Source organism: Rhizobium sp. IY2, from assembly GCF_047532935.1.
Lineage (GTDB): Bacteria > Pseudomonadota > Alphaproteobacteria > Rhizobiales > Rhizobiaceae > Rhizobium > Rhizobium anhuiense.
The window spans coordinates 114,181-171,073 of sequence record NZ_JBLKNU010000004.1 but is presented as its reverse complement, the minus strand read 5'-3'; the positions used below and the strand labels follow the sequence as shown (position 1 = coordinate 171,073).

General features: G+C 61.3%; 50 protein-coding genes, 1 tRNA gene and 1 pseudogene (1 of these 52 cut by a window edge). 24 read left to right on the top strand and 28 right to left on the bottom strand.

Features of this window, described 5'->3' with window-relative positions; translation table 11 throughout:
• Positions 1–241 precede the first annotated feature (241 nt).
• Positions 242–595 carry a VOC family protein gene (locus ACMUVN_RS16590; protein ID WP_168333615.1) on the top strand — a complete coding sequence of 118 codons (354 nt, stop codon included), beginning with the start codon at positions 242–244 and terminating at the stop codon, positions 593–595.
• Positions 596–645: 50 nt separating this feature from the next.
• On the opposite strand, the gene ACMUVN_RS16585 is transcribed toward ACMUVN_RS16590, so the two are convergent.
• From ACMUVN_RS16585 to ACMUVN_RS16525, 13 genes are all read right to left on the bottom strand, one after another.
• The gene (locus tag ACMUVN_RS16585; protein WP_168333614.1) at positions 646–1,884 is read right to left on the bottom strand and encodes an OpgC family protein; all 1,239 of its coding nucleotides are present in this window, start codon (positions 1,882–1,884) and stop codon (positions 646–648) included.
• A 100-nt stretch (positions 1,885–1,984) separates the two neighbouring features.
• Positions 1,985–10,504, bottom strand: a complete 8,520-nt coding sequence (locus ACMUVN_RS16580) for a GH36-type glycosyl hydrolase domain-containing protein (RefSeq protein ID WP_414815300.1) — start codon at positions 10,502–10,504, stop codon at positions 1,985–1,987.
• Between the two features lie 605 nt (positions 10,505–11,109).
• Complete coding sequence (locus ACMUVN_RS16575; protein WP_164735954.1) at positions 11,110–11,274, bottom strand: hypothetical protein; 165 nt, start codon at positions 11,272–11,274, stop codon at positions 11,110–11,112.
• A gap of 127 nt (positions 11,275–11,401) precedes the next feature.
• Complete coding sequence (locus ACMUVN_RS16570) at positions 11,402–11,590, bottom strand: hypothetical protein (protein ID WP_063473847.1); 189 nt, start codon at positions 11,588–11,590, stop codon at positions 11,402–11,404.
• A gap of 162 nt (positions 11,591–11,752) precedes the next feature.
• On the bottom strand, positions 11,753–12,502 hold the full coding sequence (locus ACMUVN_RS16565) for an ABC transporter ATP-binding protein (protein WP_063473848.1): 750 nt from the start codon (positions 12,500–12,502) through the stop codon (positions 11,753–11,755).
• The gene (locus ACMUVN_RS16560; protein ID WP_028757716.1) at positions 12,499–13,332 is read right to left on the bottom strand and encodes an ABC transporter ATP-binding protein; all 834 of its coding nucleotides are present in this window, start codon (positions 13,330–13,332) and stop codon (positions 12,499–12,501) included. Before ACMUVN_RS16560 ends, ACMUVN_RS16565 begins: the two co-directional genes overlap by 4 nt.
• Entirely contained in the window at positions 13,329–14,264 is a 936-nt protein-coding gene (locus ACMUVN_RS16555; protein ID WP_028757715.1) for an ABC transporter permease, read from the bottom strand. The genes ACMUVN_RS16560 and ACMUVN_RS16555 overlap by 4 nt, the downstream gene beginning before the upstream one ends.
• Positions 14,261–15,328 (bottom strand): ABC transporter permease, encoded by a 1,068-nt coding sequence (locus ACMUVN_RS16550; RefSeq protein ID WP_028757418.1) that lies wholly within the window; start codon positions 15,326–15,328, stop codon positions 14,261–14,263. Before ACMUVN_RS16550 ends, ACMUVN_RS16555 begins: the two co-directional genes overlap by 4 nt.
• Positions 15,329–15,347: 19 nt before the next feature.
• On the bottom strand, positions 15,348–16,991 hold the full coding sequence (locus ACMUVN_RS16545) for an ABC transporter substrate-binding protein (protein WP_414815299.1): 1,644 nt from the start codon (positions 16,989–16,991) through the stop codon (positions 15,348–15,350).
• A gap of 38 nt (positions 16,992–17,029) precedes the next feature.
• Complete coding sequence (locus tag ACMUVN_RS16540; protein WP_028757416.1) at positions 17,030–18,088, bottom strand: dipeptidase; 1,059 nt, start codon at positions 18,086–18,088, stop codon at positions 17,030–17,032.
• 242 nt (positions 18,089–18,330) lie between these two features.
• Complete coding sequence (locus ACMUVN_RS16535; RefSeq protein ID WP_028757415.1) at positions 18,331–19,356, bottom strand: ABC transporter permease; 1,026 nt, start codon at positions 19,354–19,356, stop codon at positions 18,331–18,333.
• A 34-nt stretch (positions 19,357–19,390) separates the two neighbouring features.
• On the bottom strand, positions 19,391–20,932 hold the full coding sequence (locus ACMUVN_RS16530) for a sugar ABC transporter ATP-binding protein (protein ID WP_028757414.1): 1,542 nt from the start codon (positions 20,930–20,932) through the stop codon (positions 19,391–19,393).
• 69 nt (positions 20,933–21,001) lie between these two features.
• A complete protein-coding gene (locus ACMUVN_RS16525) occupies positions 21,002–21,931 on the bottom strand; it encodes a sugar ABC transporter substrate-binding protein (protein WP_127431130.1) in 930 nt (309 codons plus the stop codon).
• 372 nt (positions 21,932–22,303) lie between these two features.
• On the opposite strand from ACMUVN_RS16525, the gene ACMUVN_RS16520 reads away from it, so the two are divergent.
• On the top strand, positions 22,304–22,801 hold the full coding sequence (locus tag ACMUVN_RS16520; RefSeq protein ID WP_028757739.1) for a DUF1993 family protein: 498 nt from the start codon (positions 22,304–22,306) through the stop codon (positions 22,799–22,801).
• A 122-nt stretch (positions 22,802–22,923) separates the two neighbouring features.
• Here ACMUVN_RS16520 and ACMUVN_RS16515 read toward each other — a convergent pair whose 3' ends face one another.
• Both ACMUVN_RS16515 and galE read right to left on the bottom strand, forming a co-directional pair.
• On the bottom strand, positions 22,924–24,471 hold the full coding sequence (locus ACMUVN_RS16515) for an alkaline phosphatase family protein (RefSeq protein ID WP_414815298.1): 1,548 nt from the start codon (positions 24,469–24,471) through the stop codon (positions 22,924–22,926).
• A complete protein-coding gene (galE, locus tag ACMUVN_RS16510) occupies positions 24,449–25,432 on the bottom strand; it encodes a UDP-glucose 4-epimerase GalE (protein WP_028757679.1) in 984 nt (327 codons plus the stop codon). Before galE ends, ACMUVN_RS16515 begins: the two co-directional genes overlap by 23 nt.
• 320 nt (positions 25,433–25,752) lie before the next feature.
• On the opposite strand from galE, the gene ACMUVN_RS16505 reads away from it, so the two are divergent.
• On the top strand, positions 25,753–26,397 hold the full coding sequence (locus ACMUVN_RS16505) for a ThuA domain-containing protein (RefSeq protein ID WP_063473850.1): 645 nt from the start codon (positions 25,753–25,755) through the stop codon (positions 26,395–26,397).
• Between the two features lie 161 nt (positions 26,398–26,558).
• Positions 26,559–27,128: a GNAT family N-acetyltransferase gene (locus tag ACMUVN_RS16500; RefSeq protein WP_063473851.1), complete on the top strand. Its 570-nt coding sequence runs from the start codon at positions 26,559–26,561 to the stop codon at positions 27,126–27,128.
• A gap of 33 nt (positions 27,129–27,161) precedes the next feature.
• On the opposite strand, the gene ACMUVN_RS16495 is transcribed toward ACMUVN_RS16500, so the two are convergent.
• A complete protein-coding gene (locus tag ACMUVN_RS16495; protein ID WP_028757237.1) occupies positions 27,162–27,416 on the bottom strand; it encodes a DUF2934 domain-containing protein in 255 nt (84 codons plus the stop codon).
• 200 nt (positions 27,417–27,616) lie between these two features.
• On the opposite strand from ACMUVN_RS16495, the gene ACMUVN_RS16490 reads away from it, so the two are divergent.
• Entirely contained in the window at positions 27,617–29,053 is a 1,437-nt protein-coding gene (locus ACMUVN_RS16490) for a DUF6880 family protein (protein ID WP_414815297.1), read from the top strand.
• Between the two features lie 36 nt (positions 29,054–29,089).
• On the top strand, positions 29,090–29,644 hold the full coding sequence (locus tag ACMUVN_RS16485; RefSeq protein WP_414815296.1) for a DsbA family protein: 555 nt from the start codon (positions 29,090–29,092) through the stop codon (positions 29,642–29,644).
• A gap of 60 nt (positions 29,645–29,704) precedes the next feature.
• Here ACMUVN_RS16485 and ACMUVN_RS16480 read toward each other — a convergent pair whose 3' ends face one another.
• From ACMUVN_RS16480 to ACMUVN_RS16470, 3 genes and pseudogenes are all read right to left on the bottom strand, one after another.
• A complete protein-coding gene (locus ACMUVN_RS16480; RefSeq protein ID WP_414815345.1) occupies positions 29,705–31,336 on the bottom strand; it encodes an ArnT family glycosyltransferase in 1,632 nt (543 codons plus the stop codon).
• Positions 31,331–31,453: pseudogene (locus ACMUVN_RS16475) on the bottom strand (ATP-dependent DNA ligase); the annotation flags it as partial. The gene ACMUVN_RS16480 and the pseudogene ACMUVN_RS16475, both read right to left, overlap by 6 nt.
• 185 nt (positions 31,454–31,638) lie before the next feature.
• Positions 31,639–31,728: transfer RNA gene (locus tag ACMUVN_RS16470), tRNA-Ser, on the bottom strand.
• A gap of 305 nt (positions 31,729–32,033) precedes the next feature.
• On the opposite strand from ACMUVN_RS16470, the gene rplU reads away from it, so the two are divergent.
• The 4 genes from rplU (at position 32,034) to ACMUVN_RS16450 (ending at position 34,021) form a co-directional block, all read left to right on the top strand.
• The gene (gene rplU, locus ACMUVN_RS16465; RefSeq protein ID WP_003543907.1) at positions 32,034–32,351 is read left to right on the top strand and encodes a 50S ribosomal protein L21; all 318 of its coding nucleotides are present in this window, start codon (positions 32,034–32,036) and stop codon (positions 32,349–32,351) included.
• A gap of 33 nt (positions 32,352–32,384) precedes the next feature.
• Complete coding sequence (gene rpmA / locus ACMUVN_RS16460) at positions 32,385–32,654, top strand: 50S ribosomal protein L27 (protein ID WP_003567620.1); 270 nt, start codon at positions 32,385–32,387, stop codon at positions 32,652–32,654.
• 126 nt (positions 32,655–32,780) lie between these two features.
• Positions 32,781–33,437 (top strand): GNAT family N-acetyltransferase, encoded by a 657-nt coding sequence (locus ACMUVN_RS16455; RefSeq protein ID WP_047615800.1) that lies wholly within the window; start codon positions 32,781–32,783, stop codon positions 33,435–33,437.
• Positions 33,434–34,021, top strand: coding sequence for a GNAT family N-acetyltransferase (locus tag ACMUVN_RS16450; protein ID WP_414815295.1), 588 nt, complete (start codon positions 33,434–33,436; stop codon positions 34,019–34,021). The genes ACMUVN_RS16455 and ACMUVN_RS16450 overlap by 4 nt, the downstream gene beginning before the upstream one ends.
• A 95-nt stretch (positions 34,022–34,116) precedes the next feature.
• On the opposite strand, the gene ACMUVN_RS16445 is transcribed toward ACMUVN_RS16450, so the two are convergent.
• A complete protein-coding gene (locus ACMUVN_RS16445; protein ID WP_414815294.1) occupies positions 34,117–34,983 on the bottom strand; it encodes an endonuclease/exonuclease/phosphatase family protein in 867 nt (288 codons plus the stop codon).
• 83 nt (positions 34,984–35,066) lie between these two features.
• Between ACMUVN_RS16445 and obgE the strand changes: the two genes are divergently transcribed.
• From obgE to modC, 7 genes are all read left to right on the top strand, one after another.
• Positions 35,067–36,167 (top strand): GTPase ObgE, encoded by a 1,101-nt coding sequence (obgE, locus tag ACMUVN_RS16440; RefSeq protein WP_028757230.1) that lies wholly within the window; start codon positions 35,067–35,069, stop codon positions 36,165–36,167.
• Positions 36,154–37,323 (top strand): glutamate 5-kinase, encoded by a 1,170-nt coding sequence (proB, locus tag ACMUVN_RS16435; RefSeq protein WP_047615805.1) that lies wholly within the window; start codon positions 36,154–36,156, stop codon positions 37,321–37,323. The genes obgE and proB overlap by 14 nt, the downstream gene beginning before the upstream one ends.
• The gene (locus tag ACMUVN_RS16430) at positions 37,316–38,599 is read left to right on the top strand and encodes a glutamate-5-semialdehyde dehydrogenase (protein WP_414815293.1); all 1,284 of its coding nucleotides are present in this window, start codon (positions 37,316–37,318) and stop codon (positions 38,597–38,599) included. The genes proB and ACMUVN_RS16430 overlap by 8 nt, the downstream gene beginning before the upstream one ends.
• Positions 38,574–39,254, top strand: coding sequence for a nicotinate-nucleotide adenylyltransferase (locus ACMUVN_RS16425; RefSeq protein ID WP_028758416.1), 681 nt, complete (start codon positions 38,574–38,576; stop codon positions 39,252–39,254). The genes ACMUVN_RS16430 and ACMUVN_RS16425 overlap by 26 nt, the downstream gene beginning before the upstream one ends.
• A 497-nt stretch (positions 39,255–39,751) precedes the next feature.
• Positions 39,752–40,543, top strand: a complete 792-nt coding sequence (gene modA, locus ACMUVN_RS16420; protein WP_063473854.1) for a molybdate ABC transporter substrate-binding protein — start codon at positions 39,752–39,754, stop codon at positions 40,541–40,543.
• A gap of 353 nt (positions 40,544–40,896) precedes the next feature.
• Entirely contained in the window at positions 40,897–41,598 is a 702-nt protein-coding gene (gene modB, locus ACMUVN_RS16415) for a molybdate ABC transporter permease subunit (protein ID WP_127431135.1), read from the top strand.
• Positions 41,595–42,662, top strand: a complete 1,068-nt coding sequence (gene modC, locus ACMUVN_RS16410; RefSeq protein WP_168333461.1) for a molybdenum ABC transporter ATP-binding protein — start codon at positions 41,595–41,597, stop codon at positions 42,660–42,662. Before modB ends, modC begins: the two co-directional genes overlap by 4 nt.
• Here modC and ACMUVN_RS16405 read toward each other — a convergent pair whose 3' ends face one another.
• Complete coding sequence (locus tag ACMUVN_RS16405; protein WP_414815292.1) at positions 42,663–43,040, bottom strand: winged helix-turn-helix domain-containing protein; 378 nt, start codon at positions 43,038–43,040, stop codon at positions 42,663–42,665.
• 209 nt (positions 43,041–43,249) lie between these two features.
• On the opposite strand from ACMUVN_RS16405, the gene rsfS reads away from it, so the two are divergent.
• The 6 genes from rsfS (at position 43,250) to ACMUVN_RS16375 (ending at position 49,037) form a co-directional block, all read left to right on the top strand.
• A complete protein-coding gene (rsfS, locus tag ACMUVN_RS16400) occupies positions 43,250–43,693 on the top strand; it encodes a ribosome silencing factor (RefSeq protein ID WP_032984631.1) in 444 nt (147 codons plus the stop codon).
• Positions 43,694–43,811: 118 nt separating this feature from the next.
• Positions 43,812–44,294 carry a 23S rRNA (pseudouridine(1915)-N(3))-methyltransferase RlmH gene (rlmH, locus tag ACMUVN_RS16395; RefSeq protein WP_168333460.1) on the top strand — a complete coding sequence of 161 codons (483 nt, stop codon included), beginning with the start codon at positions 43,812–43,814 and terminating at the stop codon, positions 44,292–44,294.
• 176 nt (positions 44,295–44,470) lie between these two features.
• Positions 44,471–45,871 carry a murein hydrolase activator EnvC family protein gene (locus tag ACMUVN_RS16390; protein ID WP_168333459.1) on the top strand — a complete coding sequence of 467 codons (1,401 nt, stop codon included), beginning with the start codon at positions 44,471–44,473 and terminating at the stop codon, positions 45,869–45,871.
• Positions 45,861–47,183, top strand: coding sequence for a S41 family peptidase (locus ACMUVN_RS16385; protein ID WP_028759099.1), 1,323 nt, complete (start codon positions 45,861–45,863; stop codon positions 47,181–47,183). The genes ACMUVN_RS16390 and ACMUVN_RS16385 overlap by 11 nt, the downstream gene beginning before the upstream one ends.
• Positions 47,184–47,258: 75 nt before the next feature.
• Complete coding sequence (locus ACMUVN_RS16380) at positions 47,259–48,452, top strand: divergent polysaccharide deacetylase family protein (protein WP_063473858.1); 1,194 nt, start codon at positions 47,259–47,261, stop codon at positions 48,450–48,452.
• A 51-nt stretch (positions 48,453–48,503) separates the two neighbouring features.
• Complete coding sequence (locus ACMUVN_RS16375) at positions 48,504–49,037, top strand: RNA pyrophosphohydrolase (protein ID WP_047615822.1); 534 nt, start codon at positions 48,504–48,506, stop codon at positions 49,035–49,037.
• A 130-nt stretch (positions 49,038–49,167) separates the two neighbouring features.
• Here ACMUVN_RS16375 and bfr read toward each other — a convergent pair whose 3' ends face one another.
• The 5 genes from bfr to ACMUVN_RS16350 form a co-directional block, all read right to left on the bottom strand.
• On the bottom strand, positions 49,168–49,653 hold the full coding sequence (gene bfr, locus ACMUVN_RS16370) for a bacterioferritin (RefSeq protein ID WP_047615824.1): 486 nt from the start codon (positions 49,651–49,653) through the stop codon (positions 49,168–49,170).
• Positions 49,619–50,017, bottom strand: a complete 399-nt coding sequence (locus ACMUVN_RS16365; protein WP_080759938.1) for a (2Fe-2S)-binding protein — start codon at positions 50,015–50,017, stop codon at positions 49,619–49,621. The genes bfr and ACMUVN_RS16365 overlap by 35 nt, the downstream gene beginning before the upstream one ends.
• A gap of 121 nt (positions 50,018–50,138) precedes the next feature.
• A complete protein-coding gene (locus ACMUVN_RS16360; RefSeq protein ID WP_414815291.1) occupies positions 50,139–53,603 on the bottom strand; it encodes an error-prone DNA polymerase in 3,465 nt (1,154 codons plus the stop codon).
• Positions 53,600–55,045: a Y-family DNA polymerase gene (locus tag ACMUVN_RS16355; protein WP_414815344.1), complete on the bottom strand. Its 1,446-nt coding sequence runs from the start codon at positions 55,043–55,045 to the stop codon at positions 53,600–53,602. The genes ACMUVN_RS16360 and ACMUVN_RS16355 overlap by 4 nt, the downstream gene beginning before the upstream one ends.
• A gap of 10 nt (positions 55,046–55,055) precedes the next feature.
• A complete protein-coding gene (locus ACMUVN_RS16350; RefSeq protein WP_183904646.1) occupies positions 55,056–56,000 on the bottom strand; it encodes an ImuA family protein in 945 nt (314 codons plus the stop codon).
• 161 nt (positions 56,001–56,161) lie between these two features.
• On the opposite strand from ACMUVN_RS16350, the gene ACMUVN_RS16345 reads away from it, so the two are divergent.
• Positions 56,162–56,599: a metallopeptidase family protein gene (locus ACMUVN_RS16345; protein ID WP_028759144.1), complete on the top strand. Its 438-nt coding sequence runs from the start codon at positions 56,162–56,164 to the stop codon at positions 56,597–56,599.
• Positions 56,600–56,621: 22 nt separating this feature from the next.
• Here the strand turns inward: ACMUVN_RS16345 and ACMUVN_RS16340 are convergent, their stop codons facing one another.
• Both ACMUVN_RS16340 and ACMUVN_RS16335 read right to left on the bottom strand, forming a co-directional pair.
• Positions 56,622–56,828 (bottom strand): DUF1737 domain-containing protein, encoded by a 207-nt coding sequence (locus tag ACMUVN_RS16340; RefSeq protein ID WP_017962591.1) that lies wholly within the window; start codon positions 56,826–56,828, stop codon positions 56,622–56,624.
• Positions 56,828–56,893, bottom strand: partial view of an HpcH/HpaI aldolase/citrate lyase family protein gene (locus tag ACMUVN_RS16335; protein WP_063473863.1) — the final stretch only. It continues 849 nt past the right edge of the window; 66 of the gene's 915 nt are visible here — the last part of the coding sequence; the start codon falls outside the window, past its right edge; it ends in the stop codon at positions 56,828–56,830. Before ACMUVN_RS16335 ends, ACMUVN_RS16340 begins: the two co-directional genes overlap by 1 nt.

Here is a 56,893-nt window from a genome sequence, read left to right as displayed (position 1 = left end):
AGCTTGCTCCCGTAAAGCATCAACCACTCCGGTTGCCGTGCCATATCGCCTTCAGTTTAGAGTCATGCGACGGCCAGTTGTTCGGGAAGCCCTCGCGCCATCCAATCTCCCCGTGCGGGGAGATGCCCGGCAGGGCAGAGGGGTACCGCACGGCACAACATCTCCGCTCTGACCCACACGATTGATCACCCCGCCGATCTTCCCTAACCTTCGGCAGTCAACGAGCATAGGGAGAAAGCCCATGAAGGTCCTGCGCATCGTCGCCAATATCCAGGCAGCGGATATCACCCTGGCCCGGCGTTTCTATCAGGATATCCTCGGTCTCGACGTCATCATGGATCACGGCTGGGTCACGACGTTCGGCGCATCGCGTTCGATGAATGTTCAGCTCAGCATCGCCAGTGAAGGTGGTTCCGGAACGGAGGTGCCGGACCTTTCGATCGAGGTTGACGATCTGGATGCCGCTTTCGAGGCGATGTCGGCCTCAGGCTTTCCGATCGAGTATGGCCCAGCCGATGAGCCCTGGGGCGTCAGGCGTTTTTATGTGCGCGATCCGCTGGGAAAGTTGGTGAACATCCTCGTTCATAAAAAATGAGCCGGCGGCCTTTCGGCTACCGGCTCCTACATCTGACATAAATCCGAACCCTATTTCCGATCGCTCCGGCGATAGGCATTGGCCGTTCCGCCGATGCGGACGGGAACGGGGATGCTGGCGGTATCGGCGACGAGTTTTCCCTTGAGCTTGCCCTGTTGGCGCTTGCGCTCGAGATAATAGGCATAGGCGAATTGTATCGCGACCCCTGATATCACGAAGATCGGGCCGACCAGCGGGTCCTTGTTGGTGAGGTAGAGCACCACCTGGCCGATCATGGCGAGGATCGTGCCGGCGACGAAGATGTTCAGCGAATGGCGCCCGAGGATCGTCAGCGGATGATCCGCAGAACAGCGCAGGATCCGCGAGAGCGCCGGGATGCTGATGACGAGATAGGTCAGCGCCAGCACATGCAGCAGCCGCGGCAGCGACAGGAAGGTCTTGTCGAAACCGGTGATAACGGTCGGCAGGCCAAGTGCGGCCAGCGAGTTGCCGAAAATCCAGAGATGGCCCGTCACCCAGACGAAGGACAGTAAGACGTAAGCGGCAGCGGCCGCCAGCAACAGCGGATGCCGCGGGATCGTGCCGCCGCGCTTGATATGCAGCATCGAGACGATGCCGATCGAAAACAGGAACTGCCAGGAGAGCGGATTGAGGAACCAGTAGCCCTCGATCAGCATGTTGTGCGGCGCCACCTCGTAGATCCCTGCAAGCAGCCAGACGGTGCCCGAGACACCGAGCGCCAGCAACGGGCTCCGCGCATTCAAGAAGAGGATAATCGGCACCATCAGCATCAGCGCGCCGTACATCGGCAGGATATTGTTGTAACCGATCTGATGGCCGAGCAGGAGCAGAGCCGGAATGCCTTCCTTCAGGTTCATCAGAACCGCCAGGATATTGATTTCGACCAGCAATCCCGGCCGGTGGAACAGCCAGGCACCACAGATGAACAGCGCCAGCGTCATGAAGGTGGTGATCATATGGGCGAGATAGAGCGTGAAGGCGCGCTTCGCTGCCTTGATCGCCACCTTGAGCCGGTTCCCCGGCTGAAAGCGAGCCCCATAGGCAAGACCGACGGCGATGCCCGAGATCAGCACAAAGGCCTCGGCGGCATCGGAGAAGCCGAAATTCTTCGTCGTCACATATTCGAAAATCTGTCCGGGAACATGATTGATGAAGATCATGATCAGGGCCACACCGCGCAGGACGTCGAGCCTTGTGTCGCGCGCTGGCGCAGCTGCGGATAGAGTACTGCGCCCAGGGACGATGGCTTCGGACGGCGTGCTTGCCATGGGTCTCTCCTTATTATCCGATTTGCAAACGCGACGACGGCCAAAAGGGTTCCCTTTTGGCCGTCGCGAATCGCCGTGTTTTTCAGCGTGGAGAACGCTGTTATCCGAGCGGATATCCCTCTTCGGGATCGGTGACTTCGCAGCCGTTGATCGACAGAGTGTAGCCGCGATCATTGGACGCTTTTGAGACCGAAATGCGGTATTTGCCGCCGCCTTGCTCCACCTCTGCCGCAAAACCGTCCCATTCGGACGGGAGCGACGGACGCACGTAGAGCCGGCCGTCCTTGAGCCGGATGCCGAGGATGCCCTCGACGGCGGCGCGGTAGAGCCAGCCGGCCGACCCGGTATACCAGGTCCAGCCGCCGCGTGACGTATAGGGCTCATGGCCATAGACGTCGGCGGCCACGACATAGGGCTCGACGCGGTATTGCTCCGCTGAAGCCTTGTCGAGCGCATGGGTGATCGGGTTGAGGATCTGGAAGCAGCGGAAGGCATCGTCACCCCGCTTCAGCTGCGCCAGCGCCATCACCACCCAGGTCGAGGCATGGGTATATTGCCCGCCATTTTCGCGCACACCCGGCGGATAGGCCTTGATATAGCCGGGATCCCTGGCGGAATTGACGAAAGGCGGCGTGAACAGCCGGATGATCCGGGCGTCCTCGTCGACCAGTTGGTCGAGCACGGCCTCCATCGCCGTGACGGCGCGGACCGGATCGCCCTCGCCCGAGAGTACGCTCCAGGACTGCGCGATCGAATCGATCCGGCATTCGGGGCTTTCCTTGGAGCCGAGCAGCGCACCGTCGTCGAAGGTGCCGCGGCGATAGTAGCCGCCATCCCAGGCCGCAGTTTCGAGCGCCTTCTTCAGTTCGATGAGATGCGCCGACCAGCGCTCCATGCGAGCGCTGTCGCCGCGCTCTTCGGCATAGGGAATGAAGGAGCGCAATGCACCCGCCAGGAACCAGCCGAGCCAGACGCTGGTGCCGCGCCCGCCAATGCCGACGCGGTTCATGCCGTCGTTCCAGTCGCCGCCGAGGAACAGCGGCAGGCCGTTGGTCCCCTTGCGGGTGATGGCGAGATCAAGAGCCAGCGCCGCATGTTCGTAGACGCTCGCCTTGTCCTCGGAAATCTCCGGCTTGTAGAAGGAGTCGTGCTGGCCTTCGAGCAGTGCCGGCCCTTCCAGGAAGGCGATCTCCTCGTCGAGCACGTTCTTGTCGCCGGTGACGCTGCAATAGTGATGGATCGCATAACTCAGCCAGACGACGTCGTCCGAGATCAGCGTGCGCACGCCCGCACCCGTTCCCGGCAGCCACCAATGCTGCACGTCGCCTTCGCGGAACTGGCGCGAAGCGGCATTCAGGATCTGCCGGCGGGCAAGCGAGGGTTCGTGCAGCACGAAGGCGAGCGTATCCTGCAACTGGTCGCGGAAGCCGAAGGCGCCGCTTGCTTGGTAGAAGGCGGTGCGGGCCATGATGCGGCAGCCGAGGCTCTGATAAGGCAGCCAGGTGTTGACCAGATTGTTCATCCCGCGATCCGGCGTCGATATCTGCAGTCTGCCGGTGAAGTCCCGCCAGAAGGCGCGGTTAGCCTCGACGGCGTCGTCGAACGAAACCTTGCGGATATCGGCAATGACAGTGCGCGCCTCTTCTTCCGTCGGCGTGTCGCCGAGGAAGAAGGTGAAATCACGCTCCTCGCCGGCGCCAAGTTCGATGTCGATCGCAAGAGCCGCGGCCGGATCGCCATCGAGTTCGGTGCCGCCGGAAAGGGCGGCGGCCGAGATGACGGCCTGCGGCGCCTGGATCGTCCCCGCCTTGCCGATGAATTCGCGCCGGCTTGCCGAGAAACTAGAAACCGTCTCACTCGCCGCGAAGAAGGCGGTTCGGTTGGAAAAATCGATGCTGTAGGGATTGGTGGCAAACAGCGCCCCCGTCTCCTCGTCATGGCGCGACAGGATGAAAGGCACCGTGCGTGCCGGATTGCTGCCGAGGATCCATTCGACATAACCGTAGAGGCGCAGCTTGCGGCTGGCCGAACCGGTGTTGCGCAGGCGCAGGCGCTGCAGTTTCACCGGCCTTTCGCGGTCGACCGTCTGCGTCAGTTCGAGCGCGATATCGTGCTGGACACTGGAGAAGACGGAATAGCCGAGCCCGTGGCGGGCTTCGAAACGAATGTCCGGCCGGCGGGAAAGCGCAGCGAACGGCGTCATGACGGCACCGCTGTGGAGATCGGTGAGATAGAAGGCCTCACCCGAACGGTTGACCACGGCATCGTTCGACCAGGAGGTCAGCTGGTAGTCGCGCGAATTGGCGCTCCAGGTAAAGCCGGAGCCCTCCGCCGACACGTGGAAGCCGAACCTGTCATTGGAGATGACGTTGATCCAGGGCTGCGGCGTTGCATGACCGCCAGGCAGCCGAACGACATATTCGCGTCCGTCGCGGGCAAAGCCGCCGATGCCGTTCCAGAAGTCGAGATCGCCTTCCTCCTCGATGACGACGGCGGGCACGACGGGCGGCGGTACCGGCACGACACGCTTGACGGGGGCCTTGTTGCGCTCGGCTCGTTCCATCTCCTGCAGCTCCTCCTTGGAGGGTGCAAACAGCGCCACGGCGCGGTTGATCTGGTCGACCACCTTGCCGTTCTTGGTATGCAGCGTGACGCGGGAGGCCGCGATCAACGCATGATAGGTGCTCTCCTCCATCAGGTCCTTGCGCACCGCAAAGATATGCTGGCGCAAGCCGTCGGCCTGGCCCATGCGACGGACGTTCTCGCACATGGCGTCGAGCGCATGTTGCATGTCCTGCGCATAGGAAGAGGCGCGTTCGTTCATGATGACGAGATCGGCGGTGACGCCGCGCGAGCGTAGATATTCCTGCGCCAGCAGCGCCTCGCGGGCGATATCGAGATCCATGTCGTCGTTGATGCGCAGCGTGAAAATCGGGAAGTCGCCGGAGATCGCCAGCGGCCAGAGCGCCGATTGCGACTGCAGGCCGGCCTCGACGGTCGCCTCGTCCTTGCGCAACTGCATGTCGGGATAGACAAGGTAGCGTCCGAGATGCTGGAAGGCCGCCGCCTGCTGCGAGGTGACGCCGACATGGCGCATCTGCACCTGCGTGCGCGTCCAGGCCTGGACGAGCTCGTGGTTGAAGGCGTCGGGATGGCGATAGCGATTGACCGCCTTGTCGACTTCGTCGCGGCCGGGCGCCGCGATCGTCCAGAAGATCACGCTGACTTTCTTGCCGGCCGGCACGCGGACGGTGCGACGCAGCGACATGACGGGATCCAGCATGAAGCCGTCGCTGCCCGAAAGTGTCGCGCCCGGATCGAAGGCCGCCGCATCGGCAAGACTGCGGCCACGGCCGATGAACTTGCGGCGGTCGGTCTCGAATTCGGTATGGCGGGTGTCGCCGGCATTGTCGACGATCAGATGGGCGATGCTGATGTTCGGCTCGTTCGGGTCGCGCTTGTTGCGTTCGGCACGGATGACGTCGCCGCGCTTGCCGATCTCGGTCTTGACGAACATGCGGGCGAATGCCGGATGCGCATTGTCGGTATCATCGGAGGTGATCACCGGTTCGAGATAGGAGGTGACTTCGATGAAGCGGTCTTCCGTGCCCATGTTGAGCAAGGTGACGCGGCGAGCCTCGGCATCATGCTCGGTCGCAATGATGCACTCCACTTCGCTGGTGAGGTCACCGACCGTCTTGGTGAACTGTGCCTTCTCGTCGGCGAATTCGACCTTGATCTTCTCGCCTTCGACACCCTTCGGCTCAGCCGTCGCCGACCACCATTCGCTGGTGGCGGTATCGCGCAGGAAGATGAAGCTGCCCCAGCGGTCTTCGGTCGGATCGGCTTTCCAGCGGGATACGGAAAGGCCGTTCCAGCGTGAATAACCAGCACCCGTCGCCGTCAGCATCAGCGAATAATGACCGTTCGACAGGAATACGAGTTCGCGGTCGCGCGAAGCCGGATCGTTGATCTTCCGGAGCTCCGGTCGCAGGAGATCGTCCTGGATGCTGGCCGGCGTGTCGGATTCGTGTTTGCCGCTCATGACCGGGATGTCGCGCGGCGCCTTTTCCTGCAGCAGCAGCTCGGCCGCCTCGATGACCGGATCGGAGTGGAAGAGCTCGCGCAGATGACCGTTGAAGGCGACGTTGGCGACGGCCGCGATCGACATGCCGTGATGGTGGGCATAATAATTGTAGACCACCGCGCATTTCTTGCCTTCCGGCACACGCGTCGGCGTGAAGTCGACGGCGTCGTGAAAGCCGAACTTGCCGAGCGCGCCGACCTTGCGCAGCCTCTGCAGGTTTTCGAGCGCGCCCGGCGGGTCGTACTGGCTGGCGAGCAGCGATGCGTAAGGCGCGATGACGGCATTGTGGCCAAGGCCGCGCTTCAGGCCGAGCGTCGGTACGCCGAAATTCGTGTACTGATAATTGAGGTTATGGTCGCGGGCATTGAAGGCCGCCTCCGAAATGCCCCACGGAATGCCGAGCTTGCGGGCGTAATTCATCTGCTCGACGACGACCAGATTGTTGGTCTGGTTGAGAATGCCTCCGCCACGCTCCTGCATGACGAGCGGCGGCATCAGATATTCGAACATCGAGCCGGACCAGGAGACCAGCGCGCCGCGTGACCCCACAGGCACGACCTGGCGGCCGAGGCGATACCAGTGTTCGGTCGGCAGGTCGCCCTTGGCGATGCCGAAGAGGCTGGTCAGGCGGCATTCCGAGGCAAGAAGGTCGTAACACGCCTGGTCGAGCTCGCCGCTTTCGACGCGGTAGCCGATCGACAGCAGGCGCCGTTCCGGCCGGAACAGGAAGCCGAAATCCATCGAGAAAGCCAGATCGCGGGCCTTGTCGCGCAGCGCCACCAGGCGCGGCCGCAGCGCATCGACCTTGGAAAGGTCGAAGGTGCTGTCGGAAATATGCGCCTCGCAGACCTTTACCAGCGATGCCGCCCATTGGGTGACTTCTTCGCTCTGCTTCGACTTGACCTCATGGTCGAGATTAGCGGCAAGCTTCTCAATGTCGCGCGCGAGAACGGCGAGGTTGATGATGCGGATCGAGGCGAATTCATGCTCGCGTTTGACCGCGGCAAGCGCGTTCTGGAAGCCGACGATGCGCTCCTCCAGGCGCCGGCGCAGCGGGCGCACGGTCTTGCGGTCATCGGGCAGGTCCGCCAGCACTTCGCCGAGAATGCCGGCGGTGTCGCCGACGCCGTCGAGATTGCCCTGCATATGCGCCGACGGCGCCTCGGCCCAGTTGCGGCAGGCCGATGAAATGGCGATCAGATGGCCGGCGAGATTGCCGCTGTCGACGGCCGAGACGTAACGAGGCCCAAGCGTCTGCAGCGTATCGGTGTGATACCAGTTGAACAGATGGCCGCGGAATTTCTCCATCCTGTCGATCGTCGCGATCGTCTGCTCCAGCCGCTCGAGCGTCTCCTCGAAGGAGAACCAGCCGAAATGCCGGCCGGAAACGACGGAGAGCAGATAGACGCCGATATTGGTCGGCGAGGTGCGCGCCGCGACGATCACATGCGGCGTTTCCTGGATATTATCAGGCGGCAGATAGTTCTGCTCGGCCGTCGTGAAGGTCTCGAAATACCGCCAGGTGCGCCGGGCGATCTTGCGCAGTTCGCTCGACACGGAATCGGCGACTTCGAGCCGGTCTTCGGTCTCCGCCGACTGGCTGACATACCAGGCAACAACAGGCGACAGGACCCACAGCAGGGCGAAGGGAATGCCGACGAGGAAGGCGTTATCGCCGGGAAGGGCTGCGAAACCGAGCGCCAGCAGCGCCAGCACCGGCGCATGCCACATCGCCTTGTAATAGGAGATCAGCGTCCCCTGGCCGCCGGCCTGGACGCTGGCGGCGGTGCGCCACTGCAGCATCAGCTTGCGGCTGACGAACAGGCGGTAGAGCGAACGGCCGATCGCATCCGCCATCATGCAGGCCGAGTCGGCGATGAAGACGATGCGCAGCGCAACTTGTGCATTGGCCGCCGTGATATCGGACCAGACCGTATAGAGATGGGCGCGGGCGATGATATCGCTGGTGCGCGGGATGATGCCGTTGATGAGCGACAGCGTCGGTGCGACGAAAAGGCAGAAGATCAGCAGAATCTGCCAGATGAGTGCGCCGAGCGGGCCCATGAAATACCAGCCGAGCACGGAGGCGAAGAACCAGGCGATCGGCGTCAGCGAGCGGCGCAGATTGTCGAACATCTTCCAGCGGCCGAGAGCCGTGACGCCGTATTTCGGATTGAACATGTAGGGCAGAAGCTGCCAGTCGCCGCGCGCCCAGCGATGCTGGCGCGAGGTTTCCACTTCGTAGCGGATCGGGAAATCCTCAACCAGTTCGAGATCGGTGACGAGCGCGCAGCGCGCCATCGAGCCTTCGAGGAGGTCGTGGCTGAGCACGGAATTCTCGTCGATCCGGCCCTTCAGAGAGGCTTCGAAAGCGTCGACATGATAAAGCCCCTTGCCGGTGAAAGTGCCTTCGCCGGCGAGATCCTGATAGACGTCGGAAACGGTGAAGACATAAGGATCGAGGCCGCGATTGATCGAAAAGACGCGCTGGAAGACCGAGGCGTCCTTGCCCGTCGTCAGCGACGGGGTGACACGCGGCTGCAAGACGCCGTAGCCGCTTTCGACACGGCCGGTTTTCGGATTGATGACCGGGCGGTTGATCGGGTGATAGAGCTTGCCGACGAGCTTGGTGACGGCATCGCGCATCAGGCGCGTATCGGCATCGAGCGTCATGACATACTGCACGTTGGCCGGCACCGCATTGGCGCCCGGCAGATAGGTCGTGTCGCGGTCGCCGCGCAGCAACATGTTCAGTTCGTGCAGCTTGCCGCGCTTGCGCTCCCAGCCCATCCACACGCCTTCCGAAGGATTGTAGAGGCGGCGGCGATGCAGCAGATAGAAGCGCGTCTTGCCGTCATAGGCATAGCGGGCGGAAAGATTGGCGATCTCACGCCGCGCATAATCGAGAACCTCGAGATCGGCAGCCGTTTCCTCGACCTCGCTGTCCGGCCAGTCGCTGAGCAGTGCGAAATAGATCTCGCCGCGCGGGTTGGCGAGATAATGAACCTCGAGATTGCGCACGTGGTCGTCGACGCTGTCGCGGTTCGAGATCAGGCAGGGCACGACGAGCAGCGTGCGCGCGTCCTCCGGAATGCCTTCCTTGAACTCGTAACCGACAAGGCGCGCCGGCGTCACGAAGAAAGAAAGCAGAGTGTTGAAGAGACCCGTCGCCCCTTCTGACGCCGGTACCGAGAACATGATCAGCAGCACGGCGATTTCGATCGCCCCCATGCCGGCATTGGCCATGAACCTGCCGACGATCGCCATGGCGATGATCGTCAGCAGCATGACCGGCAAGGCAATCGCCAGCCAGTTGAACTGGCGCACGGCGCGCACGAAATGCTGGATCATCGTCGGGCGATAGTTCGCCCGCGCCTCGAGCTTCGGCCGCTGCGCGCCCGACAGGAAACCACCGACATTCGGTTCATGCGGCTGCGGCTCGTCCGAAGCTTTGGCGGCATCGGTCATGTCGAGCGCCAGCTGGGCGATTTCCATTTCCGTCAGCGGCGAGCGCTTCGCCAGCTTCTCGATCTGTTTTCGATATTTGTTGCGCGAGCCGGAATCGAGGATGCCGTAATCCGAATGCTCCCAGAGCAGCTTGTCGACATGGCTGACCTGCTCGACCCAGACCGACCATTCGGCATCATCGATCTCGCGAAGGCTGCGGATGATGTTGCCCATCGTCACGTTGCCGGAAGACAGGCGGCTATGTTCGGCCGTCGTCGCCTCTTCGGTGTTGCGGCCGAGTTCTTCCAGCCGCTCGTCGAGCCAGGTGATCGCCAGGCTCGACGTCTGTGAGCCGTCGCGCAGGCGATAGAGGAACTGCGTCGAGAATGTATTGTCCTCGGCAAGCGGTTCCAGCGTCTTCAGATAGGCGGCCGCTCCGGCCGGATCGGTCAGGCGCACCAATTCGTCGGCCGCCTCATTGGCGCGGCGGCGCATGCGGCGGCTGGCTTCGACACGGCTGGAAATGCGGCGAAGGTTTTCGACGAGCACGTAACGCACCAGCGAAGGCAACGCCCAGAGTTCGCCGATCTTCAGCGTCTCGCTGGCCTGGAAGCCATCGACCAGCGCCGTCAGGCTTTCCTGCGAGATCGTGCTGTGGGTATGGGCGACATAGAGCCAGGCAAGCACGAGGGTGCGCGGTACCTCGACGCCGCCGACGACCATGGTCGGCAATTCGCGATAGAAGCGGCGGGGGAAGTCGCGCCGCACCTCCTGGATCGCCTCTTCGACGATATAGTGATTGTCCAGCAGCCATTCTGCCGCCGGCGTGATCGTCTCGCCGGCCTCGACATCAGTCGCCGTGGTCCGGTAGACGCGCAGGATTTCCTTCTCGTTTTCCTTATGGCGCGCGAAAAAATCGAAGGGAGCAAAGGCCGGCAGCTTGTCGACGCCGTTGCGGGCGACCCCATCGCCCATCGCCTTGATGTCCTCAATGGCAAGATAGGTCGAACGGATCGAATCGTTGTGATCGATCTGCTTCGTCTCGGTTTCGCGCGAAGGGCTCGGAGAAAGATGTGAAATAGACATGGGTTCGGTTCTGGATCCAAACGAAGTTATGGCTGTTTTGCTCAGCCTTTTGCACTGCTTATCATGACTGCTACATGAACGGAGCCCTATTCTTCAAAGATCGAAGAAACCGGGGCGAATGAGACTTGGGCCAAGCGAGGCAAACGGGCTAAGCCCCGGTTCCGGGCGTGGCCCGACGGCTGATCGCGGCCATCGATATCCTCTCCGCGAAAGCCATGGCGAAAATTTGGACACTATCGGAATAATTCAAGCCAAGAGGCATCAGCCGCCGCCCGCGCGCTCGTCTGGCGGCAATGCGAAAGCTTCGATTTCGGAAAAAGGAAAGGGCAGGATCGATAGACCATGTGCCGGGGGGCGGCGCTTGGGGCAGCTTTCGATCCTTGTCCTTTGCCGCTCCGTCGCCGGTATTCAGATGCGTGAAAAAAGTACAGAAGAATGATGATGGGGATCGGAATGCCGATCAACCACAATAAGATGCCCTCATGGCCACTCTCCCTTTGACATTCGAGTGCCAGGAGAATGCCGAGACACATCAAATGTTCGGAATTCAATAGGGGCGGAAACCGCCGCAGCGCCGGCACTTGCCAACGCTTACCATTCGCCGATTAGCCGACGACGCCGCAAACCATGGCGACGACGAACAGAAATGCCGCAGTGAAGATCGCTCCATGGAGCAGCGCCTGAAGCCTGTGACGCGTGGTGAGCGGCTTCTTGGCCGGTACGGAACCATATTGGTTCACGTGAGCATGCGAAATACCCAGATCTGCCATATGTCGCCTCCGTTGTTCTCGTGCGGCCGGTTGTGCGGCTCGCGCTTATATTCTTATTTTCTCTATCAAGTAGGTAGAGATAAATTTCCGTCCAGAGCGAAAGGAAGAGAAAATTCAACCAGCCTTTTTAGCAGAGCGTGCGCCATGCCCAGATCCAGGAGCGCTCGACGGCACTCTCATTCTCGGGCAGGTTGGAGGAAGTCTCGATCAGCCGGCGGTCCTTTTCCGCAGGAAGAGATACCGAAGCCTGTTCTTGGCGATCGGTTTTCACGGGAGGATCGAGGTAGCCCATGGTCATCCCACCGAGAAAGAACATGCTTCAACCTCCATTGATCACGAAAGCTAACAAACGTTAACAGGATCATGACAGAAGCAAGGCAGCTGTCAATAGTCTAGTTGAATGGTCGTCTTTTAGCAAAGCGTTATCCTTAACGCCGCTATCGATCCTTCCTTTTCAAGGGCTTGAAAAGATTGCCGTTCAGGCTTTGACGAAACCCTTGCTCGCGATCATCAAATTTCGCGTGTAGTCCTCGTGAACCGCGCCGCCCGCCAGTTCCTGAGAGCTCAGCCGCTCGACGACGGCGCCGTTGCGCATTACCGCGAGCCTTTCACACATATGGGTGACGACGCCGAGATCATGACTCACCATCACGAAGGTGAGTTTGCGGTCACGTCGGATCTGCTCCAGCAGGTTCAGCACTTCGGCCTGCACCGAGGCGTCGAGCGCCGATGTCGGCTCGTCGAGCAGCAGGATCGACGGTTCCACGATCAGCGCCCGGGCGATCGCCACGCGCTGCCGCTGGCCGCCGGAAAGCTGGTGCGGATAGCGGAACCGGAAACCATTGCCGAGGCCGACTTCGTCGAGTGCGCGGGCGATGCGCTTATCGCTGTCGTCGATGCCATGGATCGCGAGCGGTTCGAGCAGAAGCCGGTCGATCGTCTGGCGCGGATGCAGAGAACCATAAGGATCCTGGAAGACCATTTGCACGCGGCGATAGAAAGACTTGCTGCGTTTCGAACCCTTCAGCACTTCGCCATCGATGTTGATCGCGCCGCCACTGATCGGCGCAAGTCCGGCAACAGCCCGCAACAAGGTCGATTTTCCCGATCCGGACTCGCCAACGAGACCGAAGGATTCGCCGCCTTCGACGGCGATGCTGACATCCTTCAGCGCATGAAAATGGTCGTAGACGACGCTGAGATCGTCGACTTGGAGAGCTGCGCTCATGCCGCCCACTCCGGCCTGCGGTCGAGCACCGGCAGCGGGTGACGGTTTGAGCCGATCTCGGGCATGCAATTCAGCAAGCCTTGCGTATAGGGATGTTGCGCATGTTTGAGATCGGCGGCCGCGAGCTCCTCGACGATCTTTCCGGCATACATGACGATGACGCGGTCGCAGAAGGAAGAAACCAGCCTCAGATCATGGGAGACGAAGATCAGCCCCATGCCACGCTCGGACACCAGCCTGTCCATGATCCTCAGCACGTCGAGCTGGACCGTCACGTCGAGCGCCGAGGTCGGCTCGTCGGCAATCAGCAATTCTGGCCCGGCAATCAGCATCATGGCGATCATCGCCCGCTGTCCCATGCCGCCCGACACCTCGTGCGGATGCAGGTCGAAGACACGCTGGGGATCGCGGATCTGCACCGCTTCCAGCATGGCGAGCGCGCGCTCGCGCGCCTCGGCCTTGCCGACCTTCTCATGCGTGCGCAGCGTTTCGCAGATCTGTCGCCCGATCGACATGACGGGATCGAGCGAATATTTCGGATCCTGCAGGATCATGGCGATGCGCTTGCCGCGCAGCCTGCGCCTTTCGCCGGCCGGGGCATTGATCAGATCGATGCCGCTGAAATTCAGCCTTTCGGCCGTGACGACGCCGTGTTTCGGCGTCAGACCCATGATCGCCCGTCCGGTCTGCGACTTGCCGGAACCGGATTCGCCGACAATGCCGAGCCTTTCCTTGCCGAGCGTGAAGGAGACGCCGCGCACGGCCTCGATCACGCCGGTGCGCGTGGGGTAGCTGACCTTGAGCTTATCAACCGTCAGAAGTGTCGTCATTGGCCACTCTCTTTCGGATCGAGCGCATCGCGCAGGCCGTCGCCGAGGAGATTGAAGCCAAGGCTGACGATGAGGATGGCGATGCCGGGCATCGCCGCAACCCACCATTGATCGAGGATGAAGCGCCGTCCCGAGGCGATCATCGCCCCCCATTCCGGCAGCGGCGGCTGTGCGCCCAGGCCGAGGAAACCGAGACCGGCCGCCGTCAGGATGATACCCGCCATGTCGAGCGTTACGCGCACGATCAGCGAGGAAATGCAGAGCGGCATGACATGGCGCACGATGATGCGAAGCGGCGAGGCGCCCATCAGCTTCACCGCCGAAATATAGTCGGAGCGCCGGACCGTCAGCGTCTCGGCGCGCGCGATGCGGGCATAGGGCGGCCAGGAGGTGATGGCAATGGCGATGATCGCGTTCTGGATGCCAGGCCCGAGGGCTGCGACAAAGGCGAGCGCCAGCACCAGCTTCGGAAAGGCCAGGAAAATATCGGTGATGCGCATCAGCGTCGCATCCACCCAGCCTCCGGCATAACCGGAGACCGTGCCGACGATCAGCCCGATCGGCGCCGAGATGATGGCGACGAGCGCGACGACGAGCAGCGTCAATCGCGATCCGTAGATCAGCCGTGAATAGATGTCGCGGCCCTGGTCGTCCGAACCGAGCAGGAATTCCCCGGTTCCCGGCGGCAGCAGCCGGGCATTGCGCAGATCGCCGACAACGGGATTATGCGTGGCGATGACATCGGCAAAGGCGGCGGTCAAAAGCAGCGCCACGATGATCAGCAGGCCGAGGACGGCGAGCCTGTTTGCCGTAAACTGCCGCCAAGTGACATAGGCGCGGCCGAGGCGAGCCTGCAGGCGCGATTGCGGCCGGTCGGAAAGCAGCCAGTCGCGGCGGCTCATCGCAGGAGGTGGGCTGGCGGAGGCCGTCATCGGTTTCGCGTCCTCGGGTCGAGCGTCCGGTAGAGAAGATCGGACAGAAGGTTGATGCCGATGAAGACCGTCCCGATGACGATCGTGCCGCCGAGCACGGCGTTCATGTCGGCGTTCTGCAGCGAATTGGTGATGTAGAGTCCGATGCCCGGCCAGGAAAAGACGGTCTCGGTCAGCACCGAGCCTTCGAGCAGGCCGGCATAGGAAAGCGCAATCACGGTGACGAGCGGCACGGCGGCATTGCGCAGCGCATGGCCCCAGATCACCCGCGTTTCCGAAAGCCCCTTGGCGCGCGCGGCAACGATATATTCCTGGGAAAGCTCGTTCAGCATGAAGCTGCGCGTCATGCGGCTGATATAGGCGAGCGAGAAATAACCGAGCAGGGATGCCGGCAGGATGATGTGGCGGAAGACATCGTAGAAGACATCCCATTGTCCTTGCCAGGCACTGTCCAGGAGATAGAAGCCGGTGATCGGCGTGAAGGTGTATTCGAAAACGATGTCGATGCGGCCGGGAAAGGCCACCCAGCGCAGTTGCGCGTAGAAGATGACGAGCGAAATCAGCGCCAGCCAGAAGATCGGCACCGAATAACCGATCAGGCCGATGACCCGCACGACCTGGTCGGCGATGCTGCCGCGGCGCACCGCGGCGAGAACGCCGAGCGGCACGCCGACGAAAGCGCCGATCAGCGTTCCGAGCGTTGCAAGCTCCACCGTCGCCGGAAATGCACGGCGAATATCGACCATGACAGGATTGGTCGTCAGGACCGAATTGCCGAAATCGCCGGATAGGATGCCTTTGATATAGATGAAGAACTGCTGATAGAGCGGCAGATTGAAGCCCATTTCCTGGCGTACGCGCTCGACGACATGATTGGGCGCGCGGTCGCCGAGGATGGCGAGCACGGGATCGATCGGCACGACGCGGCCGATAAAGAAGGTGACGGCCAACAGGCCGAAATAGGTAGTGACAGCGGCAAACAGGAACCGCCCTAGCGCCTTTGCGAAGGCGCTGGCACGGCCCCTTCGGGGCCGCGCCTCCTGTGGTGTTTCGACGGTGCTCAAGCCCCTCAATCCTGCCGGATTATTCCTTGGCGATCGGACCGACGAAATTGGTATCGAAGCTCGGACCCAGTTTGAAGTCCTTCAGGCTCTTGCGGTAACCGGCCACCTCGGTCTGCTGGAAGATGAAGACGAAGGGGCTGCTGGCCAGGTACTTCTTCTGGATATCCTGATATATGGCGGAACGCTTGGCGGCGTCGCGTTCCAGAAGTGCGGCCTTGGCTTGCTTGTCGAGTTCCGGCGCTTCCCAGCTGTTGCGCCATGCGAGCGTCTTCACCGTGCCGGCATCGGAATTGTCGGGATTGCCGGTGAAGGTATCGGCATTGGAGTTCGGATCGAAATAGTCCGAACCCCACTGGCCGATATACATGTCATGGGTGCGGGCGCGGTATTTGGTCAGTGTCTGCTTGCCGTCCCCGGGGATGATTTCCATCTTCACGCCGGCCTGCGCCAGCGTCTGCTGCATGGATTCGGCGATACCCGTCACCGGCTGGTTGTTGCGCACATCCATGGTGACCGAGAAACCGTCGGGCAGGCCCGCCTTGGCGAGCAGTTCCTTGGCTTTGGCGACATCGAGCTTATAGGGATTCTCGTCGAGCGCGCCGAGCTGGCCCTTCGGCAGGAAGGTCTGGTGGATTTCGCCGATACCCTTGATCAAGGTCGCGCCGATCGCATCGTAATCGACCAGATATTTGAAAGCTTCCTGGACTTCCGGCTTCTTGAGGTTCTCGTTCTTGTTGTTCAGGCTGACATAATAGATCGTGCCCTTCGGCGCACTTGTCGTCGCGAGATCGGCATTTTTCGAAACGGCGTCGATATCGCCCGGCTCGAGGTTGCGGGCGATATCGATATCGCCGGCTTCGAGCGCCAGCCGCTGGGCAGAACTTTCCTTCATGTAGCGGTAGATGACGCGGTTGAGCTTCGCCTTGTCGCCGTAATAATTGTCGTTGCGCTCCAGCACGACGACTTCGTTGGCACGCCATTCGCGCAGCTTGTAGGCGCCGGAGCCGGCATAGCCGGTCTTCAGCCATTCATTGCCGAAATCATTGTCGTATTTGTGCTCGGCATCCGGCGTCACCGCCTTCACGTGTTCCAGCACCAGCTTCTTGTCGACGACGGAAGCGACGGTTGCCGTCAGGCAGTTCAGCACGAAGCTCGGCGCATAGGCCTTGTCGACCGTGAAGACGAAGGTGCCGGCATCAGCCGCCTTGGCCTTTTCCGTGACGTTGTCGCCGGTGAGGCCGAACTGGGTGAGGATGAAGGCCGGGCTCTTGTCGAGCTTGACGGCGCGCTCGAACGAATAGGCGACGTCTTCGGCGGTGATCGGATTGCCCGAGGCGAATTTCAGGCCGGGCTTCAGCTTGAACGTATAGGTGAGGCCGTCATCGGAAACGCTCCAGCTCTCGGCCAGATCGCCCTTCACCTTCGACGTATCGTCCATGTCGAGACGGACGAGCAGGCTGTAGCTGTTGCTGGTAATCTCGGCGGTCGAAAGCTCGAAAGCCTCGCCCGGATCCATCGTAATGATATCGTCGATGGCAAAACCTTCGACCAGCGTATCCTTCGGCGTCTCGGCGAAGGCGGCGGGTGCCGCCATCATCAGGAGCGAAAGCGCGGCTCCGGCGGAAAGCATGCGAAAATTGCGGCTGAGTTTGGTCATCATCATGATCTGTTCCCCTGTTTTTTGATTGGATTAGGAAAGGCTTAGGCGCGGTCCTCCCGCCAAGCTTGGGCCAGAATGCGAAGCCAGTTTTCACGGGCAAGTTTTGCGAGGTCGGCATCAGCATAGCCAACCTCTTTGAGAGCGGCAATCAGCTTCTGATTGCCAGCCGCATCACCGATTTCCTCGGGAATGGTGGCCCCGTCGAAATCCGATCCGAGCGCCACGCATTCGATGCCGATGCGGTTCACGAGATAGTCGATATGGCGGATCATGTCGGCAAGCGGCGTATCGCTGTCCGAGCGGCCGTCGGCACGCAGCATGGCGGTCGCATAGTTGATGCCGACGAGCCCGCGGCTTTCGCGGATCGCATCGAGCTGCTTGTCCGTCAGGTTTCGTGCGACCGGCGTCAGCACATGGGCATTGGAGTGGCTGGCGACCAGCGGTTGGTCCGTCGTCTTCGCCACGTCCCAGAAACCCTTCTCGGTGATATGGGCCAGGTCGATCAGGATCCCGAGGCGATTGCATTCCCTGACCAGTGCGAAGCCGGCATCGGTCAGGCCGGGGCCTGTGTCCGGCGACATCGGGAAGGCGAAGGGCACGCCGTGACCAAAGACATTGTGCCGGCTCCAGACCGGCCCGAGCGACCGCAGCCCCGCTGCGTAGAATACCTCGAGTGCCGAGAGATCGGCGCCGATCGCCTCGCAGCCCTCCATATGCATGACGGCGGCGAAAATGTCGTCCACCATGGCGCCGCGGATGTCTTTCACCGTCCGGCAGAGCCGCCAGGCGCCTGCCTGGTCGAGCCGCAACGCGATCGCCGCCATTTCATTGGCAATGGCAAGGGAAGGCAGCGGATCAAGGGGGGCGGCCATCGGCGTGATATAGCGACCGTTGGCATCCGGATCGGCGAAGACGAGATCGCCCGAGGGAATGTAGATGGCACAGAGACCGCCGGAAAGACCGCCCTCTCTGGCCCGACGCGCATCGATATGGCCGACCGTCGTGCCGTCCGCGAATTCTGCGATCGGATCGCTGCCGTCTTTTGAATGTGTCCAGAGTCGAAGGAGAACGTCGTTGTGACCGTCAAATACGAATTGCATCTGTCTTCCTGCGCTGCCCTACTGCATAATTCCTTAAATCGGAATCGATTTAAGGACAAATTATGCAGCATTCAAAGTGCTACAGCCTCCGTAGCGCGTCTTTTCAGACGCGCGGCGCCGTAGAGGGCGAATGAAGCGGCAGAATAGAAAAGCTGACGGGATTCGCCACCCCTTTTTTTAAAATCCGTCATGGTGCGGAAAACAGAACGGGGGCCGAAGCCCCCGTAAAAAACCATGAGAGATCAGTGCTTGCGTCGTTTCTTCTGTCTGTAGACGTCGATGACGACAGCCGCGACGATGATGAGACCCTTGACGATCTCCTGGTAATAGGCGTCGATCCTGAGGAAGGTGAAGCCGGAGGTCATGACGCCGAGGATGATGGTGCCGATGACGGTGCCGGTGATGCGCCCGACGCCGCCGGTCAGCGAGGTGCCGCCGATGACGGTCGCGGCGATCGCGTCGAGTTCGTAGCCGACGCCCATGCTGGCCTGTGCGGTTTCAGCACGTGCCGCCGTGACGATCCCGGCGAGACCGGCAAGCAATCCGGCAATCACATAGACCTTGACGAGATGCGCCTCGATGTTGATGCCGGACACGCGTGCCGCCTGCGGGTTCGCGCCGATCGCATAGGTGAATTTTCCGTAGCGGGTATAGCGCAGCGCAATGTGAAAGATCAGCGCAACGACCAGGAAGACGACAACCGGCCAGGCTTTCGTTCCGATGAAATGAAACTGTTCGGTGATCCCGGAAACCGGCTGTCCCTTCGTATACCACTTGGCGACACCTCTGGCCGAAACGAACATGCCAAGCGTTGCAATGAACGGCGGGATCTTCGTATAGGCGATGAGTGCGCCGTTCGCCAGACCGGCTGCCGCTCCGATCAGCAGGCCGATTATGATCGGCACGAAAGCCGGCAGGTCGGTCAGCGACGGAAAGACGGCCCGTCCCCAGGTCGACGACTGGGCGAAGCTTGTTGCAATCATCGCCGTCATGCCGACGACAGAGCCCGACGAAAGGTCGATGCCGCCGGTGATGATGACCTGCGTGACGCCGACGGCGATGATGCCGATGACGGAGACCTGAAGGATCATGATCGTCAGGCGCTGCGAATTCATCAGGAAGCTTTGGCCGATGAACATCCAGCCGAGCACCTCGTAGATGAGCGCGATGCCGACGAGCACGAGGAAAATGCTGAGCTCGGTCGGTATGCGCCGCCGCCTTTGCCGGGTTGCGAGCGGGGCTCCGCCCTCTGCTGCCTTGGTAGTCATGTCAAACCTCCCTTGGGCGATTGCCGGTGACGCATCACTGCGCAGCCAGTTCCATCACCTTGATCTGCGTTGCTTCGTCGCGATTGAGGAAACCGGTCACGCGTCCCTCATGCATGACCATGATGCGGTCGCTCATGCCGAGAACCTCAGGCATCTCGGACGAGATCATCACCACCGCCACGCCGTTGCGCGCCATCTCCACGACCAGCCGGTGGATTTCCGCCTTGGCGCCGACATCGATGCCGCGCGTCGGCTCGTCGAGGATAAGGATGCGCGGATTGGTGAGCAGCCAGCGTCCGATCAGCACCTTCTGCTGGTTGCCGCCCGAAAGATTTTCCACCCGCTCGTAAAGATTGGGCGTTTTCACGCGCAGTTTCTTTGCCATGTCTTCACAGGTTGCCTCGATAGCGCCCTGCTGCACGAAGCCGCGCTTGACGTATCTGTCCTGCAGAACGGCGATCTGCATATTCTCGAGAATATCGAGGATCAGCAGGCAGCCGGTATCTTTCCGGTCCTCGGTCAGGAACGCCATCTGGTGACGGATGGCCTCGGTCGGAGAAGAAATCGTCACCGGCTTGCCGTGGAGTTCGATCGAGCCGGAGCTTGCCGGCGTCACGCCAAACAGCGTTTCGGCAACATTCGATCGGCCGGAACCGACAAGGCCCGCCACGCCGAGGATCTCGCCGGCTCTGACATCGAAGGAAACGTCGTGGAAGACCCCCTTGAGACAGAGATCCTTGACGGAGAGCACGACCTCGCCGATCGGCACCTCTTCCTTGGGAAACATCTGGGTGATCTCGCGCCCGACCATCATGCGGATGATGTCGTCGCGGGTGACGTCGGTCGAGGCATGCGTGCCGATATATCGGCCGTCGCGGAAGACGGAGAACTCATCGGCGATCTCGAAAAGCTCGTTCATCTTGTGGGTGATGTAGACGATGCCGATGCCCTGGGCCCTGAGGTCGCGGATAATACGGAAAAGATGCTCGACCTCGCGCTCCGTCAGCGCCGACGTCGGCTCGTCCATGATCAGCACGTCGGACTTATAGGAAACCGCCTTGGCGATCTCGACCATCTGCCGGTTGGCGACCGACAGGTGCCGGACCTCGATATCAGGATCAATCTCGATATTGAGCCGGGCAAACAGCTCCTCGGTCATGCGATGCATGAGGCCGTGATCGATGAAACCCAAGCGGTTTTTCGGTTCGCGACGAATCCAGATATTTTCCGCGACCGTCATGAACGGCATCAGGTTCAGTTCCTGATGGATCATGGCAATCCCGTTCTCCAGCGCATCGAGCGGAGATTTCAGCCGGATCTCGACCCCTTTCAGGCGGATATCGCCTTTGTCGGGGATATAAATGCCGGCGAGGATCTTCATCAGTGTCGATTTGCCGGCGCCGTTTTCGCCCATCAGCGCATGCACCGAGGCGCGCTTCAGCCGGAACTGCACGTCGTCGAGCGCGACGACACCCGGAAATTCCTTGCGAACGCCCTCGGCGCTCAAGAGATATTCCGCATTCGGAACTGCACCACTGGCGCGCACGGCGGCCATGGTTGTCGGGCTGACGGCCATATCATCTCCTCCGGATACGGACAGGCGGAAAGGATGCGGGCAAGGCCCGCATCCTGCTTGGCATTCGCCTCAGTTCTTGGTGACGAAGTCCTTGACGTTCTCAGGCGTGACGAGCTGGAAGGGAATATAGACCTTCTTGTCGACCTTTTCGCCCTTGGCAAGCTTCAGCGCCGCGTCGAGCGAGCCCTTGCCCTGGCCGGCGGCATCCTGGAACACGGTGACGTCAAGATCACCCGCCTGCATGGCGGCAAGCGCGTCCTGGGTGGCGTCGACGCCGCCGACGACGACCTTGGTCATATCCTTGCCGGCTGCCTTCAGCGCCTGGATGGCGCCGATCGCCATTTCGTCATTGTTGGAGATGACGGCGTCGAATTCGATGCCGCTGGAGAGCCAGTTGGTCATCAGGTCGGCGCCCTGGGTGCGGTCCCAGTTGGCCGTCTGCTCTTCGACGATCTCCAGCCCCTTGCATTCATCCGTCTTGACGACGTCATGAATGTCCTGGGTGCGCATGCGCGCAGCCTGGTTGGAGAGCTCGCCCATGATCACCACGGCCTTGCCCTTGCCGCCGAGAATGCGGCAGATTTCCTTGGTTTCCAGCGTGCCGGATTCCTGCTCGTTGGAGGCGACGAAAGCCTGCTTTTCCGGCAGCGTGTCGACATTGACCGGCTGACGGTTGACGTAAACCAGCGGAATGCCGGCATCGGCCGCGAGCTTCGACATCGCCGTCGTCGCATCGGTATCGACAGGGTTGACGATGATCGCATCGACCTTGGAGGCGATGAAATTCTGGATCTGGCTCTGCTGCTTGGACACGTCGTTCTGCGCGTCTTCGACCTGCAGCGTCACACCGCTGAGTGTCTTTGCATAATCGGTCATGCCGTTGCGCAGAACCGTCAGGAAATTATCGTCGAACTTCGCCATCGAGACGCCGACGGTTTCTGCGTGAGCCGCCGTCGACATGACGAGCGCCATCGCAGTGCCCAGGATAAACTTTTTCATTTCACTTCCTCCACAAAGCGGTGCCCGGCTGCACCCTCCTCACGCCGGAGCTCCAGGCATTTGCCCTGAAGCCGCAACTTCCCCGCGCCACCTCTCCCGCGGCGCTCTGCAAAACGGAACAAACAAACCGTCAAATCCGCTCTGCGGAATATTCATTCCATTTTCTGGGAACGGCGTCAAGCCTCTTTAGCGGCGACCGGATATGGATGAAGCGCAATGCCGTGGGCCTTCACGGCCAGCACCTGCATTTCCGCCGTTGTGAAAGACGAAGCGAGCATCCATCTATGCGAGGTCGAAGACAGGCCCAGAGCCGCAGGCATCTTTGATCTTTTGCCGCGGCCCAATCATTTGAAGATTTTGGAGACAGGACACATGTCCATTTCGATCTACCGCCTCACCGTTCCGATGTTCCAGCGCGGCATCGCCAGCCTGAAAACCTACCTCGACAAGGCCGAAGCCTATGCCAGGGAAAAGAATATCGATCCCGCCATATTGGTCGCCGCTCGACTTGCGCCCGACATGCTGCCGCTCTCCGGCCAATATCAGCGCGCCAGCGACACCGCCAAATTCGCGCTCGCCCGCCTGACCGCGACCGACGCCCCGAAGTTCGAAGACAACGAAACGACGCTCGATGCCCTGCGCGAGCGCCTGGCAAAAACCGAAGCCTATCTCGCCGGCTTCTCGGCCCAAGCGCTGGAAGGCACGGAAACCCGCCAGATCACCCTGCCGGGAAAGAGCGGTATCGTGCTGCCCGGTGACGAATATATCGCCACCTTCGCCCTGCCGAACTTCTATTTCCACGTTGCGACGGCTCACGCCATTCTGCGCAACCAGGGCGCCCCAATCGGCAAGCGCGATTATCTCGGCTGAACAAAGCAATTCCAGCAAAAATGTGCAGCGGTTTTGCCAGGCAAAGCGTGAAACGCTTGTGCCGGGAATTGCGTACAAAGAGAAAGAGAGCATTGCCGTCATTCGAAGAAGACGGCAATGCTCTACCAGGGTCGGTGCGTCACCGGCCCTCTTTCCGTCAGCTCGGTATAGGCAAGCGTCTGGTCGAGATGCCGTGCCCGCAGCGACAGAAGCTTCTCGGCATAATCGAGCCGTATCGCCGCATAGGCCGGATCCGCTGCGACATTGTCGAGTTCCATCGGATCGTTGAGAAGATCGAAGAGCAGCGGCGGCAATGCGGTAAAATGCACATATTTGAACCGTCCGTCGCGGATCACCGCCAGATTGCATTGGTTGGACCGGAGCCCGAAATGCCGCTCCGCCTCGCCATGCGCAATGTCGCGAAAATCGAATTCCCAGAATGCCGCGTCCCGCCAGCCCGGTCCGCTCCCACCCCTGACAAACGGCATGAGCGACTGGCCATCGAGCCCGTTCTTCGCGTCGATGCCGAGCCTTTGACAAAGGGTGGGAAAAATATCGGCAGCGCTGGTGAATTTGTCGACGACCCTACCCGCAGCACTGCTTGCGGGATCGCGAATGACAAGAGGAATATGATAGCTGCCGTCGAAGAAACCGCCCTTGCCGAGCATCCAGTGATCGCCCGCCATCTCGGCGTGGTCCGAGGTGAAGACAATAAGCGTGTCGTCCCAGGCGCCCGCATCCTTCAGGGCTTGCCAGACGCGGCCGAGTTGCGCATCGACCTCTGATATCATCCCGTAATAGATCGCCCGGATCGCGGCAAAATCCTCAGCGTTCCAGCCGCTGAGCGGCCCCGTTGCCCCGTAGATGAAGTTGCCCTTGCCAGAGCGTGGCATCTCGTAGGCGAGATAAGGATGACTATTCTGTTCGGCGTCGCGGTTTGCAGCGCGGGCAAAAGCCGGTCCCTCGTCGGGCTTGAACATCCGGTTGAACGGCTCCGGCACGGAAAATGGCGGATGCGGACGCAAGAAAGAGACATGTGCAAACCACGGCCTGTCCTGTTCGCCCACCCAGCGAATGAACTCGCCGGCCAGGAACGCCGTCTGGGTCTCGTCGCGCGAATAGGCCGGCGCCGCATTTGAAATTTCGCCTGCTTCGGCACCGACCGGAATATGGATGTCGCGGCTGACGGCATTCGCATGGCCGCGGGACCTGAGCCAGGAGAGCCACTGTTTTTCATGCTCGGGCAGAAGCTGGCGGGCCGTAAAGCCCGGCAGCACGCCTTCATAGGTCGTCAGATGCGGATCGCCGGCATCCATGCCGCGTGGATCGGGCGCGGTATCCGTGTAGCCGAACAGGGTCGGATCGTATCCGGCCCGCCGGGCGGCGAGCGCCAGATTGTCGAAGCGGGCATCGAGCGGCGAACCGTTGCGGCAGACGCGGTGGTTCATCTGATAAAGGCCGGTATAGAGTGTGGCCCGCGCCGGCGAGCAGGGTGCCGCCCCGGCATAGTGCCGCCGGAAGAGCGTGCCTTCCCGCGCCAGCGCATCGACACCAGGTGTCTTTACGCAAGCGTGACCGACGGCCGACAGGCTATCGCCACGCCACTGGTCGGCCGTGATCAGCAGGATGTTCGGCCGGCGCGCCTTCTCAATGCTGGTTGGATTTTGCATGCCAGGCCCAGGCGGAGCGGATGATCTCGGACAGATCATATTGCGGCACCCAGCCGAGCACGTCGCGCGCCTTGTCGTTATTGGCAACCAGCGTATGCGAATCGCCTTCACGACGGCCGATATATTCGACGGGGAAAGGCCGGTTCGACACTTCCTCGATCGCGCCGAGCAATTCCCTGACTGTCGTGCCGGTGCCGGTGCCGAGGTTGAGCGCGACGGAATCGCCGCCCTTCAGCAGATATTCGACGGCGCGCACATGCGCATCGGCAAGATCCAGCACATGGATATAGTCGCGCACGCAGGTGCCGTCGCGGGTCTCGTAGTCGCTACCGAACACCTTGAAACCCTGGCGGCGGCCGAGGGCTGCGTCGATCGCCAGGGGTATCGCATGCGTTTCCGGCTGGTGCCATTCGCCGATCCGGCCCTCGAAGTCGGCGCCGGCCGCATTGAAATAGCGCAGCACCACCGAGCGCAGGCTCTTATATTGGTCGTAATCAGCAAGCGCCTGTTCGACGATATATTTCGTCCGCCCGTAGGGATTGATCGGCACCTGCCGGTGCGTCTCGTCGAGCGGCACGCTCTGCGGCAGACCGTAGGTGGCGCAGGTGGAGGAGAAGACGAAGGCGTTGATGCCGGCAGCCTGTGCCGCCGAAAGCAGCGTCAGCGTGCCGATCACATTGTTCTCGTAGAAGGAAACCGGATCTTTCACCGATTCGCCAACCTCGATCAGCGCCGCGAAATGCAGGATCGCCGCCGGTTTGTGCTTTGCCAGCACCTCATCCAGCCGGGCGCGATCGCGAATATCGCCCTCTTCGGCCGGCCCCCATTTGACGAACTCGCGATGGCCGTTCGAAAAATTGTCGAAGACGACAGGCGTATAACCCTTGTTCGCCAAGTCGAGACACGTATGCGACCCGATATAGCCGGCGCCGCCGACAACAAGAACCGTTTCACCTGCCATGCACCACCCTATTCTTCGTGAGAGATGAGGGAAACCTAGACGAGATACACGTCAATAAAAAGAAAGAACTGCGATCGGCGTGAACAGACAATACGTCAAATGCCGATGCCACTTCAATCGATGCGCGATTCGTCGCCATGGCGGCCCTATCGATGACTTCAACTCCAACGCCGAACGACAATGACGCCGCCCGCCCCGCAATTTGGGCCGCATCGGCGATATTCGAAAATTATTCGCGTGATTTGCATAGCCGCCCGATCTAAGGGCCTTGTACCACCATGTGATGCAACGGTCTGCAACATCAGCCAGGGAGGGCACGAATGAGAAAGGCATTGGTCGTTTGGGGCGGCTGGCAGGGTCATGAGCCGGAGCAATGCGCTCATATCGTCGCCGACCTGCTGCGTGAAGACGATTTTACGGTCGAGGTGACCGGCGATCTCGGAATATTCGGATCACCGACGCTGGCGCAGGCCGATCTGCTGGTGCCCATCATTACCGGCGAAACGCTCGAAAAGCCTCATGCCGCGGCCCTGGTCGAAGCCGTGCGCGGCGGGCTGGGGCTCGCCGGCCATCACGGCGCCCTCGCCACATCCTTCAAGGAAAGCGCGCCTTTCCGATATGTTTCCGGCGTCACCTGGGTGGCCCATCCCGGCAATATCATCGACTTCCGTGTCGCCGTCACCCGCCAGGACGATCCAGTGATGGAGGGCATTCCCGACTTCGACTACCGTTCCGAGCAATATTATCTCCACTATGATCCCACGGTCGAAATCCTTGCGACCACCACCTTCACCGGTGCCTACGATCCGGCGGCCCGCAATGTCGTGATGCCCGTCGTCTTCAAGCGCCATTTCGGCGCCGGCCGCATCTTCTATTCCGCCCTCGGCCATATCGCTGCCGAATTCGACCATCCCTATATGCCGCTCATCCTGCGGCGGGGTTTGAGCTGGGCCGCACGCCAGTAGCGTCAGGACGGGCCGCGCGCCGGAGAATGCCGACCGGCGGCGACAGCCGGGCGACGTCGGCCGCTGAAGAATGAGTATTTCAAGCTGGAGAGCAACCTCGCCTGATCGTCCGGCACGGGCGACCGCTTGCCGATCGTCCGTCTGCGTCATAATTTGCCCGGATGCAGGATCGCTTCTCTTTCTTCCCCGCCACCGCCGACCGCCTGGCTGATCTAGAAGAGGTGTTCGACGATTGCTCGGGCGGCCGGAATTGTCGCTGCGCCTACTGGTATCTTCCGAATGCCGACTACAAGGCAGGATGGGGCGAGGGAAATCGCAACTGGTTTCGAAGCCTCGTCGCCGGGCCGCGCCCGCCAGGCATTCTCGGCTACCACGAGAACGAGCCGGCCGGATGGTGCGGTATCGCGCCGCGCGCCGTATTCGACCGGCTGCGCCGCTCAAAGCCCTTCGCGCCGGTCGACGACAAGCCGGTTTGGTCGATCAATTGCTTCATCGTCCGCAAACCGTTCCGGCGGCAGGGCCTGTCGCGACTGTTATTGAAACACGCCGTCAAATTCGCAAACGCGAATGGCGCTGAATGCCTCGAAGCCTACCCCGTCGATCAGGCAGCCCGCGCTTCGAACGGAGCCGAGCTCTATCCGGGAGCGCTCTCGATGTTTCTGGATGCCGGCTTCGTCGAAGTGGCAAGACGCCTGCCGGCAAGGCCGATCGTCCGCCTGGAATGCCGCTGAATATTTCGGCAACCCAGGGATTATAAATACAGGCTAGCGAACCGCCTTGATCTGCCGGTCATTCTCGACGGCGGGAACCGTCTCGTCATAGACACGCATCAGCCGCCCCGCGGCCTTCAGCTTCTCGATAAGATCATTTCCATCAGGCGAGGCCTTCGTCAGCTCCAGCTGCTCGAACTCCCGTAGCGCCTGCGCCCAATGGCTTTCCCCGCGCCCATCCGGCCTGCCTTCCGATTCCCACAGCGAATAAGCGCGCTGGCTGACCCAGGCGTCCTTATTATGACTCATAATCAACCCCAGCGAGAAATTTGGAAGCAATATTCGACAGGCAACAAGGTGCCAAAACCGGCTTTAGGAGTCGTTACGAGGCAGCGTTAGTTTTTAGCTAATATCGAGGAGCAGGGGATCATCCCTCGCATGCATTCCCCGACCTTGGCCTCGTACCGGCTCCAGGGTAGGGTCAGCCGCAGAAACGACAGCGATGAACGATGGCAGCCAAGACAACACTCAATGCCAAGAATCTCGAATCCCTCGGTGTCCAGCGCCTTGCCGAGCTGCTGATCGAGATCAGCACGGGCAGCGCCGCCCACAAGCGACGGCTTCGAATGGAGCTTGCCGGCAATCACGGCAGCGCCGAAGTGGCGCGTGAGGTGCGAAAGCGGCTTGCCAGCATTACCCGCGCTCGCACCGTCATAAACTGGCACAAAGCGAAGGCGCTGAAGACCGATCTGGAAACTCAACGCAAGACGATCGCAGAGACGATTGCCGCCGATGATCCCCGGGAGGCTTTTGAACTGATATGGCAGTTCCTCGCAATGGCGGATTCGATCTTTGAAAGATCCAACGACCGCGGCGGCTCACTGATCCAAAGTTTTCACCAGGCTTGCGAGGATGCTGCTGCAATCGCCAGGCTCGTCAAAATTGACGTCAATGTTCTGGCCGATAAGGTGTTCAAAGCCGTGCAGGACAATGGTTACGGCCAGTACGACAACCTGCTTGCGGCGATGGTGCCGGCCCTCGGCAAGGATGGTATCGATCGGTTGAAAACCCTCTTCGTCCAATGGTCCAAGGAGCCGAAGGACAAGCCGGCGGAAGATGAGCGCAAGGTCATCGGCTGGGGCGCGGGAGGCCCGATTTACGAGGATGAGATCTACGGCACTCACCGGGATCTGACGGTGCGCATGGCCTTACAGCAAATTGCCGACGCCCAGGGCGATGTTGATGCCTACATTGGCCAGTACCCCGAGGAAACGCGCAAGGCGCCGATGATTGCGGCCGATATCGCCAATCGCCTGCTCTCGGCCGGGCGGGCGAAAGAAGCGCTTGAGACGTTGGATGAGGCCGACGCGAGAGGCTGGGCCAACATGCCATTCAAATGGCAGCTCTCTCGCGTCGCCGCGCTCGAGGCCCTGGGGCGGGCCGAAGAGGCCCAAACCTATCGATGGGGGCGCTTCGAGCAGGCGCTGGATGGCGAGCATCTCAGGGCTTTCCTCAAGCGGCTGCCGGATTTCGACGATCTCGACGCCGAGGAGAAGGCATTTGCCCATGCCCGGGCTTTCCCGAACGTCCATCAGGCGCTTGCCTTTTTCCTGAATTGGCCGGCGCCTGCCGAGGCGGCAAAACTGATGGTGATCAGGAAAGCCGAACTCGACGGCGATCTCTATGAGCTGATGACGCCGGCGGCCGAAGCTCTGGCGGAGAAACATCCGCTCGCGGCGACCATTCTCTTGCGCTCCATGATCGATTTCGCCCTCGATAACAACAGGCCCAGCCGCTATAAACACGCCGCAAGGCATCTTGCGGACTGTGCGTCCCTTGCGCCTCATATCGATGACTTTGGCAACACAAGATCCCATGACGTCTATGTCGCGGACCTCAAGCGCCGGCACGGCAAGAAGCATGGCTTCTGGAGCCTGGTGACCTAAGTCGCTTCAAATACCTTGCCTTCAGAGAGGAATCCCATGACGACCACCGCCTGGCACGCAGATCCGCTCACCTGGGGAACTGGCTCCCGCATCTTCGAAGCCTTTCTGGAGCCGACTTGCCCTTATTCGGTCAGGGCGTTCAACAAGCTCGACGAATTGCTGAGCCGAGCCGGCGAAGACAGGATCACCGTGAAGATCCGTCTGCAGTCGCAACCCTGGCATATGTATTCGGGCGTCCTTGTCCGCTGCATCATCGCAGCCTCAACGCTGGAAGGCGGCAAGCAGACAGCCAAGAAAGTGATGGCCGCCATTGCCGCCCATCGCGAGGATTTCGAGTTTGAACGCCATGCCGGCGGCCCGAACATGGACGTGACGCCGAATCAGATCATCGAGCGCCTGGAAACCTACAGCGGCGTCAGGCTGAAGGAGGCCTTCGCAATTCCGGATCTCGACCGGGAGATCAAATGGCATTGCAAATATGCCCGGCAGAACGGCATCCATGTCTCGCCGACCTTCATGGTCGATGGGCTGGTGCAGCCCGATCTGAGCAGCGGCGATGAGGTCGGAGTCTGGGTGAAGAAAATACAATAAAACAGAGATCAAACGGCTCTGACATACAATGAGAGCGCCCGCAGCGACTGTTGTCGGCTCTCATGGACGAGTGATCCTGTAGACCAGCAAATCATCCGAATCCACAAGCTTGGTTGCGGTCTTGTCCAGATAGTCGATGACCCCGTCATGATGCTCGACGAACAGCAGGTCCTGTTTGTCGGTGGCGTTCTTGGCAACGCCGAACAGATCCGCGCCTTGCGCGCGCAACTCCTCCAGCTGCGCGATCGCAATGGCGTCATCGGCGACGAATTTCGACCATTCCTCATCGCCTCCGCCGGGCGGGAACACCCAGCCGCGCGCCCTGCTGTAGTAGATTGCGACGGGATCGCCGACCTCGGGCGCGATGGCGACGACGAGGTCGCCCGGTTGCGCCAACCGCGCCAGTTCCTCGCCAAGCAGCTTGCCCTTCATGGCGATTGGCTTCTTCATCGTCCTGACGAGGGGAAGGGTCGACCAGGCAAGTGCGACCGCCACGATGCAGATCGAGCGAAGCACGACCGCCGGCGTTAGAACGGTTCTCGATGCAAGGGTTGCCAGAAGAAGCGCGCCGCGGCCTGAGAATATCGCGACCGGTACATGGAAGATGTGGAAGTTCCACACATTGCCGGTGATCTCGCCGGCCGCCGCCAGATAGACGATCACGGCCGCAGCCAGCCACACATAGGGAATGCGCGAAAGGGTGCGTCGCCTAGGGTCTTCGGCAGGTCTGGGCGGTATCCACAAGCCGACCGCAAACAGCACCATGAACGGATAGCCGTAGAACCACAAAACCGAGGTGTTCCACGCGGATTGGAAATAGAACCTGTTCCCGAGGTATGTCCGGAAGCCATCCTCCCAGATATAGCCGCCGGTGCCGGCGACATGAAACGGCGGATAGCTGCGGCCGAGATAAATCGCCCAGCTGAAATAAGCGCCGATGACGGCCAGGCTCAGGAGCCCCGACAGGAAGACCCAACTCGCCTGCTTCCACTTCTTCTCCAGAATCCAGCAGACCATCAGATAGAAGATGACGGCACCGGCGGCGAGGCCCGGTGGCTTGGAAAGTGCACCGAGCGAGAAGCTGACCGTGGCGAGCGGTAAGAGCCAACCGCTGCCGCCGGCCCAGTATTTAACGAACAGCCAGACCCCGAGAGTGACCAAGGCCAGCATCGCGGGATCGGGAAGAAACGAGCTGTCGATCATGATCGCCGCCGGCATCAACGCGTAGGCAAGTGCCGCCGCGTGGGCGTGCATCTCGCCCCAGCAGCGCGCCGTCAGCCTGTGCAGCGAAAACACCGTCACCAGACTGAAGAGGGCCGCAACCATGCGGCCGAACCAGTCGTGCCAGCCGAAGAGTTGGTAGAGCAGGGCTGTGAGATAGCTGACGATCTGGAACTCGCGGCCCTGATAGCTTGGCCCGGGGCCGGTCCAACTGACCTCCGGAAAGAAGATGTTCCAGCTGCGCTGCTGGAAATTGTCGGCCATCATCGCGGTGCTGATCTCGCGCCAGCTGAAGCCGTCGACCAGCGGCAAGGTGATCTTGTGGTACCTGAAGACGATCGCAATGAACAAGATCCCCAGCAAGATCGCCGTGTTGAAGCTCAGGAAGTTGCGAGCCGCCATGTCGCGGTCGGTCGCCCGCTGCGGGTATGGCTGACCTTCGGCCTGGTTCAAATCCGGGTCGTCCGGCATCGGATCGAGAGGAAGATTGGGCTGAGCGGGATCTCGCAGCCAGTGCGGTCGGCTGCGGAGCGGCTCGTAGGCTTCACCGAGCAGCGGCTTGGAAGGCTTGCGGGGCGGCTTTGTCATGCCGGCACTTCATCAGCAATGCCTTAAAAAGCAATTCGCCCAGATTGATTATTGACGCATCCGCACTGGAACTGCGACACCGCAGTCCGGCATCCGCTTGTCCGCCGAAAGAGCTACGGCGCCTTCCCGCTCTGATGTCTCGGTATTTCAGCGGTTTGCAGGAAAATTATGCGCTTGAAGCGTTATGGCGGAGAGGGTGGGATTTGAACCCACGATACCCTTGCAGGTATGCCGCATTTCGAGTGCGGTGCATTCGACCACTCTGCCACCTCTCCGCGGTCTGGTCGGCGCTTGTTCGGCGCGGGCGTTCTCATAACGAGCATATGACAGGTTGGCAAGCCGAAAAGTCGAAGCATTCCATCCTTTTGCCTTGACACTTTTTTGTCGCTCGCGTATCTCGGCTGCGCAATAGGTTTGGAGAAATCCGTGCCTTGCTTGTCCTGCGCTTGCGTGGGGCGTTTCACCGGCAGGAAGAGTTCGAGGTTTCCCTCTGAAATCCCTGCTTAACTTCGACTGATAAAAAGACGGCCACCTTGCTCAGCGAGCGAGGAGAGCTGGAACGAACATGAAAGGATAAAAAATGTTCGCAGTCATCAAGACCGGCGGTAAACAGTACCGTGTGGCAGCCAACGACGTGCTGACCATCGAAAAGCTGGAAGCCACCGCTGGCGATTCCATTGAATTCACCGAAGTGCTCGTGATCGGCGAAGGCGCCGACGCTGCGATCGGTGCGCCCTTCGTTACCGGCGCCTCTGTCAAGGCAGAAGTCGTCGAACAGAACCGCGGCAAGAAGGTCATCGCCTTCAAGAAGCGCCGCCGTCAGAATTCGAAGCGTTCGCGCGGCCATCGTCAGCATCACACGGTCGTCCGTATCACGGACATCGTGGCTGCCAAGTAAGATCAACGGGACAAGGTTTAAAGGAGAACTCCAATGGCACACAAAAAAGCTGGCGGTTCCTCGCGCAACGGTCGCGATTCCGAATCCAAGCGCCTTGGCGTGAAGAAGTTCGGCGGCGAAGCCGTCATCGCAGGCAACATCCTCGTGCGTCAGCGCGGGACGCAGTGGCATCCGGGTTCCAACGTCGGCCTCGGCAAGGATCACACGATTTTTGCGCTTACCGCCGGCAATGTGAACTACCGAACGAAGGCCAACGGTCGCGTCTACGTGTCTGTCATGCCGAAAGCGGAAGCAGCGGAATAAGCCGGTAGCGCTCAAAAACAGCCGGCGTCTCATCGACCCGGCTGGCCGTATCAGGTTCAGTCTAGAAAACAGGGGAGATGGGGCGCCATCTCCCCTTTTTCTTTACCCCTCAAGGAGGACTGAACCATGCAAGGCGAATTGTTAAGGGCAGACCAATCACGGTCGCCCCGGGAAGACCAGCGGTCTTCCGAAGAACGGCTGAGGCCGGAGCGGTTAAGGACCGATTGCCCTGTCTTGTTATCGGAAAGGCTCGTCATGCGCGCGCCCCACGAAGAAGACATCGACGCCCTTGCCCATCTCGCCAACAACGCCAAAGTCGCCACCATGGTATCGCGTATGCCGCACCCATATACCGCCAATGATGCTGCTGACTTCGTGCGTCGCACGAAAAATGGCGAGATTGGCAAGTGCGTCTATGCGATCACCAAGGCCGAAAACGGCGCCTTTATCGGCTGCTGCGGCGTCGAGCCGCATGCCGACGGCAGAACCGTCGAGATCGGCTACTGGTTGGGCGAGCCCTATTGGAACAAGGGCTATACGACCGAGGCCTGCCATGCCTTGGTCGACATGGTGTTCAGAACCCGCCAGGACGTCGATCAGATCGATGCGCGCTGCCGGGTGATGAACGTCGCCTCGCGCCGCGTCATCCAGAAGTGCGGCTTCCAGTTCCAGGGATCGGGGCTCGCTGCCTCGCTGGCGCTCGGCAGCAACGTGCCGGTCGAATGGTACAGGCTCGACCGCAAGACCTGGATGTCCCTCCGAAGCTGGGGGAACATCGCATGAGCACGACCGCGCTGCAAAGGCCTGAGCTCAAGCCGATGATGCCCGGCCCCGCGCCTGTCATCTCGACCGCCAGGCTGACGCTCCGCCCGCACAGGCTGAGCGATGCGCCTGCGATCGCGGAATCGCTCTCCGATTTCGCGATCACGCGCATGCTGTCCCGCGTACCCGCGCCGTTCGACCGGCAGGATGCGCTGGACTGGCTGATCCCGGTCACCTCGGGCACCTTGCCCGACTGGCCGTTGGCGATCACCGGTCAGGACGATGTCCATATCGGCAACGTCTCGATCGAGCTGCGCCACGGCCGCTGGCACCTCGGCTACTGGCTGAACCGCTACTACTGGCGGCGCGGCTATATGAGCGAGGCGGTGGCGGCGATCATCGAGCGCTTCTCGCGCCGCATGCCGGAGACGCCGATCCATTCCGGCGTCTTCGCCGACAACCCGGCCTCGCTGCGACTGCAGGAGAAGCTCGGTTTCCGCATGACGGGTTGCGGCGAAATCTATTGTTTCGCCCGCAACACCATGGTGTCGCATATCGAAACCGTGCTGCAGCCGGGCATGCTGCAGCCGCGCAAGGTTGCGTGACAGAGCATGATTCCGAAAAGTGTACGCGGTTTTCGGACAACATCATGCTCTCATCCAGGACTAGAAAGGGAGACGCCGCCACAGCGGCGGCTCCCTCAATCGCCGATCTCGACCCATAGGGGAAAATGATCGGAGCCCTCGGATTGCGTATCGATCCGGGCGGATTTCAACCGGGCCTCGAGGCCGCAACTGACGAAGCAATAATCGAGATGCATGCGTTTGCCGTGATCTTCGGGATCCATCCAGCTATAGCTCTCCGGCCGATAGGCCGAGAGCGCCGCAAAGGCGTCGATCGGCGTGCCGACCCTGGCGACACGGCCGTAATATCCGCCGCCGGCACCGGCAAGCGCGCAATATTCCGGCGATTCCGGCTCCATGTTGAAATCGCCCATGATGACGTAATCTTCCGGCAGCGGCGGCTCCGGCAGATCGAATTCGCCGCCTCCCGTCAGCGACCCGCCCTCCTGGACGAAGGCATTGATCTGCGCGTTCAGGAATTGCAGTTGGCGGATGCGCTCGTCGGCAGAGACATGGTCGAGATGGACGGAGTAGACGCGGAACGCGCCGCCGGGTGCTTCGATCACCGCCTCGGTTGCGCCGCGCTGCAGGTTGATCTTGCCAATCGTCCGGCTGCGCGGCAGAAGCAGCGTCCGGGTGGAGATAACAGGCCAGCGCGACAGCACCATGTTGCCGAACTGGAATCGCGTGCCGGGCACCGGCCGGAGCCCCTCTTTGGCTGCCTCGACATGCATATCGCAGGCTGGCCCATACACCCAGAAATAGTCGGGAAAGAAGGCGGCAACATCGGCCACCATGTCGGCAAAACCGTTGCGGGAGAAGCCGCGGGTCACCTCCTGCAGCGCGATGACATCGGCCCCCTCGAGGCTCCGGGCAATGCGCGGCAGATCGTATCTGCCATCGAGACCGAAGCCGTACTGTATGTTATAGCTCACGAAATTCACGATAATCTTTGACCTCCGTCGGAACCGCCTATATCGAATGGGCCAAGACGGCCGTCCAACTGCCACTGAATATTGGAAGTAAAATGAAATTTCTCGACGAAGCAAAGGTCTATATCAAGTCCGGAGACGGCGGCGGCGGCAGCGTTTCCTTCCGGCGCGAGAAATTCATCGAGTTCGGCGGCCCGGATGGCGGTGATGGCGGACGCGGCGGCGACGTCTGGGTCGAGGCTGTCAACGGACTGAACACTCTGATCGATTTCCGCTATCAGCAGCATTTCAAGGCGACGATCGGCACCCATGGCATGGGTAGGAACCGCACCGGCGCCAATGGAAGCGACGTGACGCTCAAGGTTCCCGTAGGCACCCAGATCTTCGAGGAAGACCGGGAAACGCTGATCTGCGATCTCACCGTCGAAGGCCAGCGTTTCTGCCTCGCCCATGGCGGCAATGGCGGCTTCGGCAACGCCCATTTTAAGACCTCGACCAATCAGGCGCCGGATTGGGCCAATCCCGGCCTGCCCGGCGAGGAAAAGACCCTCTGGCTGCGGCTGAAACTGATTGCCGATGCCGGCCTCGTCGGCCTGCCCAATGCCGGCAAGTCGACGTTCCTGGCTGCCGTCACCCGCGCCCGTCCGAAGATCGCCAACTACCCCTTCACCACGCTGCATCCCAACCTCGGTGTTGCCACCATCGACGAGCGGGAATTCATCCTCGCCGACATTCCGGGCCTGATCGAAGGCGCCCATGAAGGTGTCGGCATCGGCGACCGTTTCCTCGGCCATGTCGAGCGCACCCGCGTGCTGCTCCACCTCGTCTCCGCCCAGGAGGAAAAGGTCGGCAAGGCATACAAGACGGTCAAGCACGAGCTCGAAGCCTATGGAAACGAGCTGACGGATAAGGCTGAGATCGTGGCGCTGTCGCAGATCGACCTGCTCGACGATGCCGAATTGAAGAAGAAGACCAAGGAATTGGCCAAGGCCTGCGGCAAGACGCCCTTCCAGATTTCGGCCGTCACTGGCAAGGGCATGACCGAGGTCCTGCGCGCCCTGCGCGACATCATCGTCGAGGCCAATACCGAGGAGAAGCCGGCCAAGGTGCCGAAGCTGCGCCATCGCGACATGGTCGTCTCCGATGAGGACAAGGGCGAGGTTCAGGGCGAGGACGAGGCCGATGACCAGCCGTAAGCCGCTCGGCCGCTACCGCCGTATCGTCATCAAGATCGGATCTGCGCTGCTGGTCGATCGCAGGGCCGGGCTGAAGAAGGCCTGGCTCGACGCCATGTGCGCCGATATCGCCGGCCTGAAGGCCAAGGGCATCGATGTGCTCGTCGTCTCCTCGGGCGCGATCGCGCTCGGCCGCTCGGTGCTCGACCTGCCCTCGGGCGCGCTGAAGCTGGAAGAAAGCCAGGCCGCCGCCGCCGTCGGCCAGATCGCGCTGGCGCGTGCCTGGTCGGAAAGCCTGTCGCACGACGAGATCGTCGCCGGCCAGATCCTGCTGACACTCGGAGATACCGAGGAACGCCGCCGCTATCTCAATGCCCGCGCCACCATCAATCAGCTTTTGAAAATCGGCGCCGTGCCGATCATCAACGAGAACGATACCGTTGCCACCAGCGAAATCCGCTACGGCGACAACGACCGCCTCGCCGCCCGCGTCGCGACGATGACCGGCGCCGACCTGCTCATTCTTCTCTCCGATATTGACGGCCTCTATACCGCGCCGCCGCATCTCGATCCGAACGCAACGTTCCTGGAGACGATTGCCGCGATCACGCCGGAGATCGAGGCAATGGCCGGGGGTGCGGCCTCCGAGCTTTCGCGTGGCGGCATGCGCACCAAGATCGATGCCGGCAAGATTGCCACCACATCGGGCTGCGCCATGATCATCGCGTCGGGCAAGACCGACAGCCCGCTGTCGGCAATCGAAAACGGCGCGCGTTCCTCCTGGTTCGCGCCGTCTGGCACGCCCGTCACCGCCCGCAAGACCTGGATTGCCGGGCAGTTGCAGCCGGCCGGCGAACTGCATGTCGATGACGGCGCCGTCGTTGCACTCGGGGCCGGCAAGAGCTTGCTTCCGGCCGGCGTGCGCAGCGTTTCCGGCCTCTTCAGCCGCGGTGATACGGTGGCGATCATCGGCCCGGCGGGCCGCGAGATCGGCCGCGGTCTTGTCAGCTACGATGCCGACGACGCCCGCCGGATCGCCGGCCGCAAATCGGCGGAAATCGCCGCCATCCTCGGTTATGCCGGGCGCGCCGCCATGGTCCATCGCGACGACATGGTCATGACGGCCCAGATCGGTTCGAAATCGGAAAGGCAGAAGAAGGACGCGAGCTATGCTTGATACCGTGGCGCCAAGCCCTGACATTGACGTGCTGATGAACGACATCGGCCGCAAGGCGAGGGCTGCCGCGCGACCGCTGAGCTTTGCGTCCACCGAGGTGAAGAACAGGGCGCTGAACGCCATGGCCGATGCGATCCTGGCGAACAAGGCGCATATTCTTGCCGAGAACGCCAAGGACCTGAAGGATATCGAAGGCACCGAAATGCTTGCCTCCTTCGTCGACCGGCTGACGCTGAACGACAAGCGTGTGGCCGAAATGGCCGAGGGCATCCGCGCCATTGCCGCGCTTGCCGATCCGGTCGGCGAAGTCATCGCCGCCTGGGACCGGCCGAACGGGTTGAAGATCGAGCGCGTCCGCACGCCGCTCGGCGTCATCGGCGTCATCTTCGAAAGCCGGCCGAACGTCACGGCGGACGCCGGCGCCCTCTGCCTCAAGGCGGGCAATGCCGTCATCCTGCGTTGCGGCTCGGATTCGCGCCGCTCATCGCAGGCTATCCATGCCTGCCTGGTCGAAGGCTTGAAGGCAGCAGGACTTCCAGAGCATGCTATCCAGCTCGTTCCGGTCACCGACCGCGCCGCCGTCGGCGCCATGCTGCGCGGCCTGGAGGGTGCGATCGACGTCATCGTGCCGCGCGGCGGCAAGAGCTTGGTCGCCCGCGTGCAGAACGAGGCCCGCGTGCCGGTTTTTGCCCATCTCGAAGGCCTTTGCCATATCTATGTCGATGCCTCGGCCGATATCGAAATGGCGAAGAAGATCGTCGTCAACGCCAAGATGCGCCGCACCGGTATCTGCGGCGCGGCCGAAACCCTGCTCGTCGATGGCGCCGCGATCGGCACGCATCTGACGCCGCTGCTCGAGGTTCTCGCGCAGGCCGGCTGTGAGATCCGCGCTTCGACAACGGTGCTGAAGGTCGCACCCGGCATGAAGCCCGCGACCGAGGAGGATTGGTCGACCGAATATCTCGACGCGATCATTTCGGTTGCCGTCGTCGACGGCATATCGGGCGCGATCGCCCATATCCAGACCTATTCCTCGAACCACACCGAGGCCGTCATCGCCGAGGACCCTGACGTCGTCGCGCGTTTCTTCACCGAAGTCGATTCGGCGATCCTGCTACACAATGCCTCGACGCAATTTGCCGATGGCGGCGAGTTCGGCATGGGTGCGGAAATCGGCATTGCCACCGGCAAGATGCATGCCCGCGGTCCTGTCGGCGTCGAACAGCTCACCTCGTTCAAATATCGGGTGCATGGTGCCGGACAGACGCGGCCCTGAGGTGACGACCGAGCCAGACGTGACGATTGAGAATGTGGACCGGCACTATCTCCGCATGCCGCACAGCGAGCGCGGCATGGTCGTCGGTCTGTTCGGCGGTTCGTTCAATCCGCCGCATCAGGGCCACGCGCTGGTCGCCGAGATCGCCCTCAAGCGGCTTGGCCTCGATCAGCTCTGGTGGATGGTCACCCCGGGCAATCCGCTGAAGAGCCGCAACCAGCTCGCCCCGCTTGCCGAGCGTATTGCCGAAAGCGAGCGTGTTGCCGCCGACCCCCGCGTCAAGGTGACGGCCTTCGAACAGACGCTCGGCGTCAGCTACACTGCCAACACGCTTGCCCGCGTCAAGGCCCGCAATCCACATGTGCATTTCATCTGGATCATGGGCGCAGACAGCCTGCAGACCTTTCACAAATGGCAGAAATGGCAGGAGATTGCCCGCACCTTCCCGATCGCGGTGATCGACCGGCCGGGTGCGACGCTCTCCTTCCTCTCCTCGAAAATGGCCAGGACCTTCGATTTCGCCCGGGTCGACGAGGATGATGCCCGTGTTCTCTGGAAGAAGCGTGCGCCGGCCTGGACCTTCATCCACGGGCCGCGCTCCGGCCTGAGCTCGACGGCAATCCGCAACGGCTCGGCGCCCGGCGACGCGCTTTAGTTTGATTTCCAAGGATGTCCCGAAAATGAGAAAGCCCGACGGGGGAGGAGATCCGTCGGGCTTATAAACTCGATCGACAACTGGGAGGAGGAGTGTTGTCGATCCTACCGAACGGCTATGGGAGGAGGAGAAGCCGTTTCGATGAGAGTGTTGTACCATATTTCGCAGGAAGATGAATATCGATTGTTGCATTGCAGCAATGCGTCACTTGCAATCCTATGCAGCCTTATGGCTTTGGCATTGCCGTTTTTCTTGGCAGAAATCGACGGAGCATACTCTACCGCCGGGAATCCTTGCGGTCTGCCAACTGTCGTTTGGATATTTCCGCCCTTTGGATCTCATGCTGCGGTTCGAGCCATGCACGTCAACAATGCCAAAACCATTGGATCGCTGCGAACACAGCGGCCCGATATGGTTATATTTTTCTGGATATATCCCTAGCCAAAGCACCTCACCCGTTATATTCGTCGCAATATTTCGAAACCTGGGGAGACATCATGCAGAACCGCCGCCGATGGATGAAACAGGCAACCGCCGCGATCGCAGCCCTCTGGCTTGGCACGGCAGCGCTTCCGGCGCCTGCTGCCGCAGCCGAAAAGCTCATCGTCTTTGCGGCCGCCAGCCTCAAGGATGCGCTCGACGCCGCCAACACCGCCTGGGCCAAGGAAAGCGGCAAGGAAACCGTCGCCTCCTATGCGGCGAGCGGAGCCCTGGCCAAGCAGATCGAAAACGCGGCTCCTGCCGATGTCTTCATCTCGGCCGATCTCGACTGGATGGATTACGTCGCCAAGAAAAACCTGATCAAGGCCGATACCCGCTCCAATCTGCTCGGCAACCGCATCGTGCTCGTTGCCGAAAAGGCCAAGGCAAAACCGGTCGAGATCAAGCAGGGCTTCGATCTTGCAGGACTGCTGGGTGACGGCAAGCTGGCCATGGGTGAGCCGAAATCGGTTCCGGCCGGCAAATATGGCATGGCCGCGCTCGAAAAGCTCGGCGTCTGGAAATCGGTCGAAAGCAAGGTCGCCGGCGCCGAAAGCGTGCGCGCCGCCCTTGCCCTCGTCTCCCGCGGCGAAGCGCCTTATGGCATCGTCTACCAGACGGATGCCGCAGCCGATAAGGGTGTCGCCGTCGTCGGCACCTTCCCGGCCGATTCCCACCCGCCGATCATGTATCCGATCGCAATCCTTAACGAGAGCAAGAACCCGGATGCAGCAGCCTATCTCGACTTCCTGAAATCCGACAGGGCTGCTGCCTTCTTCACGGCGCAGGGTTTCACGATTCTGAAATAGTCGACCAATTAGTGTTTCGTGATGCTTGTCTTGTACCCCAAGCATTTGCATCGATCGATAAGTGGCAGAGGCTGTCTTGTTCGTGCCGTGGGATTGCCCCTCACCCAAACCCGCTCGCGGGCGAGGGACGTGGCAAACGCCGCGTTGAGGTTGAGGAGGACGGTGCGACAGGGTCCCTTCGCCCCGCGAGCGGGGGGTCTGAAGGACGGGTCGAGACCCGTGGCTTGACCCCGGTCGGTGCCGGCAGGCGGATGAGGGGCAGGCGTCGGATGACGCCATGTAAAGAACGAGCATTGTCAACAAACTGAGGCTCGCCCCGGCGTGCCCCCAGACTTCCAGGGAGACAGCTGCATTTGGACATGTTGGGGTTGAGCAATGAGGAATGGACGGCGATCCTGCTCAGCCTGCGCGTCTCGATCGTCGCCATGCTGGCAAGCCTGCCCTTCGGCATCCTCGTCGCCCTGCTGCTTGCCCGCGGCCGCTTCTGGGGCAAGTCGGTGCTGAATGGCGTCGTTCACCTGCCGCTGGTCCTGCCCCCGGTCGTCACCGGATTCCTTCTGCTCATTCTGTTCGGCCGCCGCGGTCCGGTCGGCAGCCTGCTCGACCAGTATTTCGGCATCGTTCTCTCCTTCCGCTGGACGGGTGCGGCCTTGGCCTGCGCCATCATGGCCTTTCCGCTGATGGTGCGCAGCATCCGCCTGTCGATCGAGGCGGTCGACCGCAAGCTGGAGGAGGCCGCCGGAACGCTCGGCGCCGGACCTGTCTGGGTCTTCTTGACGATCACCCTGCCGCTGACCCTGCCCGGCATCATCGCCGGCATGATCCTGTCTTTTGCCAAGGCAATGGGCGAATTCGGCGCGACGATCACCTTCGTCTCCAACATTCCCGGCGAAACCCAGACGCTGTCGGCGGCGATCTACACTTTTACCCAGGTTCCGGGCGGCGATGCCGGCGCACTCCGCCTGACGCTCGTTGCCGTCGTCATTTCCATGGCCGCTTTGCTCGCCTCCGAATTCCTCGCCCGTCTCGCCGGCCGGAGGATCGATCCGGAATGACGCTGATCGTCGAGGCAAAACAGAAGCTTGGCGCCTTTTCGCTCGATGCCGCCTTCACCTCCGAGCGTGGCGTCACCGCGCTGTTCGGCCGTTCCGGTTCCGGCAAGACCGCGATGATCCGCATCATCGCCGGCCTCGCGCGCCCGGACGCAGGCCGCGTCGCCCTTGACGGCGAGGCCCTGACCGACACCGCAACCGGCATCTTCATCCCGAAACATCGCCGCCGTTTCGGTTATGTCTTCCAGGAGGCGCGGCTTTTCCCCCATCTCAGCGTTCGCGCCAATCTCTCCTACGGCCGCTGGTTCGCGGCGAGAACGGCACGCGGCGAGAACTTCGATCGCATCGTCGACCTGCTCGGCATCGAGACGCTGCTGGCGCGCAGCCCCGCGAAACTCTCCGGCGGCGAGAAGCAACGCGTCGCCATCGGCCGCGCGCTTCTCTCCTCGCCCCGCCTGCTGCTGATGGACGAGCCGCTCGCCGCCCTCGACGAGGCGCGCAAGGCTGAGATTCTGCCTTATCTGGAACGTTTGCGCGACGAGACCGACATCCCGATCGTCTATGTCAGCCATTCGATCGCAGAGGTGGCGCGGCTGGCAAACCAGGTCGTCGTCATGCGCGACGGCAAGGTGGAAGCGACCGGTTCCGCCATCGACATATTGAGCCGTCCGTCAACCTCCGCCGATCGGCGCGAGGCGGGCGCGCTACTCGAAGGCACCGTGGAAAGCTTCGATCCGCTTCACCGCCTGTCGACCGTCGCGCTGAAATCCTGCCGGCTCCATATTCCGGGTGCGGCCCTTGCGCCCGGCAAATCGGTCCGCATCCGCATTCCCTCCCGCGATGTCATGTTGGCGACCGCAAAGCCGGAGGGGCTCAGCGCGCTGAATATCCTGGAAGCAAGGATAGAGCAGATATCGCCGGCCGAGGACGGAACGGTGGAAATCCGGCTCGATTGCGGCGGCGATATCATTCTTTCCCGGATCACGACGCTCTCCTGCGAGCGCCTCGATCTTCGGCCGGGAAGGGCGGTCTTCGCCGTCATCAAGACGGTTGCCCTGGAGGCCTGATCAGCCGCGCTTGCCCTGTTGCAGATTGCGCTTGCCTTCGAGCCAGGCGAGATCGTCGGCAAGGCTGGTGCGCACCGTCTTTTCCATCCGGCGGAAACGCTCGAGCAGTTCCTCGCCGAACGGCGTCAGCACCGCGCCGCCGCCCCTTTGCCCGCCGCGCTGCGATTCCACCACCTGTTCAGAGAACATCCGGTTCATCTCGCTGACGAGCAGCCATGCCCGGCGATAGGACATGTCCATCGCCCGCCCCGCCGCCGAGATCGAACCGGTCGAGCGGATGTGCTCCAGGAGCTCCATCTTTCCGCGACCGAGGCGATCCTGGTCCGGGAAGCTGATTCGCAGGACGGGAACGAGTGTTCTTGCGGCTGAGTCGGTCATTGAATCCAGAGATCGCGGAATTTTCGGCACTTTACGCTGCGGTATGGAAACTGTACACCGCCCGCCGGAAGCAGCCCGCGTGGCAATATTCTTCAATTCGGACGTTAGATCGGATTTTCGGCCGTTCCGTACCTTAGCATGTCTTGAAACATTAATGGTTTGATGCCTATCTTAACCATGATCCGGTCTCGATCGGATCTGTGTTGTGCATAGTTTGTCATTCCAGGAAAGGGAAAGCACTGACAACAGTACACGCCAAGGGAAAAACGCTCGCCGTTATCCCGAAGAGTGCGGAACGTGGCGCCGATGCCGCCGCCCGTGCCCTAGAAACCGTCCTCGCCAGCCTTGAGGACTCCAAAGCTGAAGATATCGTCACCATCGACATTGCCGGAAAATCGGCGCTGGGAGACTACATGATCGTCGTCTCCGGCCGCTCGAACAGGCATGTCATGGCGATCTCGGATCATCTGCTGACCGACCTTAAGGACGACGGCCTCGGTACGGCCCGCGTCGAAGGTCAGGAAGGCGGGGATTGGGTCCTGATCGACACCGGTGACATTATCGTGCATGTGTTCCGTCCCGAAATCCGCGAGTTCTACAACATCGAAAAGATGTGGGCGGCTCCGGATATGGATGAAGAAACACGGCACTGACAGGCAGGCCGGCATTCTGTCCGGCGCCTGAGACGTGGCATTGGCTGGCCGGAACATTTCACAAGCCGGCCGGTGGCGCAGTGTGCGCCCGATGTGCCGCATGAGCGGGAGCGGATGAATGCGAATAGGTCTTTTTGCGGTGGGACGGCTGAAGTCCGGCCCCGAAAAGGATCTTGTGGCCCGCTATCTCGAGCGTTTTGCCAAGGCCGGCCCTGCCGTCGGCCTCGAATTTACCCGTGTTGCCGAAGTGGCCGAAAGCCGTGCCTCCAATGCGGAAACCCGCAAGCGTGAAGAGGCGGCGATGCTTTTGAAATCGCTTGCCGATGGCAGCATTCTCATTCTTCTCGATGAACGCGGCAAGGCGCTCGACAGTGAAGCCTTCGCAAATCTGCTCGGCTCCTATCGCGATCAGGGCAAACGCGAACTGACCATCGCGATCGGCGGCGCCGACGGCCTCGATCCCTCCCTGTACGATCGTGCCGACGCCACGCTGTGTCTTGGCAAGATGACCTGGCCGCACCAGCTGGTGCGCACGCTGATCGCCGAACAGCTCTACCGCGCCGTTACCATCCTGTCCGGCCACCCCTATCACCGCGTCTGATGCCGCGGCGGCCCAATGCGTCACCCAGCGCGTCGTAATGTCACGCAGCCGTGTTTGCTTGGCCACCCGCTCTCCGTCGAACGTTCTGGCAAAGCGCGCCAAATCAGCTTAGTCTTCGCGCGATTTGAGAAAGTGCCCCAACACGCATGACGAGAGCATCCACCAGGCGACACCGCATGATCCTGCCGGCTATCGCGGCCGGTGTCGGTGTGGCGGTGATTGTCGTGTCGGCAAATCCGTTCATCGTCCGGGCGCAGGAAGCCGCCCCCGAAGCGGCACAATCCGCACCGCAGCCGGCAGCCGAGCCGCCACCGCCCGATCCCGCCGCCGAACTTGCCGCCAAGCGTGATCAGACCCGAGCCGAACTCGAAACCCTGTCGAAGACCATCAGTCTCTCCACCGACAAGGTGAGCGCGCTTCGCCGGAGCATTGCCGATCTGGAAAAGAGCACGGAGAGCATCCGCCAGGCGCTGATCGATTCCGCCGCACGCCGCAAGGCGCTTGAAAAGCAGATCCTCGAAAGCGAGAAGAAGCTTGCCGATCTCGGCGTCAAGGAGGATGGCATCCGCCGTTCCCTGCATGAGCGCCGCGGCCTTCTGGCCGAGGTGCTGGCAGCACTCCAGCGCATGGGCCGCAACCCGCCGCCCGCTTTGCTCGTCACCCCCGATGACGCGCTCGCATCGGTGCGCAGCGCCATTCTGCTCGGCGCGGTCGTGCCCGGCATCCGCAAGGAGACCGACAAACTTGCAGCAGACCTCGCAAACCTCGCCGCATTGCAAACCGCAAGCGCCGCCGAAAAAGCCTCGCTGACCGCGACGATGACGGATGGCATCGAGGAAGAGCGGCGCATGGACCTGCTGCTTGCCGAAAACGACAAGCTCAGCCGCAGCAATGCCGCCGAACTCGCAGCCGAGAGAAGACGCTCCGAAGAGCTGGCGGGCAAGGCGACGAGCCTTGAAGGCCTTGTCGCCTCGATGGAATCGGAGATCGCTTCGGTGCGGGATGCTGCCGCCGCCGCCCGCCAGGCGGAGGAGAACCGCAGGCTTATGACGGACGAGCAGCGCGCTCAGGCCAAGGCGCTCGCCGACAGCGGCGTGCCCGATAAAAACCGTATTGCGCCCGCATATCCCTTCGGAGAATTGAAGGCGAAATTGGAGGTGCCCGTTGCGGGCGATATCCTGCGCCAGTTCGGCGATGCCGACGGCACCGGACACGAGGCCATGGGAATGACGGTCGCCACCAATCCGGAGACGGTGGTGACGGCGCCTGCGGATGGCCTGGTGGTTTTCGCCGGCGCTTTCCGCAGTTACGGCCAGATGATCATCCTCGACGTGGGCGATGGATATCACCTGGTTCTCTCGGGAATGGATACGATCAATACCCGTCAGGGAAAGTTCGTTTTCTCCGGCGAGCCGCTTGCCGTGATGGGCGCAAAAAGAGTGGCAAGCGCAACTGCTTTGGCGCTGGAAACGGACCGGCCAACGCTTTACATTGAATTTCGAAAGGACGGTAAACCGGTCGATTCCCGGCCGTGGTGGACCTCCAAAGACACTGGAAAGGCACGCAATGATTCGTAGGGCTTCTCTTGTTCTGGTCGGCGCATTGATGGGTGCGACCGCAATGAGCGTCATTTACTCGGCGGGTGTGCCGGCAGAAGCGGCCGGATCCTCTACATACAAGGAACTTTCGGTTTTCGGCGATGTCTTCGAGCGCGTGCGTGCGCAATACGTGACGCCACCGGCCGAAGACAAGCTGATCGAGAACGCCATCAACGGCATGCTCTCCTCTCTCGATCCGCATTCGAGCTACATGAATGCGAAGGACGCCGAGGACATGCGCACCCAGACCAAGGGTGAGTTCGGCGGTCTCGGCATCGAAGTCACGATGGAAGACGAACTCGTCAAGGTCATCACCCCCATCGATGATACGCCCGCCGCCAAGGCCGGTGTTCTCGCCGGTGACTATATCTCCGAGATCGACGGCCAGTCCGTGCGCGGCCTGAAGCTGGAGGACGCCGTCGAGAAGATGCGCGGCGCCGTCAACACGCCGATCAAGCTAACGCTGATCCGCAAGGGCGCCGATAAGCCGATCGAACTGACGATCGTCCGTGACGTCGTCGCCGTCCAGGCAGTCAAGTCGCGTGTCGAGGACGATGTCGGTTATCTCCGCATCATCTCCTTCACCGAGAAGACCTATCCCGACATGGAAAAGGCGATCAAGAAGATCAAGGACACCGTTCCGGCTGACAAGCTGAAGGGTTATGTTCTCGACCTGCGCCTCAATCCGGGCGGCCTGCTCGACCAGGCGATCAACGTCTCCGATGCCCTGCTGCAGCGCGGCGAGGTCGTTTCGACCCGCGGCCGCAATCCGGATGAAACCCGCCGCTTCAATGCCGGCCCGGGCGACCTGACGGATGGCAAGCCGGTGATCGTGCTGATCAATGGCGGTTCGGCTTCCGCATCGGAAATCGTCGCCGGCGCTCTTCAGGATCTGCGCCGTGCCACCATTCTCGGCACGCGCTCTTTCGGCAAGGGCTCCGTCCAGACGATCATCCCGCTCGGCGAAAACGGCGCGCTGCGCCTGACCACGGCGCTCTATTACACGCCGTCGGGCCGCTCGATCCAGGGTACCGGCATCACGCCCGACATCAAGGTCGAGGAGCCGCTGCCGGAGGAACTGCAGGGCAAGATGGTGACCGAAGGCGAATCCAGCCTGCGCGGCCACATCAAGGGCCAGAGCGAGACGGACGAAGGTTCGGGCTCCGTTGCTTACGTCCCGCCGGACCCGAAGGACGACGTTCAGCTGAACTACGCGCTCGACCTCCTGCGCGGCAAGAAGACCGATCCGGCCTTCCCGCCGAACCCGGACAAGGCCGTCGTCGCCAAGTAATCGATCATCTCAAGGCCGGGCACCTCGCCCGGCCTTCCCTTTCTGCTGTTTCCCGGTTTTGGAGCGGGCGAAAAATTGGGAACGGACCTGCATGCGCCTTTGGGCCGCAACCGCAAAACCGGCAGCCGGCGCCCGGGTGTTCTGCGCCTGGGCCGCATCGCCGCCAGTCTCTGCCTTTTCGCGATAGGCGGCTTTTCGCTCTATACGGCATTTCGCGGCGATGGGCTCGAACGCAGCAAACCGCCTGCGGCCGAGCAGCCAGCAACGCCGCCTTCCCAGCCTCGGCCACCAACGTCAGCCGCCAACCAGGCGGCTGACGGCATGCCGCGCGCCGAGCCGCGCTCGGGCGCCAATGTCGAGCAGATGGTCACCGGTGACGGCTCCGTCGTCACCAAATACAGCCCGCGCCCGCGTGACGGCAGCGGGCCGGTGCTGGTCGATGCCATGCAGATCGGCCAGGATCCGCGCATGGCAGCTCAGCCGAATGAAGCATTGCTCGAAGAAACCCCCTTGGGCAGGCTTCCGATCGTCGGTCCGGATGGCCGGCGGCCGATGGATCAATATGCCCGTCCTTCGTCCGGCGCGCGCGGCGTCCGCATCGCCATCGTCGTCAGCGGTCTCGGGCTCAGCCAGACCGGAACGCAGCGCGCCATAGCGGACCTGCCGGAAGAGATCACCTTCGCTTTCGCCGCGAGCGGCAACAGTCTGCAGCGCTGGATGCAGGAAGCCCGCCGCGGCGGCCACGAGATCCTGTTGCAGGTACCGCTCGAACCATTTGATTATCCGGCGAATGATCCGGGTCCTGAAACCCTGCTGACCACGAAGCCGGCCGCCCGCAACATCGAGAACCTGCACAAGGCGATGGGCGAGATCACCAATTATACCGGCGTCATGAATTATCTCGGCGGCCGTTTCTTGTCGGATCCCGCCGCCATGGAACCCGTGATGCGCGATATCGGCAAACGCGGCCTGCTGTTCCTCGACGACGGCACTTCGGCACAATCAAAGACGGCGACGGTGGCCAAGGGAACCGAACTGCCTTATGCTTTTGCCGATCTGCAGCTCGACGGCCAGCTCGATATCAACGCCATCCTGAAGAAGCTCGACGAGCTCGAGCGCATCGCCCGCAAGAACGGTCAGGCGATCGGCGTCGCATCGGCTTTCGATGAGAGCGTTGACGCCATCGCCAAATGGAGCGAGGGGGCCGCGATGCGCGGCATCGAGATCGTCGGCGTCGCCGCCCTTTCCAACGACCCCCGGAATCCTTGATAAGAATCCTTGATAAGGATCCCTGAGAAGAATCCCCTAACGGAGAAAAAGATGAGCCAGGCGACTGTGAAAGCCGAGGATCTGCCCTACCGCCCCTGCGTCGGCGTGATGATCTTGAACCGCCAGGGTCTCGTCTGGGCCGGGCGGCGCATCCCCGACGGCAATTCCGAATATGACGGCTCGCCGCAGCTCTGGCAGATGCCTCAGGGCGGCATCGACAAGGGCGAGGATCCATTGGACGCCGCCTACCGCGAGCTCTACGAGGAGACCGGCATGAAGACGGTGACCCTGCTCGCCGAAGCGCGAGACTGGATCAACTACGATCTGCCGCCGGCACTGATCGGCATCGGGCTGAAAGGAAAATTCCGCGGTCAGACGCAGCGCTGGTTCGCCTTCCGCTTCGACGGCGACGACAGCGAGATCGCCATCAACCCGCCGCCGGGCGGCCACGAGCCGGAATTCGATGCCTGGGAGTGGAAGCCGATGCAGCAGCTGCCGGGGTTGATCGTCCCCTTCAAGCGCGCCGTCTACGACCAGGTCGTGGCCGAATTCCAGCATCTGACGACGCTGCAATCGGAAGATTGATTGAGCAGGAAGACCGCTTCGGTTTGCGCTCGGCAAACGGGAGCAAGGTCCACGACAATGCCAGATGAAGAATATCGGGCCAGGTGAAGAATATCGGCCGCCGATGGGGCGGCCGATATCGGCAGGGGCCTTATTCAGCCTCGTCGGCGGAGTCGGCGTTGAGCTGGCCGTATTTGCTCTCGCCGATTTTCTCGAGCAGATCGATCTGTGTTTCGAGGAAGTCGATATGACCTTCCTCGTCCGCCAGCAGCTCTTCGAAAAGCTTCATGGAGACGTAGTCGCCGGCCTCATGACAGATATCGCGCGACTTCTTGTAAGCCGTGCGGGCGTCATATTCGCCGGCAAGATCGGCTTCCAGCACTTCCTTGACGTTCTGGCCGATGCGCAGAGGTGCAAGGGTCTGCAGGTTGGGATGGCCTTCGAGGAAGATGATGCGCGCAACAAGCCGGTCGGCATGATGCATCTCTTCGATGGATTCGGCGCGCTCCTTCTTGGCGAGCTTGGTGTAGCCCCAGTCCTCAAGAAGACGATAGTGAACCCAATATTGGTTGACCGCACCGAGTTCGAGGAACAACGCCTCGTTAAGCCGCTCGATGACCTTTTTGTCGCCTTTCAATGTCCGCTCTCCTGTTTTCCTCATGGAATTGTTTCAAGCGGGACATGAAATCAAATATTTCGGTCTCCGTCGAGTGGCGACGGGCGTGATATTCCTCGGTCGTCTGGATAATGATGTCGACGACGTTGGGAAAACAGCCGCAGCAGCGGCCGCGTTTTTCCATGGCGTGGTAGACCTTCGCAGGCACGATAAGCTGCCAACAGTCTTCATCGAGAAGGTTGGTGATAACCTCCCGGATTTCCTTATCGGTTATATAATTGCAGCTGCAGACGAGCACGTCTTCATTCCAAACATGACACTGACTATCGTGTTTTCTGCTAAAGAAGATGGTGGCTGTCAAGAAAAAATTCGAGCCCCGCATCATTGAATAACAGCGTCCGGATGAGACCCCATGCATATCGTCTAAAATTATGCAGAGGTTTCAGGATGATGACGCCACAAGGCCGATGAAGACGCGCCGCATGCCCTGATCGGGTGACGCTATTTTAATGGAAGTTGCGTCCGCGCGGCATCACTTCAGCCGTTGCCGCCGCGCCCGCATGGCGGTCTGTTGCAACCATGCGTTTTTCCAGCTCCACCCTCTCCTGCGCATGCGCAAGCTTTTTCTGCCGCGGATCGCCCCCCGGTCTCAGCACTTCGTCTGCCCGTTCGCAGGCGCCGAAACGCCGGGCCTCGCGTTGCAGGACCCCGAGCGCCGGCGTCATATCCTCGATATGCTCGACAACGGTATGGATCACCCCGCTCTGGCTTTGCAGCCTGCCGCGGATTTTCACCAGCCGAGCACCCATCACGACCGATCGGTATTTATCGAACATTTTCGGCCAGACGATCGCATTGGCCACACCGGTTTCGTCTTCCAGCGTCATGAAGATCACACCTTTGGCCGAACCCGGTCGCTGGCGCACCAGCACGAGGCCGGCGATCGTCACCCGCTTTCCGCTGGCGATCTTCAACAGATCGACATTGCGCGTGATGCCCGTCCTTTGAAACTCCTCCCGCAGGAAAGAGACCGGATGCGCCTTCAGCGACAACGAGAGATAACGATAGTCCTCGATGACCTGTTCTCCCGGCAGCATGTCCGGCAGCTTCGCCATAGGTTCGATCTGGAGGTCGATATGACGGGTCTGCTCGAAAAGCGGCAGTTCCTCGGCTGCGCTCTTCACATCCAGCGCCCGCACCGCCCAGAGCGCTTCGCGCCGCGACAGATCGATCGACCGGAACGCATCGGCATCCGCCAGCCGTTCGATGACGGATTTTTGCAGACCGGACCGCAGCCAGAGATCGCGCACCGAACTGTAACCTTCGCCTCGATTGCCGACCAGTCGTTCCATATCGTCTATCGAGAGGCCCTTGATCTGGCGAAAACCCAGTCGCACCGCATGCCGGGTCTTGATGATCGTGCGCATCTTTTCATGCCGGAAATCGACGGCATTCCGATCGAAGACAGCTTCTTCCAGTCCGCAATCCCAGTCCGATTCATTGATATCGACCGGCAGGATCCTTACCCCGTGCTCGCGTGCATCCCGCACCAGCTGCGCCGGCGCATAAAACCCCATCGGCTGGGAGTTCAGCATCGCCGCGCAGAAGACATCGGGATAATAGGCCTTGAGCCAAGAGGAGGCATAGACGAGCAGCGCGAAGGAGGCGGCGTGGCTTTCGGGGAAGCCATATTCGCCGAAGCCTTTAATCTGGTTGAAACACTGCTGCGCGAATTCCTGGGCATAGCCCTTTGAGACCATTCCCTCGATGAACCGCTTTTCGAAATTACCGATCGTCCCGGTTCTCTTGAATGTCGCCATCGCTCTGCGAAGCTTGTCGGCTTCCGCCGGTCTGAAGCCTGCGGCGGTAATGGCGATCTGCATGGCCTGTTCCTGGAACAAGGGCACGCCGAGGGTTCTTTCCAGAACCGTTTCCAGCTCCTTGCTCGGATATTCGATCGGAATGTTCTTGGCCTGCTGCTCCCGGCGCTTCAGATAGGGATGCACCATATCGCCCTGGATCGGTCCTGGCCGCACGATCGCCACCTCGATGACGAGGTCGTAGAATAGCTTCGGCTTCAGACGCGGCAGCATGCTCATCTGCGCCCGGCTTTCGATCTGGAAGACGCCGAGCGTATCGGCCCGGCCCATCATCTCGTAAACCGGCTCGCCTTCGTCCCCATGCTCCTTGTTGCCGAGGTCTGCGAGCGTCTTCTTCACGTCGTAATGCAGTTCAAGCAGCGAGAAGGCCTTCCGCAGGCAGGTCAGCATGCCAAGCGCCAGCACATCCACCTTGAGGATCTTGACATTGTCGAGGTCGTCCTTGTCCCACTCGATCATGTAGCGATCCGGCATCGCCGTCTTCATGATCGGCACCACCTCGTCGAGACGGTCCCGCGTGATGACGAAGCCGCCAACATGCTGGGTGAGGTGGCGGGGGAAACCGAGAAGCTCGGACGCATATTTCAGCACGTTCTGCGTCACCGGATCCTTGATGTCGAGGCCGGCCGCCTTGGCATCCCGTTCGGAGAGATTGTCCTCCGACCAGCCCCAGACGAGGCTGCTGATCGCCGACTGAACATCCTCCGAGAGCCCAAAGGCCTTGGCGACCTCACGGCCGGCCGAACGGGTCCGATAGGTGGTCACCCCCGCCGTCAGTCCGGCATGTTTTATGCCGTATCTCTTGTAGATGAACTGGATGACCTCTTCGCGTCGATCATGCTCGAAATCGACATCGATATCCGGCGGTTCGTCACGATCCATCGAAATGAAGCGGTCGAAGAGCAGCGTGCTCTTCTGCGGATCGACTTCCGTTATCTCAAGACAATAGCAGATGACCGAGTTTGCCGCCGATCCGCGCCCCTGGCACAAGACCTTAAGTTCATAGCGGGCGTGCTGGATGATCTTGTGAACCGTCAGGAAGTAGGAGGCATATTGCTTATCCCCAATGAGTTTCAGTTCATAATCGATCTGTTGCGCCACCTTGGGCGGGATACCGTCGGGATAACGCCTTGCGGCGCCCGCTCTCGTCAGTCTTTCCAGGGTCTCCTGCGGCGTTTCGCCCGGATCGTTTTCAGGCGGATAATTGTGCTCCAGTTCCTTCAGCGAAAAGCTCAGCTTGCCGAAAAAGGTCTGCGTATTTTCGATCGCATCAGGATAGTCCCGGAAGATCCGGGCCATTTCACGTGAATCCTTGAGGTAACGTTCGGCATTCGGCGCCAGCAGGAATCCGGCTTGTGGTATCTGCACATGCTCCCGGATCGCGATCACGACATCCGAAAGCGGCCGGCGTTCAGGATGGTGGTAAATCGGCTGGTTGGTGGCAATCAGCGGCACGCGGTTTCGGGCAGCCAGCATCGAAAGCACCGCAAAGACCTGCCTGTCGCGGCCGTCATAGGCTGGCGCCAGCGCCATGAAAAAGGCCTTGCGGAATCGCCTGCGAAGCCGCTCCAGATAATCGTCCAGCGTCGACTGCCCCGCCTGATGATCGACAAGACTGCGGTCGGGAACGAGGGCGAGCATCATCTCGTCCCCCCATTCCGCAAGCTCCGCTTCCGTCAGGATGCAGCTTCCCTTGACCGCTTCTTCCTTCAGATTGCCGGCGCTGAGAAGGCGGCAGAGGTTTGCCCAGCCTCGCCGGTTTTGTGGATAGGCAAGGATATCAGGCGTTCCGTCGGAAAAGACGAGACGCGCGCCCGGTTGAACCCGGATAGGATCGAGAATGACCTCTGTTTTTCCCTTCTTCTTCGCCTCAGCCAGAATCTCATCCCTGTTCTTGTATCTCTCCTCAAGCTGCTCCGCCTGGGCATGCGCTCGCACAACGCCGGCAACCGAATTGCGGTCCGCAATCCCGAGACCGCCGAGCTTCAAATAAGCGGCCTGCACAACCATCTCTTCCGGACCGGAGGCGCCTTCGAGAAACGAGAAATTCGTTCTCGTGCCGACCTCGAAGAATGCCCGTGCGGTTGTCATGCGAACACGCCGTGCATGAACCAGCGAGGGTCAAACTCCTGACCATAAAAACCACGACGATAGATCCAGAAGCGATGCCCGGTCTCATCCTCAATGCGGAAATAGTCACGCGCCTCGGCCTCATCCCCATCGATCCACCACTCCATGGCAATCCGTTCCGGCCCTTCGCTTCTTGCCACCTGATGCTGCATGCGCCGCCAGCGGAAGATCTGCGGCGGACCATCGGGCACTTCGGCCATCATGATCTCGACCGGCTCCGGCGTTGCAAAGAGCCGCAACGGGCGCTCTTCGCGGAAAGGAAGTTGGATGTCCCGCGCTACCTTCCGCCTGGGAAGACTCTCCATCACAGGAACCGTAATGACGGCGCGTTCCGGCACATGACTCTCGCGAAGCTGGAAGCTTTGCAGGCAATCCGCACCAAGCCGGGCCGACACCCGGTCGACGAAAACAGAAAGCGAGATCTCTCCCTGACGATCGCCCTCGAAATCCCCCTGCGCTTCGTTGAAGGAATCGTGCCGCAACACATTCAACCGCAGGATCTCGAAACCATAGCCGGCATCGAGATCATCATAGACCGCCTGCAATCGCTCGGAAAAAAGCCCGGCAATGAGCTTTGGTTCGCGCAGCGGCTGCGAAGCGCCGACGGAGATACGAAAGACCCTGCCGTCGACGCGGAACAGGACCAGTTCGAACACCCGCCCGCCAGCCCCTCGCGCCTCCAGCGACGGCTGCAGCGACATGGCGACCTGCCTGGTGACGGCAAGGATCTGCTCTTCCGTCCCGATGGGCTCGATCAGCCGGCTTTCGGCCGAGAGGCTGGCGACAGGACGCCGGGGAGAGACCGGCTCTTCTTCATGCCCCAGCGCCTGGTCGAGACGCAGAAGCAGCTCCGGCCCGAACCGGCGGGTTAGCGGCGCTCGCGGCGCATCGATGACATCGCCGATATATTTCAGGCCGAGCTTCTTCAGAGCATCGACGGTTTGTCCTTCCAGCCGCAAGGCTGTAACCGGCAAGGACACCAGCACATGTTCCGCCTCTTCGTCCTCGATCACGCCACTCTGCCCGAAGCGGGACACCGCCCAGGAAAGGCCGGGCGATGATGAAATCGCGCCCCGTGCATCGAACCCCATATGAAAAAGCCGCGACAGCACATCCCGAAGAAGCGCCTTTTCACCGCCGAACAGATGGGCGCAGCCGCTAATGTCGAGAAACAGACCGTCCTTGCCGTCGAATGCCACCAGCGGCGTATAACGGTCGCACCAGTCGGCAATTGCCTCCAGCAGCCGGCGGTCGGCCGCCGGATCCTCTTCCGCGACCTCGAGCATTGGATACATGGCGCGCGCTTCGGCAACGCCCAAATCCTTCCTCAACCCCAGCCTCTCGGCCAACTCGTCCAGTGCCGTCAGCCGAATGGCATTGTTGAGCTTGCCGGAACAGACGATAGGCGGCGTCTCAGGACGCCCTTTCGAACGCCAGGAGAGCCCCCATCGTTTGCGGGCGATGCGGTCCGTTGGCAGATGCGGGAAGCTGAGCGCCAGAATGCGCTGACTGTTCGCCTGGAGGACGAACGAGGTTTGGTTCGGCGACAGGGAGAAATTCGCGTTCATGGGGATTCCACTCCAGAAGAAAGGAGAGCGGAGCCGGATTGCGGCTCTTCTCCAGCGTGAGACGGAAAATCGGATTGCCGATGCTGCCGGAAAGCCTCGATCCGTCCGGCAACGGCCGTAGACCGGCCGGGGCCGGTTCGACATGCAGACGGAAAGCCGCACTGCTTGCCTCCTCCGCTCCGGCCTGGCGCACGAGAAAGAGTGGATGGCGGGCAGCCCGCGCCCGAAGACTGAGCCTGCGGCTTTCGGTCAGCCCGAAATGGGCGGGATTGCCTCGCACTTCGAAGATGACGGCCGAGAAGGCAGCGCTTTCCACCGCCGCCTCCACCAGCCAGAGCGCCTCGTCCAGCTTGCGTGGCGCGGCGTGGAGAAACCGCTCCGGGCTCAGTCCGAAATCCCGAAGTCCGGGGGCATAGGGACGGCCGGCCTCCAGCGTGCCGATTGCATCGCCGATCCAGAGCAACGGCAGAAACCTGCCGGCATCCGCTTCCTGTTTCTGCAGCCGTGCGGCAACAGCCATAGCCAGCCCGCTTGCCGCACCGGCATCGCGAGACAGAGCCGAGCGGAATTCGGTGATCGCATCGAGCGGCAGGCCGCCTTCCAGTGCCCCATCGAGGAACTCTATTCCAAACGGCAGGGGCGGCAGAGTGCGCTCCTGGCGGGCCTTGCGTCCTTCCGCCACGGCTTCCCGTTCCGCCGCGGCAAGCGCCGGCGCGGGCTTTCCCTCCAGTCTGGCGATGGTTTCGCGGAGCGCAAAAAGCCGCTCGCGCGCCAGGGCGTGCTGCGCCATGGCGTTCTCCAATCCGTCTTGTTCCTGTTATGTTCTTATAGATTCCAGAGAGCTAATGAAGAGTCAACGGCCATTCTCTATGAATTTATTCCTGCCTTTGATTCCGCACTCGAAAATCGGCGATAAAGGTTCTATATGGGCCCGCAAAGGAAGGAATATTCATGGCCCGCAGAGACCAGAGCGATGATTGGCGGGACCGCCATGCGCCGACGATCAGCACCTTCGAGTCGCTGGCAATGGAGGCCTACAGCCATCTGCCGGATGAATTCCGCCAGCTGACGACCAACCTCACGATCGAGATCGAGGATTTCCCCGATGACGACGTTTTCGAGGACATGGCGCTGGAAACCCCTTTCGACCTGCTCGGCCTTTTCGAGGGCAGGGGCATTTCCGAACGTTTCACGGTGGAAACCGGCGAGATGCCGAACCGCATCCGCCTCTACCGCCGCCCCATCCTCGATTACTGGGCTGAGAACGATGAGACGCTCGGCGATATCATCACCCATGTCCTGATCCACGAGATCGGCCATCATTTCGGGCTGAGCGACGATGACATGGAGCGGATCGAGGCCAGCGCCGAGGAAGCCGCCGAGCGCTAAACCGCGCGTTCGGCAGAACGCGCTACTGCTCGGAGAGCTTCATCTCAGGATCGTAATCCTTGCCTTCGACATGTTTGACGACGGCCTGGCCGCACTGCATCGCGCCGGTTGCGGCATTGAAGGCATAGGTCGGCGAGCCCTCCAGCGACCAGCCCTTGTTGAGGGCGGCGGTAACCTTGTGGCAGAAGGAAGCATCGTCGGGACCGGTCAGGAAGCGGTAGAGTTTCATCACATCGTCTTTCGTGCTGCAGCCTGGCGGGCTGCGATCAGGCGGGCTTTATGAACCAGACTTTC

Bases quoted from the DNA above. Each gene is read 5' to 3' on its own strand.
- ACMUVN_RS16375 (WP_047615822.1), top strand. From the start codon at position 48,504: ATGAGCCAGGCGACTGTGAAAGCCGAGGATCTGCCCTACCGCCCCTGC.
- ACMUVN_RS16525 (WP_127431130.1), bottom strand. From the start codon at position 21,931: ATGAAAAAGTTTATCCTGGGCACTGCGATGGCGCTCGTCATGTCGACG.
- ACMUVN_RS16580 (WP_414815300.1), bottom strand. From the start codon at position 10,504: ATGTCTATTTCACATCTTTCTCCGAGCCCTTCGCGCGAAACCGAGACG.
- ACMUVN_RS16345 (WP_028759144.1), top strand. From the start codon at position 56,162: ATGGCCCGCAGAGACCAGAGCGATGATTGGCGGGACCGCCATGCGCCG.
- ACMUVN_RS16515 (WP_414815298.1), bottom strand. From the start codon at position 24,471: ATGCAAAATCCAACCAGCATTGAGAAGGCGCGCCGGCCGAACATCCTG.
- rlmH (WP_168333460.1), top strand. From the start codon at position 43,812: ATGCGAATAGGTCTTTTTGCGGTGGGACGGCTGAAGTCCGGCCCCGAA.
- ACMUVN_RS16570 (WP_063473847.1), bottom strand. From the start codon at position 11,590: ATGTTCTTTCTCGGTGGGATGACCATGGGCTACCTCGATCCTCCCGTG.
- ACMUVN_RS16390 (WP_168333459.1), top strand. From the start codon at position 44,471: ATGATCCTGCCGGCTATCGCGGCCGGTGTCGGTGTGGCGGTGATTGTC.
- ACMUVN_RS16480 (WP_414815345.1), bottom strand. From the start codon at position 31,336: ATGCCGGACGACCCGGATTTGAACCAGGCCGAAGGTCAGCCATACCCG.
- ACMUVN_RS16555 (WP_028757715.1), bottom strand. From the start codon at position 14,264: ATGACGGCCTCCGCCAGCCCACCTCCTGCGATGAGCCGCCGCGACTGG.
- ACMUVN_RS16350 (WP_183904646.1), bottom strand. From the start codon at position 56,000: ATGGCGCAGCACGCCCTGGCGCGCGAGCGGCTTTTTGCGCTCCGCGAA.
- ACMUVN_RS16450 (WP_414815295.1), top strand. From the start codon at position 33,434: ATGAGCACGACCGCGCTGCAAAGGCCTGAGCTCAAGCCGATGATGCCC.
- ACMUVN_RS16590 (WP_168333615.1), top strand. From the start codon at position 242: ATGAAGGTCCTGCGCATCGTCGCCAATATCCAGGCAGCGGATATCACC.
- ACMUVN_RS16560 (WP_028757716.1), bottom strand. From the start codon at position 13,332: ATGACGACACTTCTGACGGTTGATAAGCTCAAGGTCAGCTACCCCACG.
- ACMUVN_RS16405 (WP_414815292.1), bottom strand. From the start codon at position 43,040: ATGACCGACTCAGCCGCAAGAACACTCGTTCCCGTCCTGCGAATCAGC.
- ACMUVN_RS16495 (WP_028757237.1), bottom strand. From the start codon at position 27,416: ATGAGTCATAATAAGGACGCCTGGGTCAGCCAGCGCGCTTATTCGCTG.
- ACMUVN_RS16545 (WP_414815299.1), bottom strand. From the start codon at position 16,991: ATGATGATGACCAAACTCAGCCGCAATTTTCGCATGCTTTCCGCCGGA.
- proB (WP_047615805.1), top strand. From the start codon at position 36,154: ATGACCAGCCGTAAGCCGCTCGGCCGCTACCGCCGTATCGTCATCAAG.
- rplU (WP_003543907.1), top strand. From the start codon at position 32,034: ATGTTCGCAGTCATCAAGACCGGCGGTAAACAGTACCGTGTGGCAGCC.
- ACMUVN_RS16360 (WP_414815291.1), bottom strand. From the start codon at position 53,603: ATGACAACCGCACGGGCATTCTTCGAGGTCGGCACGAGAACGAATTTC.
- ACMUVN_RS16535 (WP_028757415.1), bottom strand. From the start codon at position 19,356: ATGACTACCAAGGCAGCAGAGGGCGGAGCCCCGCTCGCAACCCGGCAA.
- rpmA (WP_003567620.1), top strand. From the start codon at position 32,385: ATGGCACACAAAAAAGCTGGCGGTTCCTCGCGCAACGGTCGCGATTCC.
- ACMUVN_RS16500 (WP_063473851.1), top strand. From the start codon at position 26,559: ATGCAGGATCGCTTCTCTTTCTTCCCCGCCACCGCCGACCGCCTGGCT.
- ACMUVN_RS16520 (WP_028757739.1), top strand. From the start codon at position 22,304: ATGTCCATTTCGATCTACCGCCTCACCGTTCCGATGTTCCAGCGCGGC.
- ACMUVN_RS16540 (WP_028757416.1), bottom strand. From the start codon at position 18,088: ATGCAATTCGTATTTGACGGTCACAACGACGTTCTCCTTCGACTCTGG.
- ACMUVN_RS16430 (WP_414815293.1), top strand. From the start codon at position 37,316: ATGCTTGATACCGTGGCGCCAAGCCCTGACATTGACGTGCTGATGAAC.
- ACMUVN_RS16425 (WP_028758416.1), top strand. From the start codon at position 38,574: ATGGTGCCGGACAGACGCGGCCCTGAGGTGACGACCGAGCCAGACGTG.
- ACMUVN_RS16585 (WP_168333614.1), bottom strand. From the start codon at position 1,884: ATGGCAAGCACGCCGTCCGAAGCCATCGTCCCTGGGCGCAGTACTCTA.
- ACMUVN_RS16485 (WP_414815296.1), top strand. From the start codon at position 29,090: ATGACGACCACCGCCTGGCACGCAGATCCGCTCACCTGGGGAACTGGC.
- ACMUVN_RS16340 (WP_017962591.1), bottom strand. From the start codon at position 56,828: ATGAAACTCTACCGCTTCCTGACCGGTCCCGACGATGCTTCCTTCTGC.
- galE (WP_028757679.1), bottom strand. From the start codon at position 25,432: ATGGCAGGTGAAACGGTTCTTGTTGTCGGCGGCGCCGGCTATATCGGG.
- ACMUVN_RS16565 (WP_063473848.1), bottom strand. From the start codon at position 12,502: ATGAGCGCAGCTCTCCAAGTCGACGATCTCAGCGTCGTCTACGACCAT.
- ACMUVN_RS16385 (WP_028759099.1), top strand. From the start codon at position 45,861: ATGATTCGTAGGGCTTCTCTTGTTCTGGTCGGCGCATTGATGGGTGCG.
- ACMUVN_RS16365 (WP_080759938.1), bottom strand. From the start codon at position 50,017: ATGATGCGGGGCTCGAATTTTTTCTTGACAGCCACCATCTTCTTTAGC.
- ACMUVN_RS16575 (WP_164735954.1), bottom strand. From the start codon at position 11,274: ATGGCAGATCTGGGTATTTCGCATGCTCACGTGAACCAATATGGTTCC.
- modA (WP_063473854.1), top strand. From the start codon at position 39,752: ATGCAGAACCGCCGCCGATGGATGAAACAGGCAACCGCCGCGATCGCA.
- ACMUVN_RS16455 (WP_047615800.1), top strand. From the start codon at position 32,781: ATGCAAGGCGAATTGTTAAGGGCAGACCAATCACGGTCGCCCCGGGAA.
- modC (WP_168333461.1), top strand. From the start codon at position 41,595: ATGACGCTGATCGTCGAGGCAAAACAGAAGCTTGGCGCCTTTTCGCTC.
- obgE (WP_028757230.1), top strand. From the start codon at position 35,067: ATGAAATTTCTCGACGAAGCAAAGGTCTATATCAAGTCCGGAGACGGC.
- ACMUVN_RS16530 (WP_028757414.1), bottom strand. From the start codon at position 20,932: ATGGCCGTCAGCCCGACAACCATGGCCGCCGTGCGCGCCAGTGGTGCA.
- ACMUVN_RS16505 (WP_063473850.1), top strand. From the start codon at position 25,753: ATGAGAAAGGCATTGGTCGTTTGGGGCGGCTGGCAGGGTCATGAGCCG.
- ACMUVN_RS16490 (WP_414815297.1), top strand. From the start codon at position 27,617: ATGGCAGCCAAGACAACACTCAATGCCAAGAATCTCGAATCCCTCGGT.